Below are 55,335 nucleotides of genomic sequence, written 5' to 3'. Positions count from 1 at the left end.
CATCAGCCCCTGGGTGTGGCTGAGGTCGGGGGTTCGCTTCAGCGTGCAGTTGACGTACACCGCGCGGAGGTCGGCATACGCTGCTGGCGGGCGTGACAGGTCGCTCATGCCGCCGACGCTAGGCCGCGGCATCCGCTCGGTCTGTGCTCTCGGATACCGAAGCCGCGTCGCCCCGCGGTGAGATTGGGGGAGCGCGGCTTGCGCGGACTCGGCGAAGGGAAGCGGATGCCGGACTCGGCGGTATGGGACCTCGTGGTCATCGGTGGGGGAAGCGCGGGGCTCGTCGCGAGCAAGACCGCGGCGGGCTTCGGCGCGTCGGTGCTGCTGGTCGAGCGCGCACGGCTCGGTGGTGACTGCCTCTGGACGGGGTGCGTGCCGTCCAAGGCACTCATCGCCGCGGCCCACGAGGTGCACTCGGCGACACGCTCCGGTCGACCCGCCACGCTGGCCTCGAGCTCCGCATCCTTCCGGACCGCGATGGCGTCGGTCGATCGGGCCATCCAGACGATCGCGCCGGTGGATTCCCGGGAGGCGCTCGAGGCCGAAGACGTCGCCGTGATGACGGGCGACGCGCGGTTCACGTCCGACCGGACGCTCACGGTCGACGGCACCGAGGTGCGGTTTCCGGCAGGCGCTCCTCGCGACCGGGACCTCACCAACTCGCCCGGCGATCGACGGGGCCGATCGCGTGCATTTCCGCACCAGCGAGGACTTCTGGGAGCTGACCGAGCTACCTGAACGTCTCGTCGTGCTCGGAGGCGGGGCGATCGGATGCGTACTCGAGCAGGCGATGGCCCGGCTGGGATCAAAGGTGACGATCGTGCATCGCGGTCACCGGATCCTGCCGAAGGAGGACGAGGATGCGAGCCGGATCATCCATGACGCACTTATTCGTGACGGCGCGACCGTGCACACCGGCCGCACCGGGGCGTCGATCAGTTCGAACGACGGCCAGTCCGGGGTCCTCACCCTCGACGACGGAAGCACCGTCGGGTTCGACGTCATCGTCGCCGCGCTGGGTCGGGAGCCGCACGTCGACGCCCTCGGCCTCGATCGCGCGGGCGTCCGCACCGACGCCGACGGGTACGTCACCGTCGATGCGACGCTGAGGACGACGAACCCGCGGATCTGGGCGGCCGGCGACATCACCGGACTGCCGAAGTTCACCCACACGGCCGGCGTGAACGGCAGCGTCGCGGCGACGAACGCGATCCTCGGGCTGCGCAGGAAGGCGGAGACGCGGGTCATCCCGCGCGTGACGTTCACCGCCCCCGAGGTCGCGGCGGTCGGCCTGGCGCCTTCCGAGGCGGACGAGCGCATCCACCGGGTGGTGTCGTGGGACCACGCTCACTCGGATCGGGCCGTTGCCGAGGCGGACATCGATGGCTACACGCGCATCGTGGTCGACCGGAGGGGTCGGATCCTCGGCGGCACCATCGTCGGGCCGCGTGCCGGGGAGACCGTCGGCGAACTCACCCTCGCCGTGAAGGCCGGGCTCTCGACGAGCACCGTGGCCGGCGCGAGCCACCCGTACCCGACCTTCAACGACCCGCTCTGGAACACCGCCGTCGCCGACGTGCGACACCGGCTCGGCCGCGGGGCGATCGCGGTTGCGATCCGGATTCTCCGGCGGGTGCGAACCGCCGTCGTCGGTCGCCGCTGACGCTCCTCAGCGCAGGACTCGAACCGCGGCGACCACCCGCTGTGCGGCGCTCACGAGGACGAACCCCGCCCAGACCACGGCGATCTGCCACGCGAACCAGGGCAGGATCAGCCAGAGACTGTGCACGACGATCGTCTCGGTGCCTTCGGCGATGCGGCCGAGGAACGACAGCGATCGGCCGTCGTCGATCTGTCGTCCGGTGCGTTCCGCGATCGACGAGAACGCGAGGAAGACGGTGCCGTTGAGGTAGTACGCGAGCAGCACCAGCATGAACGGCCACCATGGCGCCTCGTACGCCGCCGTCGCGCCCAGTGCGACGCCGAGCACGGTGCCCCCGTAGACGACGAAGTCCGCGACGATGTCGAAGAACCCGCCGAGCTCGCTGTGCGGATCGTCTTCGGCATCCCGGGTGCGTCGCCGGCGGGCGAGTGCGCCGTCGAGCCCGTCCAGCACTCGCGAGACCAGTCAGGCGATGAGCGCCGACCCGCTCATCGATCCAGGCGAGGTTCTCTCCGGCGGTCCGCCGCCCGATGGGATCCCGGCCATCGACGACCCGCGTTTCCAACCGGCCGATGAGGTCGACTGGCTGACCGCGAACGAGCCGATCCTGTCGCTCACCGTCGGCGGCGAGACCCGGGGCTATCCGATCCAGGTGATGACCTGGCACGAGATCGTCAACGACACCGTGGGCGGCGTCCCGGTCGCCGTCACCTACTGCCTGCTGTGCAACTCCGGGGTCGCGTTCGGACGCGAAGCGGCCGGACGGGTGCTGAGCTTCGGCACCTCCGGCATGCTGTACGCCGACAACCTCGTCATGTACGACCGGCAGACCGAATCGCTGTGGCCGCAACTGACCGGTCTGGCCTCCATCGGGTTCCTCGCCGGGACGCAGCTCACCGCGATCCCGATAGGTGCGGTCGGGTGGGAGGACTTCCGCGCCGCCCACCCGGAGGCCCTCGTGCTGACCCGCGATACCGGGTACTCCCGACCGTACGGCGACAACCCCTACGACGGGTACGACCAGCCGGGCACGTCGCCGATCTTCCCGCTCCCGGAACCGACCGACGACCGGCTCACGGCGAAGACGCGCGTGGTGGGCATCGACCTCGGCGGGGAACGCGTCGCGCTCACCCGTGACCGGCTGGCCGAGGACGGCGTGACGCATCTCACGGTCGGCGGCCGGGACCTGGTGGCGTTCCAAGCTCCTGGGCAGGCGTCCGCGCTGGACATGCCTCGGATCGCCGACGGCGCCGAGATCGGGTCGGTCGCCGTCTACGATGCGGAACTGGACGGCGAGGTGCTCCGGTTCGCGAAGCAGGGCGGGACCTTCGTCGATGCCGGCACAGGGTCCCGCCGGGACATCCTCGGCAACGCCATCGAGGGACCAGGCCTCGGGCAGAGCTTGACCCCGGTCCGCTTCCTCGACACCTTCTGGTTCGCCTGGGTCGCGTTTCACCCCGACACCGAGCTCCAGCGTTGAGCCGGGATCAGGCGGCCTGTTCCGACTCCTCGACGAGTCGGACTTCCTTCCAGAAGGCGACGTAGTCGGAGAAGTCTCGTCCGACGCGCTGGATCGCGGCCGGGTAGGGATCCGGGTAGGTCCAGGCGCGGTCGCGGAGTTCGACGCCGTCGACTCGGACGGTGAGGTACCGGCACGCACCCTTCCACGGGCACGTGTACGGGGTGGGGCTTTGAGCGAGATGCTCGCTCCGCACGCTCGCGGGCGGGAAGTACCAGTTGCCTTCGATCATGATGAGCTCGTCTCGATCGGCTTCGGCGAGGACGGTGTCTCCGAGTAGGGCTTCATGGTTCCTCCAGTGTCGGTTCCGATGTGGTGGCGCCGGGCTACGAGCGCTGCAGGAGCGGCGACGGTGACCTGGATCACCGTGACTCGTCTTCGCGTGGCAGGCCATTGGGGGTGGGGCCGACGTTGTGCGTCGGCTGAATCCTCCCGTATGCCGACTTCAGGCGGATGCTGCCGCGTTCGAGAGCGCCGATCGGATCTGCTCGGCGCTCGGAATGCCGGCGAACCGCCCGTCGACCCGGTAGATGCGGCAGGCGAGCTCGTCCGTCGTGCCGTCAGTGGGGAACGGGTCGGTTCCATCGATCAGGATGGTCGGCGATCCCGAGAACGGTCGGGCCGCAGCCTGCGCCGGGCTGGCGATGCGCGTGAACGACACCGTTGCTCCGGTGATGCCGATGTCGGTGAGCGCTCGCGAGACGAGCCGACCGGCATCCCGCCAGTTGGGGCAGTCGTCGATGTGCAGGATCTCGATGTTCATGCTCCCAGTCTGCGCGGCGACCAAGTCGTCGGTCTGTGTGCTGGATCGCAGAACTCGGCCGGGCTGCGGATCTACGTTGAGCGCATCACGTTATGAGTAGGGCCTCGACATGACCGCTGCAACTTCCCATTACTGGTCAGGCGTCACGACGACGTTCTGGCGGCGGGTGCTCGGCGGCGTCGGCGGCGGTATCGCCGGCGGCATGGTGTTCGGCATGCTGATGGCGATGATGGGCATGCTGCCCACAATCGCCTCGATGGTCGGCTCCGACTCGGCCCTGGTCGGGTTCGGCATCCACATGATGATCTCGATCGCGATCGGCCTGGGCTTGACCGTGCCGTTCGGCGGAGTGCTCACCGGCTACGGCCGCGGTGTGCTGATCGTGCTCGCGTACGGCGCCCTGTGGTGGGACCTCGGCCCGCTGCTGCTGATGCCGCTGATGATGAGCATGCCGCCGTTCGGTTCGACGCGAACAGCCTCCCGTCGCTCATGGGGCATCTGATCTACGGCGTCATTTTCGGTGTCGTGGCGGTCGCGTTCCTCAGGCAGCGACGATGATGGAACAGTGCGCCATGGACATCACCTCGGCACCTCCCGCACCGGAGCGCCCGTGGGCGCCGGACCGGCGGGAGGTGAACCCGTTGCGCGCGTCGGCCGATGAGCCGTTCAGCTGCCTCAGCGAGGTGGACCTGTTCGCCGATCTCACCCCGGCGGAGATCGAGGCGTTCGACAGGACGGCTCCCGCGCGCACGTTCCATGCCGGGGAGCTGATCTTCAGCCAGAGCCAGCCGATCACGGCGCTGTTCATCCTGAAGGCCGGACGGGTGCGGATCTTCCGGGTCACCGAAGACGGCAAGGCGCTCACGATGGCGATCCTCGAGCCGGGTGCGGTGTTCGGCGAGATGCTCCTGGTCGGCCAGCGGATGTACGACAACTACGCCGAGGCCATCGAGGAGACCCAGATCTGCCAGCTCAGCGTGCTGGAGGTCGAACGGTACCTGCTGGCCGACCCGCGCATCGCGATCCGGATCTCCCGGATCCTCGGCGAACAGGTGGCGTTGCTCGAGGAGCGGCTGACCGACCTGGCGTTGCGGCCGTTGCTCGCACGGTTGGCGAGCACCCTGGTCCGGCTGGCCGAGTCGCAGCGTCGGACGCGTCAGGGGTACGTGATGATCCGCCTCACTCACGACCAGCTCGCCGGGCTGCTCGCCGCGACGCGCGAATCGACCAGCAAGGCGATGGCCGAGCTGGGCGCGCGTGGGCTGATCCGCCAAGCACGCGGCCGGATCATCCTGCTCGACCTCGACGGGCTCGCCATCCTCTCGAAGCGGATGTCCTGACCATTACCGGGAACCTGACCCCACCGACCAGGGAGGCGTTCGCCGGCGCGCTCGGCGACACCCTGGCGGGCCGGCTCGAATCGCCGGGCCGCACCCCGCTGGCGTACGCGATCTTCGCGCACTGCTTCACCTGCGGCAAGGATGCCGTCGCGGTCACCCGCATCGCCCGCGCGCTCACCGCGCACGGCATCGCCGTGCTCCGGTTCGACTTCACGGGGATCGGGCAGTCGGCCGGCGCGTTCGCTCGGACCACGTTCTCCTCCAACGTGGAGGACCTGGTCCGGGCGGCGGACCACGTCCGCGACCGGTACCGTGCCCCGACCCTGCTGCTCGGTCACTCGCTGGGCGGTGTCGCCGTCCTCGCGGCTGCGGCGAGGATCCCCGAGGTGCGGGCGATCGCGACGATCGGCGCTCCGGCGGACCCGCGGCACGTGCTCCACCTGCTGAGCCGGCGGAGCGATGCCGAGTTCGCGGCCGGGGTGATCGGCGCGTGGGCCGGCCGGTACGCCGTCGACCCCGACGCGCACTCGCACGACCTCGAGCCCGCCGCAGTACGTCCGGTGCCGGTTGCGCCGGAGCCCGACCCCGAACCCGGGGTCGTGGTGGTCGGCGAGAACGAACGGCGCCCGTTCGGGCAGGATGTCGCGGTCGGCCGCCACCGCTTCACTGCGGACGAGCCGGAGCCGGTGGGGTCCGACTCGGGTCCGGCGCCGTACGACTTCCTCCTCTCGGCGCTCGGCGCGTGCACGTCGATGACGCTGCGCATGTACGCCGATCGGAAAGCAGTGGCCGGTCGGTCGCATCGAGGTCTCGATGCGACGATCGAAGGTCCCCGCGGCATCCTGCACCGACTGCCACGCGTCGACCGGCGAGGTCGACCGAATCCTCCGGGCGATCTCGATCACCGGAGCGCTCACGGACGAGCAGCGCGAGGGTCTGACCCGGATCGCAGATCGTTGCCCGGTGCACCGCTCGGTGCACCCCGCGATCAGCGTGGTCACCACCCTGCGCGCCACGCTCGACGACCAGGCGGACGCCGAGCCGGCACAGGTCGACTGAGAGGGGCGGTCGCCTCCCGCGGCGGCATCCCCTCGCCGTTCTGAGTCACCGAGAGCGAGGTCGGGAGACCGGCCCCGGGTCACGGCCCATGAGGCGCTTCAGGGGGCGGAACAGCGTCCCGCGTTCCCAGACCTGCACGACGAAGAAGCCCAGCAGCATCCCGCCGGCGATGTCGATCGAATAATGGCCATGGGCCAGCAGCAGGCTGACGCAGATCACAGCGGTCAGCATCCCCTCGATGCGGTGCAACCACGGGGCGCGCACGGCCGAGGTGAGGAGTGTGGTGACGAGGGCCACGCCGGCGTGGCCGGACGGGAACATGCCGTACTGCTGCATGGGGAACACGAACGGGCCGTCGCCCTGCGCCGAGGCCAGGGGCGTGAGCACCGCCAGAGCGGCCCGGAGGAGGTAGAACACTGCGTACACGGCGACGAACTCGGGGATCCTCGTCGGCTCATGACGCACGGCGTAATACAGAAAGAGCGCGAAGCCGATGACGAGCGCGATCAGCGTGAGGTAGCGGACCCAGCCGACGTAGGGCAGTAGCTCGAACAGCAGGTCGCGCGGCCGGGGCCGGTCGGGGAATCCCGACTGGATGATCACGTCCGACAGGAGGGTCGCCGAGATCGCCACCGCCAGCAGCGCCACGGAGACGAACCAAGCTCTCACACGACGAATCGTCCCACTTCTTGGGCGCCGAGCGCCCGTTCGCCGCGGAATCGCCGCGATCCGGGACCGCACTGCTGTGCGGGCAGACGTGCGAGGGATGCCGCATGATGCTCGCAGGAACGGAATTGCGTGCGATCCGAGGACTCGTTCGCCCCGCCGGGAATATGGGAGCGGCTGGTCGGAAATTGGCGAACGGCCGGTGGGGTCGTGGCGGTGGACTCGGGTGCGGAGCTCGGCCCACGCCTCCCGGCGCGTCCCCAGGCGGGAGCCGAACACCCGCGGATGCCCGGGACAGGGCTCGACGGCCCAGCGCATCGCTCCCAGGTAGATCCGGTTGCCAGCCGGGTGCGGCGCGATGCGGACCGTAGAAGGTCGGCCTTCCGATCCAGGATGTCTGCGGCATCCTCGCCGATCAGGTTCGCCTCCGCCCGTTCGATCCAGTCGGCCGCAGGCGGGGAGTCGGTGCCCAGGTGCAGGATCAGGTCGCCGGTCGCCTCGTCGTAGCCCCGCGCGGACGCCGGCCAGATGCCGGGCTCCGTCTCGGCCACGACCCGGGCGCCAGCCGCGCGGACGACCTCCGCGGTGTCGTCCACGGAGGCGTTGTCCGCCACGACGATCTCGTCGGCGAGCCGGGTCTGGGCGGAGTTCACGCTCGGGCTTCACCGAACCCTCACCTGAGGAACGGAGATGAGGGTTCGATGATCGGGTCCGGTCGGGGGCGCCTAGCAGCAGTCCTGGCCGCACAGCTCGGCCGGGCAGAAGGTCGGGTCGCAACAGTCCATCAATTCACCTCCTCATCCATTTCCTCGAAGAGCGCGACGGGTGATTCGACGTCGCCACGCCACGCTTCGATACCCTCGCGCACAGCGAGGGCCGCAACGACAAGTGCGGCGACCGAGTCCGCCCATGTCCAGCCGAAGAGGGAGTTCAGCAGCAGGCCGATCAGCACGGTCCCGGAGAGGTAGATGCACAGCAGCAGCTGCTTGGCGTCGGCCTGCACGCTGCGGGACTCGAGCTCGCGGCCGGTGCGGAACTGGAACCACGCCAAAGCGGGCATGATCACCAGGCTCGCGAGGGCGACGGCGATGCCGAGGGAGCTGTGTTCGACGGGCTCGACGCCGGTGAGCGCGAGGATCGCGTCGACCGTCACGTACGCGGCGAGGGTGAAGAACGCGATCCCGATCGCCCGGACGGTCGGCTTCTCCCAGCGTTCAGGATTCTTCCGGGTGAACTGCCACGCCACGGCCACGGCCGAGAGCACCTCGATGAACGAGTCGAGACCAAAACCGATGAGGGCCGCCGATGAGGCGGCGGCGCCGGCGGAGACCGCGATGATCCCCTCCAGCACGTTGTACGCGATCGTGAAGCCCACGATCACGCGGACGCGGTGGTGCAGCGTGGCGCGCCGTTCGGTCGTGATTGTCTGGCTCACTGGGCCGGCGCCCCACAGCAGCCCGGCACTGAGCACGACGGATCAATGCACGGCGCGTTCTCGTCAACCGCGAGGGTCACCTCGAGCAGCGAGGTGAGCGCGCGGGTCAGGTGCGGGTCCGAGATCTCGTACCGGGTCTGCCGCCCCTCCGGCTCCGTGACCACGATGCCGCAATCACGCAGGCACGCCAGATGATTCGACACGTTCGACCGCGTCAGCCCCAGCTCCCGCGAGAGCATCGCCGGGTAGCTCGGCCCATCCAGCAGCGTCATCAGGATTCGTGAACGCGTCGGATCGGCCATCGCGCGGCCGAGCCGATTCATCGCGTCCACGCCGGTCGCAATAGTCAGCACCCGATGACTATACAGCCATGGCTGAAGTATAGGCCAGTGACCACGCGCGCCGAGCCTGCGATGAGGAGAACATCCGAGATCACCGGCAACACCGGGATACCGTGTCGCCGCCATCGTGCCGACCATCGTAGGCGTGTACCTGGGCCGTCCCGGCATCCTCACACCGATCGTCGACGTCGCGGCAGCCGCGGTGGGCAACTACGGTGACAGCGCCGCCGCGCTGCTCGGCGTGCTCACCGGTGCCGCGCAGCCCAATGGACGCCTCCGTTCGACCTGCCGCGCAGCATGGCTGCCGTCGAGGCGAACCTGCCGGACGTGCCGTTCGACACCGCCGACCGCTGCTCTGCTTCGGCCACGGCCTCAGCGTGGAGCACTGACGTGACCCGAACACGTTGGACACAACCCCGCCGACCGCGCTGTCGGCGGGGGCTGTGTGCGCTGCAATGGGTCGGCGTCTACACCCAGAGCAGGCGGCCGAAGAACACGAACGCGGGCAGGGCGAACAGCACGAGGTTGATCGGCAGCATCTTGTACTCGCCGCGTGAGATGTGCAGGGTCATCGCGCCGACCTGGATGAGGGCGAGCCCCGCTGCAGCCGCGATGGTCAGCCAGGGCAGGATGCCGGTGAGTTGGGGCAGGATGAGTCCGATTGCGCCGAGGATCTCGAGCAGGCCGATCGTTCGTACGGCCCCGATTGAGAACTTCTCGGTCCAGGCCGTGGACTCCATGAACTTCTTCGTGTTCGCCGCCTTGCCGTAGCCGGCCAGCAGACTCGCCGCTGCCGCGAGGGAGGCGGCGATCCATAGGGCGAATTCCATCGAACTCTCCTTGTGCGCATCGTTCAGCCTGCACAACCGCTGCTCTACGCAACGTGACAGCCGAGGAGGGTATTCCGTGTCTCACGAAGCGGCCCGCAAGAGCGGAAGAACTATCTGGGAGGAGGGAATGCTGAAGCGCTGCGAAGCGCTGTTAATGGTATGAAAGTCCGCGAGATCCCGTTCGAGACCATGGAGGGCACGGAGACGTCGCTCTCCGAGTTCGAGGGCAAAGCCGTGCTGGTGGTCAATGTCGCCTCCCGGTGCGGGCTCGCGCCGCAGTACGAGACGCTCGAGAAGCTGCAGCGACGGTACGGGGATCGCGGACTTCAGGTCGTCGGGTTTCCGAGCAACCAGTTTCTGCAGGAGTTGCGCACGAACGACGCTGTCAAGGAGTACTGCTCGACGACGTGGGGCATCACGTTCCCGATCTTCGATCGCGTGCGGGTGAACGGGCGCCACGAGCACTCGCTCTACACGGAGTTGAAGAAGACCCCAGACGTCGACGGCAAGGCGGGCAAGGTGCAGTGGAACTTCGAGAAGTTCCTCGTCACGCCTGAGGGTGAGGTGCACCGCTTCCGCCCCCACATGGTGCCCGATGACCCGATGGTGATCGAGGCGATCGAGGCGAGTCTGCCTTCGTGAGAATCGCTCGCCCTCAACCGTGATCGCGTGCGGTCGGCCTCGACGTCCGGACGATCGCGGGGAGCAGAGCGGGCGCCGAGCGTCCCCGCAGCGCACCCCACCATACGCCGGCGCCGTGGGCAGCGTCGTCGAGGCGTCGGGCGGCGGCGAACCGCACCGGGTCGAGCCGGGAACGCACCCGCGCGTATTCCCACACCGTGTCGGCGACCGCGGCGACGAGCGGGCGCGTCGGGTGCGTCGTGAGAACAGCGAATGCGACCGCGGTGAGCGGCCGCCGGTGCCGCAGCAGGAGCGCGAAGCCTTGAGCGATCGCCTGACATGTGCCCGAGACCCACGTCAGCGGGGAGCGCGGGCGGGCCGTGGCGGCAGCCGAGGTTGCCGCGCCATGCCGGTGACGGCGTGCTTGCTCGCGTGTAGTGGATCATGAACGGCTGCCTATTCTTGCCGGAGTACGAGCTGGTCAGGATGATCGAGCCGCCACGGCCGCCCTCGATGATGTGCGGGCCCCTGGGACCTCCGTGTTGAACACCCCTGCCAAACGTTCTGAGGCGCGACACCCCCACCAAACGATCACTCATCGCCTACGACCACTGAGACCAGACGGACTCACGCACCTGGATAGGAGGGAGGAGTCTGCTCCGGACGCGTGCCGCGGAGGGGTGCCCAGTGGCGGGTGACCGCGTTCGGCCAGATGCGGAAGCGCCACCAGATCTTCGCCGGCGGTTCGAGCTGCACGCGGCGGGTCTGGATTCGCATGCGGGGAAGGTGTTGGATGCTTCCGCCGGCACGCTGGATGAGCACGCTGAGGTCGAGATCCTCGTGGACCTTCGTGTGATCGGGATAGGCGTCGTCGCGGATGGCGTTCCAGGCGGTGCGGGTGATGGCCATGTTGCAGCCGACCATGACCTGGCCGCCCGTGAGGAGTTCGCTGACGGGATAATAGCCGAACTCCAGGGTCGCCTTGCCCAGGAGGTGACCGAGTCGTGGGTGCCCTTCGACGATGGCGTCGCCGGATCCGGTGACCCCATGGATTCCGGACGTGCCCGTGCGGGCGAAGTGATCCCGGACGATCGCGACCCAGTCGGGGTCGAGGATGCTGTCTGCGTCGATGCGGCACAGCACGTCGCCTGTCGCGGCGTCGAGGCCGCGGTTGCGGGTGGGAACGATGCCGGGCGTCGTCTCCTTGAGGAGAGTTACGAATGGGTAGGCGGCGGCGATCTCGCGTGTTCGGTCAGTGCTGTTGTTGTCGATCACGATGACTTCTTCGGGCAGTTCGCTCTGCGAGGCGATGGCGTCGAGGCACTCGGCGATGTAGTCCTCTTCATTCCACGCCGGGATGACGATCGACAGTCGTGGGGGGTGCGGTTCGATGAGAGACGTCGGGTACGACCCGGGCAACGCCCTTCTCTCTGGCCGGTCGCCCAGATGCGCGACGATCGAGTGCTTGGCCGCGGCAGGCATGGCTTCGGCACGGAACCTGCGGATATCGATCACGGGGAACGTGTCAGCGGCGATGAGCACGCGCAGCGATGTGGCGGTGTTGGTGTCAGGCAACGTTGTCCTCTCGCGCGCGGGTCTCATCGAGAGCCTGGGCGGCTGCTCGATAGCCGGCGTCGATGAGTTTCGGCACGTCGTCGCGTGACCATTGCGACATGCCTGACAGGTCGGGTCGGATCATGAGGACGTCCGGGTCGTGCTCCATCCGGGCGATGGACTCGGCCGAGCGTACGACGGGGACGCGTTCCCACTCGGGTCGCAGCCGCACGGCGATGACGCGGGTAGCGCCCAGGGATCGTGCCGCGCCGATGGGCAGGTTCGCGGCGAGCCCGCCGTCGACGAGCACCCGGTCGGGCGTGATGACAGGCGCGAACAGGCCGGGCACGGCGATGCTCGCGCGCAGGGCGGGCCCGAGCGGTCCCTCGTTGAACACGATCTGCTGCCGGGTACGAAGGTCGGTGGCGATGGCGGCGAACTGGCGCGGAAGGTCTTCGATGAGCGGCTCGCCGCCCAGCTCTCCGATCGTGTCGAGCAGCGCGGAACTGTCCAGGAGGCCGAGTCGAAGCGAGGGCGTGAGCCGCCCGAAGGTCGACCAGGTGGCCCGACGGACGAGGCGTTCGATGCGCACGACTGGCAGGCCCGCGGCGTAGGCGGCGCCGACGAGGGATCCGGCGCTGGTTCCGGCGACGATGCCGGGTCGGAGCCGCCGCTCGCCCAGCGCCTTGAGCACGCCGACGTGCGCGGCGCCGAGGGCGCCGCCACCGCCCAGCGCCAGTCCGAGGGTGGGATCGAGCATCAACGCGACCCCCGTTCGGGATCGGCGGGCGATGAGGAGAGAGGTTGAGCCCGGTCGGGGTTCAGGCCGTCCAGGAGCAGGCCGACGTAGCGGCGGCGGGTCGCGGTATCGGAAGTGGTGCCGCCGAAGCCGGCCGCGACCATGCCCAGAATGTTCGGGATGTCGCCCGGCACGATGTCGGGTCGCAGGTTGCCTGCGGCCTGGGCGCGACGGACGGCGGTCTCGAACAGGGTGCCGTTGCGACGCAGGAGGTCTCGGGTCGCTTCGGCGATGTCGCCGAGGGAGGCGGCGAGACCGCGTTCGCGTTCCAGCACCCGCAGAATCTGCTCCGCGATGTCCAGCAGCACGCCGCGGGGGGCGTCGGAGCGTTCGAACTCCTGGAACAGAGGATCGATCTCCGTGGTGAACACCCGATCGTAGACTGCGCGTGCCAGGGCCTCGCGGTTCGGGAAGTGCCGGTACAGGGTCGCAATACCCACCCCCGCCTCCTGCGCGATGCGGTTCAGCGTCCCGAGTCCGTCACCGGTGGCGAAAACGCGGCGCGCGGCCTCGATGATCCGCGAGACGCTCGCGAACGCGTCGGCCCGCAGCGACCTTGCAGCCATCAGTCCTCCTGGCCGACGATTTGACAACCCACCACAAACGATATGAGACTATCAGATCGATAGTTGACTATTACTTACAGTGGCAATGGATGCGCCGCGTCCGGTGCACGTTCCCGGCGGTCGCCGGACGAGGAGAACATGCATGTCGTCTCTGCTGTATCAGTGGGGAAAGCTCGCCCACGCCAAGCCGTGGTACGTCATCGGCGCCTGGGTACTGATCGCCGGTGTGATCATCGGGTTCCTCGGGGTCAACCCGCCGCGGCTGAGCAATGACATCCGGATCGACGGCACTCCTTCCCAGGAGGTCATCGACGAGCTCGCCGACCGGTTGCCGGAAGCGTCTGGCGGGCAGGGCATCATCGCCTTCCACGCGACCGACGGCGGGCGGATCGACGAGGGTGATCACCTCGACGCGCTGCTGGATGCGATCGACGAGATCTCCACGACCGAGCACGTCATCGACGCTCGCGAGGTCATGGCCGAGGAGATCGCCAAGGGGCCAGACAGCCCCCTGCTGCAGGCGGCAGGTGCGATCGCGCAGGTCGACGCAGCGAACACGACCGACGCGGGGCCGCGGGCGCTGATGGTCGACCAGCAGCCGGTGCCCGGCGTGGCGATCTCCGCGGACGGCGAGACGGCGCTGTTCCAGTTCGTGTTCGACGCGCAGACGTTCGAGCTGCACGAGGGCACCGTGGCGAACACCGTCGAGCTCGCAGCGACCGCTGTGGACGGGCAGGCGATCGAGGTGCTTCCCTCTGCGACGATGATTCAGGTCCCCGAGCTCATCGGCGTCGGCGAGATCGTCGGCGTCGCCATCGCAGCGCTCGTGCTCATCCTCACTCTCGGCTCCCTCCTCGCCGCGGGCCTGCCCCTTGTCTCAGCCCTCGGCGGGATCGTGGTCGGAGTGGGCGGTGCGTTCGCGCTCTCCACCGTCGTCCCGATGCACTCCCTGACGGCGGTGCTCGCGCTCATGCTCGGCCTCGCCGTCGGCATCGACTACGCCCTGTTCATCGCGAACCGACAACGCCGTTTCATCCTCGACCAGCGTGTGCCCGCAGTCGAAGCCACCGGACGTGCCCTCGGCACTGCCGGCAGCGCGGTGCTCTTCGCGGGCGGGACGGTCGTCATCGCGCTGCTCGGCCTGTTGGTCGTGAACATCCAGCTGCTCACCACGATGGCGCTGGTGGCCGCCAGCACCGTGATTCTCGCCGTGCTCTCGGCGCTCACGCTTCTGCCCGCGCTGCTCGGCGTCATCGGGGAGCGCATCTGCTCAGCCCGTGCCCGCCTGCAGGCTGGAACCGCGCACGACGCTGGGTCCTCGCACCGGGTCGCGAACGCCTGGTCCGGCTTCCTTATCAGGCATCGCCTCATCGCCGCTGCCGGCGCCGCCGCGGTCGCGGTCGTCATCGCGCTCCCGGCCATGGACATGACCCTCGGCCTGCCCTCCGGCGCGAGCTACAACACCGGCACCCCGCAACGACAGAGCTTCGAGGTCGTCAGCGACGGCTTCGGCGCAGGCTACAACGGACCGCTCGTGTTGATGGCCACCAGCGATGACGGCGACCCCATCCCGCCCGCCGATCTCGCTGGGCTCCACCAAGAACTCACCGGCATCGACGGAGTCGCGGCGGTCAGCCTCGGAGGCGTGGACGAGGACGGCGTCACCGCCGTGTTCTCCGTCATCCCCGAGACCGCGCCGACCTCGATGGCGACGGCCGAACTCGTCGGCGAGCTCCGAGAACGCGCCCATGACTTCTCCTCCCGCTGGGGTGTCGACACCGGAATCACCGGATTCGCAGCCCTCGCGATCGACGTGTCCGACCGCCTCGCTGACGTGCTGCCCCTCTACATCGCGGTCGTTGTCGGCCTCTCGCTGATCGTTCTGCTGCTGGTGTTCCGCTCGATCATCGTGCCCATCAAGGCCACCGCTGGATTCCTCCTCAGCGTCGTCGCAACCTTCGGCGCCACGACTGCCGTCTTCGAATGGGGATGGCTACAGCCACTGCTCGGGATGGACGCCACCGCCCCCGTCCTCAGCCTGCTCCCCATCATCGTCACCGGCGTTCTCTACGGCCTTGCCATGGACTACGAAGTCTTCCTCGTCTCATCCATGAAGGAAGCACACGTCCACGGCCGGCACGGCGTCGACGCCGTCAACCGCGGCTTCGCGGTCGCTAGCCGCGTCGTCGTCGCCGCCGCGATCATCATGACCAGCGTGTTTGCGGGATTCGTCTTCAACCCCGAGCCCATGATCGCCCAGGTCGGCTTCGCCCTCGCCATCGGCGTCCTCATCGACGCCTTCCTCGTCCGGATGACGTTCGTCCCCGCGATCATGTCCATCGTCGGCGACAAGGCTTGGTGGCTGCCGCGATGGCTCGACCGCATCCTCCCCGACCTCGACATCGAAGGAGACAAACTCAACCAACACCTCGTCGCCGAGACCGCCAGGAGCAGCGTGTCCACCTCGTGAACCTCGACGAAGAGCCCGCCACAACGGCGCCATCGGCGAGCCCGCTCGGCGGATGGACCCGACACCATCTGCGCGCGGCGCATCGGATCTCAACACCGCATTCGCCGGGTATTCAGGAGACGGCCGGATGCACTGCCGCGATCGCATCGACGGCGGCATCCCCGCGTATCGCGCGCATCAACCCGACCACCTCGTCGACCACGGCTGGGGTGAGTTGCCGGCACACGATGCTCTGCGCGCCGATGGACTCGAGTCCGCCCGCGCGGATGCGGATGACCTCCCAGCCGACCTCGCGCAACGCGTCGTCCTTGTCGAGGTCGGATGCCTCCTTCAGCCCGAGATGGGCCCGCCGTGACCGGCCGGGGTCGTCGTACTCGACGGCGATGCGCAACTGCGGCACGATGACGTCGGGCCAGACCTCGGGGCGTCCGTAGAAGGTGCGCGCGATGTGTATGGCGTTCACCCGGTGACTCAGTCGAATGCGTTCGCCGAGCTGGGCCTTGAGCCGCTCGGTCTGCGACGTGCGGGTTCTGAGCGAGGGGTTCATGAACGGCACGCCCGCTGCACGCAGCGCAGCGGGCGCGACCGCGTTCTGGCGGCACTTCAGGCAACCGGTGCCTGTGAGCACCTCGCGCACGGTCGCGGCGTACCGGTCGTGGCCGCGCGGGCACTGCCAGTCGTAGGCGGCGCCGACGCGGGTCTCACGGGCTAGGTCTGCGGAACGTCTGCCGCACCGGCTGCATCGCCCTCGTACCAGCGCAGCACGCGCAGTGCCCGGAGCGTGTTCCAGCGGCTGGGCTCACCCTCGGGTGCTTCGACCGCGAAGTGCACCTCGCCGCGCCTGGGCGCCGAAGCCGGCCAGCGCCCGTCGTCGCCGCGCTGCTCGAGCACGACGGCGATCGCGTCGGCGAGCCTCGGGTCGGGCCATCCGCCGACCTCGCGGAAGTGATCGAGTGCGCGCAGCACATCGTAGAACCAGTACGGCGGGAATGCGAGTGACAGGTAGCGCTCGTTCGCCACCTGGCCGGTCGACCGACGCTTGAACAGGCTACGTTCGAGCAGGTACTCCTCGCCTCTGTGGCGGGCTTCGCGCACGGCCGCCTTCTCTTCGGGGCTCGGGCCGCCGGCGGTGCCGGACGTCCGCTCATACGCGAGCAGCCCCTCGAGCACGCAGAGTGTGCTGTCGAACGAGGACACCTGCGACTCCTCGATCGGGTCGCAGTTCCATCCGCCGTCGGGGAGCCGCTCGCCGAGGAGTCGCTCGATGATACGGTCGCTGCCCTTGCCCAGTTCGCCGAAATACGCCGCGAGCGCCAGCACGCCGCCGTTGATGCACTCCTCCACCTCGCCGTGGAAGTACGGCAGGTCGTCGAACTCCCGCCAGGTGACGCCGTCGCGCACGCGCTCGATGACCGCTCGCGTCTCGGGGGCATAAGGATCGATGCCGAGCCGACGGAGCAGGTGCAATGTCCACGTGGTGCTCGTGCGCTCACCGTGCATGCCGTATTCGTCGCCGCCCCAGTAGCCGCGCTCGTCTTGCAGGGCGAGAAGACGCGCGCCCCACCCCTCGGTCGCGATCAGCGCGCGCTCGGCGGCGACGGCATCGGCCGGTTCGTCGAGGAGGTCGCGCATCACCTGCCAACGGATGGAGGGGTCGGAGTCGAGGAGCCAGTCCATGAGTTCCATGCGCCCATGCTGTCGGATGCCACCGACGGGGGCCAGTGGTTGACTCGACTCGTGTCCCGGTGGCCTCTCACCGCAGGTCGAGCCGCATGACCACGCGCGGGAAGCCGTTCAGCACGGATTCCGTGTCTGCCGCCTTGCTGAAACCCGCCTCCTCGAACAGCTTGCGCGTGCCGACGTAGGCCATCGTGAGGTCCACCTTCCGGCCCCGGTTGTCGACGGGGTAGCCCTCGATCGCGGGAGCGTCGTGAGCGCGCGCGAACTCGACGGCGCCAGCGAGGAGGTGATGCGAGATGCCTTCGCCGCGATGGCCAGGGCGCACCCGGATGCACCACACCGACCAGACATCGAGGTCGTCGACGTGCGGGATGCGGCGGTTCGTCGCGAAACTCGTGTCGGCCCGTGGGTGGACGCCGGCCCAACCGACGACCTCGTCACCGTCGTACGCGAGGACACCGGGCGGCGGGTCCTCTCGGACGAGCCGCTCGACACGCTCGCCGCGCTCAGGCCCACGGAGCGAGCGATTCTCCATCGACGACGTGAGCCGATAGCTCAGGCACCAGCACACGTTCGCATCGGGCCGCTTGGGCCCCACCATCGTTCGCACGTCGCCGAACACCCACGCTGGGCGCACCTCGATCGCCATATCTCCACGATGCCACCAGCCGCCGACGACGGCTACGGTCAGCGTTTGACGGTGTAGTGCAGGTGGAGCACGCGGTCGCCCTGGACCACCACATCGGGATCGTCGAGGAGAACGGGGCCGGTGTGGCTGCCGAAGAACCGAACGCCTTCGCCTATGACCACGGGGGCGACGTCCATCGCCACCTCGTCGACGAGCCCTGCGGAGAACGCCTGTCCGCCGACGTCGCCCGCGGTCACGCAGATCAGACCGTCGCCGGCCAGGTCCTTGGCGAGGGCGATGGCGGCCGCGACGGAGCCGGCGGTGTGGAACGGTGCGTCGGGGAACCTGGTGCGCCACTCCTCCGGCAGCGGTCGATGCGTGACCACGACCAGCTCGTCCCCGGCGGCGGGCACGCCAGCCCAGCCATCGGTGGTGTCGAAGAGATGACGGCCGATCACGGTGACCTTGATGGCGTCCCACAAGGGCTGCACGTAGTCCGCGGAGGCGCGGCTGACATGGAACTGCCACGTGTCGTTGGCATGGATCGTCACGTCGCCGTTTCCATACCAATCGAACAGCGGTCCTACCGTGTCGTCGGTGTAGGCGATGTATCCGTCCACCGAAACCACAGCCTGCATGACGACTCTCGCCATCACATTGCTCCTCCCTGAGGAACCAGGTCGCTGCTCAGTGCCTTCCGGCGACGAGGTCCTCGACCGCTTGGGGGACTGTGGTCTCGAAGTCCAGCAACTTCGCCCAGTCGGGCACGACGGTGATGACGGTCATCCCATCGTAGAGATCGCGCACCCCCTGCTCCCACGTCGCGAAGTCCGCGGGTGGGATCAGCTTCCGGGATGCCTCGATGTAGGCGTCCGGTATCTCGTCGACCACCTCGGTGCTCGCCGAGCCACGGATCAGCAGGGCATGGGGTGGCCATCGGTCCTGGGTGTCGATGGTGAGCGCCACTCGTGGGTTCCGTCGCAGTGCTCGAGCCTTCGGCGAGGTCGGCGCGGTGGCCATGACCAGACGCTCGCGGTGCCACAGGAAGGCGATCGGGATGACCCGGGGCGCGCCGTCGACGCCGATGTACGACAATCGGGCGGGGATCGAGGACTCCAGGAGCTCCCGGGAAATCGGTCGATTCAACACCTCGGCGACATCTTCTCGTCTCATTTCCTTCTCCCCTCCAGGACTTCATCCCGCCATGGTCCACTGATCACCTCGCTCCGGCGGCTTCTGGCGCAGGAACGGCACGTTCGCGCAGGCGTCGACGACGCTCTCGACCACCTCGATGCACTCCTGCACGTGCGCGGATTCGCGGTGGACTCCAATCCAGCGGTCGCGGTCGGATCGACTTGCTGCAGGTGGTCGGGCACCCAGATCGCACCGCATCTCCTCCGTCCGTCGACCATACGAAGAGACTCCGCGGTTCCGACAGGTCCAAGCTCCCCCGTTTCGGCCGGACCAAGCCCGGCTGCGCACCGTCGGTCCGCTCGTGATCCCGTTCGATCGACGACTTGGGTAGGCTGACTGAGCCCTGTCAACGCGTTCTTGCCCGACCAAAGAGAACTGGCGGATGATGCAGCTCTTCCTGGATTCGACCCGCGATCGCAGCATGAGCGATCAGCTCTACGACCAATTGGCCGAAGCCATCGCCAGCGGCCGACTCGTGCCCGGGACGCGCTTGATGCCGACTCGTGCGGTTGCCGCGGATCTCGGTGTGTCCCGCTCGACCGTCACCGGTGCATACATGCGGCTGGTCGCGGAGGGGTACGTCGAAGGGAGGCGTGGCGGCGGCAGCATCGTGCTCGACACCCGGGCCGGTGACGACCCCCACTGGACGTCGACGGCATTGAGGGCGACGCCGCTTGCGGCCGCGATCGGTCGATATGAGAGCGGCCTGTCGAGTGCGCGCTACGACCTCACGGCCGGCCGGGTGGACCACCGGCTGTTCCCGCTGGCCGAATGGAAGCGCAGCATGAACCGTGCGCTCACGTCGCTGGCAGATCGGCTCGGCCGGTATGGGGATCCCGCCGGAGACGGCGAGGTCCGTGCCGCGCTCGCCCACTGGGTTGCCCGCTCGCGTGCGGTTGCGGCACGTCCGGAGCAGATCGTCATCACGCGCGGCGCTGCACACGCGATCGACCTGGTCGCCCGTACCCTGCTCTCGCCCGGGGATGTCGCGGCCGTCGAGGAACCCGGCTATCCGCCCGTCATCGCGCTCCTGCGGCTCGCGGGAGCAGACGTCGTCGGCGTTCCGGTCGACCGCAACGGCATCGTCGTCGACGCGATACCGGAGAATGCGCGGCTGGTGTACGTCACGCCGTCGCATCAGTACCCACTCGGTGCGGTGCTGAGCCGGGAACGGAGACACGCGCTGTTGCGCTGGGCACGTCGGCGCGACGCCGGGATCATCGAGGACGACTACGACAGCGAGTTCCGCTACAGCTCGCGGCCGCTCGAGCCGCTGCAGCGATTGGACGGCGACGGCAGAGTGGTGTACGTCGGAACGTTCAGCAAGGTTCTCAGCCCCGCGTTGCGCCTGGGATTCGCCGTGCTTCCGATCGGACTCGTCCCGGCCGTGACGGCCGTGCGTCGCGCAGTCGATTTCGTGCCCCCGGCGGCGACGGCGGCCGCGATGGGAAGCTTCATCGAGAGCGGCGCCCTCGACCGGCACCTTCGCCGGGCGCGCCGCGAGTACGCGACGCGATATCGGATGCTTCGTGCAGCGCTGTCGGAGGCACCGATCGGGTTGCTCACCGCGCTCCCGTCCGATGCCGGCCTGCACATCACTGCGATGACCCCCGACGCACCCAGCGACGAGATACTGATGGAGCGCGCGCTCGAGCGGGGGCTGCAGCTCTCCCTCCTGCACCGCACCTACCAGTTCAGCGAGCCGCAACCCGGCGTGGTGCTTGGCTTCGGAGCCATCGCGGGCGACGATATTCCGCCGGCGATCCACCGACTGGTGGAGTGTCTGCGAGGGTGACGATCAGGCATGCGTCACGTGCTGGCTCCCTGCGCGGTGCGGGCGGTGCGGGCGGACCTCAGGGTGAATGGACTGGTCGTGGCGGAAGAGGTCACCGGGGTCGTACGCTGCCTTCACCTCGATCAATCGGGGTAGGTTCGTGCCGTAGTAGGCGTTCAGGGGATCGGGAAGATCGGGGTCGGCGAAATTCTGGTAGGCCCTCCCTGTGGCGTGCGGAGCCACGATTGCGGTCACCGAATCCAGCCATTCGCGCGCCTGCCGGTGCCCGTCGGGATCATCGAGGCTCACCGAGTACTTCAGCAGGAAGAGGTCGCCACGATGCACGAACGCGGTGGCGTCGGGTGCCTGGCGGTTGTACGCGCCGCCCATCGGCGTCAGATCCAATTCGCGAGCCTCGCCCTCCCTGCGGTACCCGACCGTCGCCTCGACGAGACGTTCGACGACCTCACGCTCCAGGGCGGTATCGACGAAGAGCGACCGGGCCCAGGTCCGGCCACCGGGTGCCGTGCCAGAGGCTGCTTCGAGAGCTGCCCCGATGTCGCTGAGGCGGCCCTTCACCCTGGATAGAGTGCCGTGCTCGACGTGCTGCGACTGCGGTGGCGCTCCCAATGACGTGGCCACGTCACGCAGCTGAGCTCTGCGCTGGGCGTCCCCTCCGGTCACCGCTCCGAGTATGCGCAGGTGGACTGGCAGGTCGATGCGCGCCGGAACGGCCAGTTGCAGGGCCGGCGCGATCTCGTCGGGCGCATGCGGCAACCAACGTTGCCAGCTGTCGATCAGGTTCGGGGCTGATTCACCCCGCCACCCGAGGTGGAACGCACTGGCGCGTGGCTCGCTGCTCGCGCCGAACGTCAGTCGGGTGACGACGCCGAAGCTGCCGGACCCGGCACCGCGAAGGGCCCAGAACAGGTCTTGGTCCCGGTCGCGGTCGCACCGGATCACCGTTCCATCCGCGAGCACGACCTCCGCGCCCGTCAACGCATCGCAGGTCAGCCCTCGAGCTCGCCCGAGTATGCCGAGCCCGCCACCGAGCGTGAGGCCCGCGATGCCCACTGTCGGGCCGCACCCGGCGGGGATTGCCAGGCCGCTCTTGTGGAGGGCGTGGTAGACGTCGGCGAGTCGCGCACCGGAGCCCACTGTTGCCGTGGTCCCGTGCACCTGCACACGGTTCAGGAGGGAGGTGTCGATCAGTACCCCGGTGGTCCGCGAATGGCCCGCGAAACTGTGCCCACCGCTCCGCACGGCGAACGGAAGTCCTCGCTCGTTGACGAAGCGGAGCACGGCAGCTACGTCGTCGGGGCTGGTGCAGCGCGCGATCGACGCCGGCAGGCTGGGGTCGTCGGTCTGCAGGGGCCACCGCGCCAAGCGAGAGTAATCCCGATCCGACGGACGCAGGAGGTCGCCGTCGATGGCGGCGCCAAGCCGATCCCATTGCGCGGTGGTCGCGCTGACTTGGAGCCCGATCTTGCGCATGGGTCGCCCTTCCGGTGCACGATGCGATCGCGTGCACGATGCGATCGCGACCTCTCAGCGTCGGAGAGGTCCTACCGTACGCCTCGCTCGGCCCGTCTCGACAGAGCCAAGAGTGTGCCCGAATCGCATACCAAGATGGCGTGGGCCCGGGTCTGCGGTTCCGCTCAGTCCTTCGCGACCTCCGCCGGCACGAACTGACCGCCCGCCAGACCCGAGAGTATTGCGCCCACGTCGAGCCCGGTGAGGGACTTCACGACCTCCGTGCCCTCGCCGAGCACCTGGCCGACGGTCTTCGTCACGGCGCTCGCGCCGTCGGTCGAGACGACCGTGAGGGTCTTGATGTTCGAGATCGGATCGGCGGCGGCGCGCACGATCTCGGGCAGGCGCGAGATGATCTCCTGGGCGAGGGCGGCCTCGCCGTACTTCTTCAGCGCCTCGGCCTTCGCGTCGGTCGCGGCGGCATCTGCGAGGCCCTCAGCCTGCACGGCGGTGGCGCGCGCTTCACCCTCCGCCTCGATGCCGGCGGCGAGGGCCACCTGCCGGTCGCGCTCTGCCTCACCCGAGACGCGCACGGCGGTGGCGGCGGCCTCGGCGTCCTGCACAGCGGCCACCTTGTTCGCCTCGGCGATCTTCGTGCGCTTGTAGGCCTCGGCCTCGGTGGACGCGTTCGCGGCGTCGCGCTTTGCTGTGGCGCGCTGCACCTCGGCGTACGCTTCGGCCTCGGCGGGCTTGCGGATCTCGATGTCGAGCCGCTCTTGGGTCACGAGTGCCTGCTCGGAGAGGGCGTCCCGCTCCTGCACGGCGACGAGCTTGTCCTGCTCCGCCTTCGCGAGCTGCCCGGCGGCGTCCGCCTCGGCGTTGGCGCGGTCGGTCTCGGCCTTGATCGCGGCCTGCTTCAGGCTCAGGGCCTTCTGGCGCTCGGCGATCTGCTCGGCCGCCTCGATGCGGGCGAACTCGCTCGCCCGTGCCGCCTCCGCCTCGCTGACCTCGGCGACCTGGCGAGCGCGAGCCGCCTCGGCACGGCCGAGGTTCGCGAGGTAGTCGCTGCCCGGCGTGGAGATGTCGGAGATGTTGAGGAGATCGACCTGCAGGCCCTGCTCGACGAGGTCGGTCTTCGTCTCGGCGACGACCCGGTCGGAGAGTCCCTTGCGGTCGGAGATGATCTGCTCGATCGTCATGTCGCCGATGATCGATCGCAGCGACCCTTCGAGCGATTCCTTGATGATCTCGGTGAGCGCGTCCTGCTGCGAGAGGAACCGCTGCGCCGCGCGGCGCACGCCCTCTTCGGTGCCGCTCACCTTGAAGTTGATCGACGCCTTGATGGCGATCTTGATGCGGTTCTTGTCGACGCCCTCGACGGTGATGCCGATCTGCCGCTGTTCCAGCGAGATCGGGAAGCCCTGTTGCAGTATCGGCCACACGAAGGTGCGGCCCCCGATGACGACGCGCTGCCCGATCGTCGCTTCACCCGGGGCGGGGCGCCCGGCACCCCGGCCGACGATGACGAGCGCCTCGTTCGGCGGCACGCGGCGGATCCGCCGCGCGAAGAACACGAGCAGTGAGAGCAGCGCGAGGGCGATCGCGACGACGGCGATCACCTGGATGACTTCGGTGGAGAGCATGGGGTCCTTTCAGGAGGTTCGATTGGAAGGGGCGGGAGCTGACTGCGTGAGGGGCCGAGCATGGGCGACGTGTCGGTCGAATACGACCGAGCGCGACGCCGGTGCGCGAATCAGTCCGCGGTGACCTTGACGCGCGTGCCCGCGTGTTCGACGACGCGGACCCGCGATCCTTCGGCGATGAAGGCGTCGGAGTAGGCGATGCGACGCTCGACCTCGCCCGGGCCGTCGAGACTGACCTCGCCGCCCGACGTGGAGATGTCGGACCTTGCGACCCCGGTGAGCCCAACGGCCGACAGCGGCACGCCGTCGGAGCTGCGGCTGAGGTTGCGCACCACGAGGACGCTCAGCACGTAGCCCACGACCGCGAGCACAACCGAGAGCGCGTACGCCCACACGACGTCGAGTCCGCCGCTGGCCGTCAGCGCTCCCGAGGCGCCGAAGACGACCAACCCGACCGCAAGGGCCGTGCCCGAGATCGCGCCGTCGCCGACCTCGAAGTGGTCGAAGATGTCACCGAGGACGAGCGAGATGAGGAGCAGCACGAGACCGACCCCTCCGACGATGAGGAACGGAAGGAGCACTGGCGGCCTCTCCGCGCGTGGGGGGAGCCGTGGTGGCACGCGGACGGACCAACCCTATCGGGGCGGGGCGGCGGGCGCATCCGTGGTCTCACGATGATCGCGCGCGCTCGCCGACGCCGCCGGATGTCCCAGCGCGATCGCATCGACGGCCGCGTCGCCGCGGATGCGGCGCATCCGCTCCACCACCTCGTCGACGACCGCCGGGGCGAGCCGGCGGCACACGATGCTGTGCCGGCCGACGGGCCCGAGTCCGCCGGCTCGGATGCGGATGACCTCCCACCCGACCTCGCGTAGCGCGTCGTCTTTGTCGAGGTCGGATGCCTCCTTCAGGCCCTGGTGCGCCCGTCGTGATCGACCGGGGTCGTCGTACTCGACGGCGATGCGGAGTTGCGGCACGATGACGTCGGGCCAGACCTCGCGGCGACCGTAGAACGTGCGCGCGATGTGGATGGCGTTCACGCGATGATTGAGGCGGACCCGTTCGCCTAGCAGTGTCTTGAGGCGTTGCTCGGTGTGCGATGTGCGCGTGTGCAGGCCCGGCTTCATGAAGGCGACGCCCGCCTCGCGCAGTGCGGCGGGAGCGACGGCGCTCGCCCGGCACTTCGCGCAGCCGGTGCCCGTCAGCACCTCACGAACGGTAGCCGGGTAGCGGTCGTGGCCGCGCGGGCACTGCCACTCGTACGCTGCTCCGACGCGCGTCTCGCGGGCGAGCGCCGAGCGATGCGGCGGCGCGACGCGGCGCAGCAGCTCGGCGCGCGTGCGACGGGTCTCGTCGAGCAGCATGCAGAGCGGGCACGGGCGGCGGAGGGCGACGACACCGGGATCGCCGGCTTCGGCGCCGTGGCCGCATCGAAAGGTCACCGCGACCATCGTCGCGCCTCGGGTCGGTCCATGGGTCCATGGTGACCGGTGCCGCCGACACTGTCGGCGGCGGACGCGAGAATGGACGCGTGCGAATCGTCGTCGGGCAGGGGGAGCGCGGCCTCGTCCGGCTCGTCGACCCGGCGCATCCGGCTGAGACGCTCGCGCTGGTCGCGCGCCACGAGCTGCCCCGCGTCGTGCATGGGCTCGAGGCATCCGGCCATCCGCGTTGGGTCTGGGTCGACACGCGCGAGTGGTACCCGGCGCTCCTCGAAGCGGGAGTCAGGGTGCAGCGTTGCCGAGACCTCCGACTCGCCGCCGCGATCCTCGACCGCTCCACCTTCACGGCGCGGGCGCGCGAGCACGGCCGCAACCGGCGGCCTTCGTGGATGCCCCCCGGGCCGGCCGAGGCCGGCGCGGAGGCAAGTCCGGCGGCTCCGCCGCCGACGACCCACAGCACGCTGTTCGACCTCGACGAGTTCGACGCGGCCGAAGTGGTCGCCACGGACGCGCAGGCGACGCGCCTCGTCGACGTCGACGCCCAGATCGCGGAGCTCGCACGCCAGGACGCGCTCGTCGCCGAGAGTTCCGATCCCGGCGCGCTTCGATTGCTGCTCGCCGCGGAGTCCGCCGGTGCGCTCATCGCCGCTGAGCTGCACACGGCAGGCCTGCCGTGGCATCGCGCCGTGCACGAAGAGGTGCTCGCGGCCGAGCTCGGCGCACGCCCGGCGTCCGGCCGGAAGCCCGAGCGCATGGAGGCGCTCGCGGCGCAGGTGCGGGAGGCGCTCGATGCGGCATCCGTGAACCTGGACTCGCAGGCCGACCTGCTGCGTGCCCTGCGTCGCGCCGGCATCCAGGCCGACTCGACGGCGAAGTGGGAGCTGCGCGAGCACGAGCATCCTGCGATCGAACCGCTCCTCGAGTACAAGAGGCTCGCCCGGCTGCTGAGCGCGAACGGGTGGGCGTGGCTCGACGAATGGGTCGTCGACGGACGCTTCCGGCCCGAGTACGTGCCGGGCGGCACGGCCACCGGGCGCTGGGCCACCGCGGGCGGTGGTGCGCTGCAGCTGCCGAAGAACGTCAGGAGCGCGGTGGTGGCCGACCCCGGGTGGACGCTCGTGGTGGCCGACGCGGCGCAGCTCGAGCCTCGCGTGCTCGCCGGCATGGCGCGCGACGAGGAGATCGCGACGGCCAGCCGTGGCCTCGACTTCTACCGCGGACTCGTCGACGCGGGCGTGGTGGCCACGCGAGAGGAGGCGAAGTATGCCATCCTCGGCGCGATGTACGGCGCGACGACCGGCGAGAGCGGGCGTCTCGTGCCGCGCCTCGCCCGGTCGTACCCGCGCGCGATGGCGCTCGTCGATCGCGCGGCGCGCGAGGGGGAGCGGGGCGGCACGGTGACGACGCTCCTCGGCAGGTCCTCACCGCTGCCGTCGGCCGAGTGGCGCGCCGTGCAGGCGCGGGCGAGCGAGCCCGAGGCGACCGTGGCCGACGAGCGCCGCGCCCGCTCGACGGCCCGCGACTGGGGCCGGTTCACGCGCAACTTCGTCGTGCAGGGCAGCGCGGCGGAGTGGTCGCTGTGCTGGATGGCGGGGCTCCGCGCCCGGCTCGACGAGATCGCCGCACGCGTCACGGCCGAGACGCCGACGGCCGCGGCATCCGGCCCCGTGTTCTCACGTACCCCCCACCTCGTGTACTTCCTGCACGACGAGATCATCGTGCACACGCCGCGCGAGGTCGCCGACGACGTGGCCGCGGCCGTCGAGGCGGCAGCGCGCGAGGCGGGCACCCTGCTGTTCGGCGGCTTCCCGGTGGAGTTCCCGCTCGACCTCGCGATCGTCGACAGCTACGCCATGGCCGACGGCTGATAGGCGCCACCGGGGTCGGCATCGGCATCGAAGGTCGCACCGGTGGCGCGGCCGGGTCGCCGGCCCCGCTTCGGTCGCTCGGCGCGGGGCGCGAACGCGAGCCGCTCGGCGCCCGTCACGGCGTCGAGCCACGCGAGCGCCGCCTCGGCACGGGCGGCCTCGGCGCCCGCCGCGAGCCGGGCGAGCGCCGCCTCACCGGCGTCGGATCCCGATGCGTCGTCGGCCGGCGTGGGCGTCGCGCGAGCGGCGACGGATGCCTCGGCTCGCCGTTCCTCCCACCTGCCGCGCTCGGCGGCCACGACGGCGGCAGAATCCCACTGAGGCAGCGACCGGGCGATGAGCACACGATCGACGGTCTCGTCCCACGCGTCGGCGCCCGCGGCATCCGCGCCCCCGAGCCACGACCGGGCCGCGGCATGTCCCGCGTCCGTGAGCCGATGCAGCGGCAGGCCGTCGTCGGTGGTGCCTGCGGGCTCGACGAGGCCCTGCTTCGTCAGCCGCTCGAGCGTGGCGTAGGTCTGGCCAACGTTGACGGCCCGCCGGCCGCCGGTGCGCGCGGCCAGGCCGCCGTGCAACTGGAAGCCGTAGGCAGCTCCGGCGGTCAGCAGTGCGAGGAGTGCGTCGCGCACAGCCATTGGGCCTCCGACCGGGATGAAGAACGATTCACTCAGTATATGGTTCGACCCCGTCCGCGGCAGCGCCGAACTCCGCGCACGCGTGTTCGTCTTGTCTTGGCCCCGGATCCGCGGCATACTCGACCATGGCGGCTCGCCGTCCACAATCGAACACCCGCCTGTCCGGTGGTTCCGAGGTCGTAGGGGAAGACGCACCTCGAGAACGGAGAACGGAGATGGCGGAGAAGGTCTCGCGGGCCGTGCGCGCCGCGCGAGGTGTGCTGTTCGTGCACTCCTCGCCCAAGGCGCTGTGTCCGCATGTGGAATGGGCGGCCGGACGCGCGCTGGGGAGTGCCGTGAACTTCGACTGGGCAGACCAGCCGGTGTATCGCGGACTCATGCGCGCCGAGTTCTACTGGGAGGGCCCGCCCGGCACCGGAGCGAAGCTCGCGTCCGCCCTTCGCGGCTGGGAGCAGCTCCGCTTCGAGGTGAGCGAGGACCCCACTCCGGGATCCGACGGCGCCCGCTGGATGCACACGCCCGAACTCGGCGTGTTCTTCGCGCAGACCGATACCGCCGGCAACATGGTCGTGCCCGAGGACCGCATCCGCTACGCCATGGAGCTCGCGGGCCTCGACGCCGTCGAGCTGCACCGCGAACTGCGCCTCGCGCTCGGACAGGCGTGGGACGACGAGCTCGAGCCGTTCCGCCACGCGAGTGACTTCGCTCCGGTCGTCTGGTTGCACCAGGTGGGCTGAGCGGGAGCGCGGGCCCGTTGTGGCGCGACGCGAGGTCGGATGACCCGTTCCCGGCGACGCACGACCGAAACCGCGGGCCCGCGATGGAGAAGACCCCGGCGCCTCAGGCGACCGGGGCTTCTCATGCGCGGACGGACCGCGGGTCCGAGCCCGCTCAGGCCGTGCGGAATGCCGCCACCGCGTTGTGCCCGCCGAAGCCGAACGAGTTCGAGATCGCGATGAGGTCGCCGTCGCCCAGCGCGCGCGGCGACGTGACGACATCGAGCGGGATCTCGGGGTCCTGCTCCGTGAGGTTGATGGTGGGCGGCATGGTGCGCTCGTGGAGCGCCATCACCGTGAAGAGCGCCTCGATGGCCCCGGCGCCGCCGAGCAGGTGCCCGGTCGACGCCTTCGTGGCGGTGACGGGGACGCCGTCGAGCGCGTCGCCGAACACCCGGCGCAGCGCGTTGTACTCGGCGATGTCGCCGACGGGTGTGCTCGTCGCGTGAGCGTTCACGTGCGCCACGTCGCTGAGCGCGGCCCCGGCGCCCTCGATGGCCTGCTTCATCGCGCGCGCGGCGGCCGAGCCCTCGGGGTCGGGTGCGGTGATGTGGTAGGCGTCGCTCGTGACCGCACCGCCGAGCAGCTCGGCGTAGATACGGGCACCGCGCGCCTTGGCGTGCTCCTCGGTCTCGATGACGAGCGCCGCAGCGCCCTCGCCGAGGACGAAGCCGTCGCGGCCGAGGTCGTACGGCCGCGACGCGATGGCGGGCTCGTCGTTGCGCCGGGAGAGTGCCTGCATCGCGGCGAATGCGGCGATCGGGAGCGGGTGGATGGCCGCCTCCGAGCCTCCGGCGATGACGACGTCGGCGAGGCCCCGCTGCAGGTGGTCGTGGGCGTTGACGAGTGCCTCGGTGCTCGAGGCGCATGCCGACACGACGGTGCGGATGCCGGCACGCGCGTGCAGGTCCATGCCGATGGCCGCGCCGGGCCCGTTCGGCATGAGCATGGGCACCGTCATGGGAAGCACGCGACGGGGGCCGCGCTCGCGCAGCGTGTCCCAGGCGTCGAGGAGGGTCCACACGCCGCCGATGCCCGTCGACCAGTCGACCGCGAGTCGCTCGGGAGCGACCTCGGGTGCGCCGGCGTCGGCCCAGGCCTCGCGGCCGGCGATGAGCGCGAACTGGCTCGATGGGTCGAGGCGCTTCAGCTCGTGGCGCTCCAGGATGTCGGCCGCCGCCACCTTGGCGGTGGCGGCGAACGTCACCGGGAGCTCAAGCTCCGTAACCCACGCCTGGTCGAGGTGGCGGGCGCCGGACTCACCGGCGAGCAGCGCGTTCCAGCTGTCGCGGGCGGTTCCACCGAGCGGCGAGGTCGCGCCGACACCGGTGATCACGATCTTCTTGGTCATTCGAGAGCACTCCGTGGGAGGGAAAGGTCATGCGGAAGGCGGGCCGCACGCACGTCGTGCGACCCGCCCGAGCAGCGACTAGGCCTGGGCCTTGACGATGAAGTCGACGGCGTCGCCCACGGTCTTGAGGTTCTTGACCTCTTCGTCGGGGATCTTGACGTCGAACTTCTCCTCGGCGTTGACGACGATCGTCATCATCGAGATGGAGTCGATGTCGAGGTCATCGGTGAACGACTTGTCCAGCTCAACCGTGTCGGTCGCGATGCCGGTCTCGTCGTTGATGAGCTCGGCCAGGCCGGCAAGAACTTCTTCGGTGGACAATGCCATTGTTCTTCTCCTTGGGGGTGTCTCGTTTGACCGAGACACAGTCTAGATGGACGATGGTCGGCGGTTCAGGGAAGAACCACCACTTGGGCGCCGAACACGAGTCCGGCACCGAAGCCGATCTGGAGGGCGAGGCCCCCCGAGAGCTCCGGATGCTCCTGCAGCAACCGGTGGGTCGCGAGCGGGATCGATGCGGCCGACGTGTTGCCGGTCGTCGCGATGTCGCGCGCGATCACGACGGATTCGGGCAGCTTCAACTGCTTCGCGAACTCGTCGATGATGCGCATGTTCGCCTGGTGGGGGATGAACGCCGCGAGGTCGGCACTGGTCACGCCCGCCGCCTCCAGCGCCTGCTTCGCGACCTTCGCCATGTCCCACACCGCCCAGCGGAACACGGCCGGACCCTCCTGGCGGAGCGTCGGCCATTCGGACCTGCCCTCGCGGAACTCGGTGAGGGTGTGGTTCATGGCGATGGTGTCGGCCTTCGACCCGTCGGACCCCCAGATCGTGCGGGCGATGCCCGGGAAGTCGCTCGGGCCGATGACCACGGCGCCCGCGCCGTCGCCGAGGAGGAACGAGATCGAGCGGTCGGTCGGGTCGACCACGTTCGAGAGCTTCTCGGCGCCGATGACGAGCGCGTAGTGCGCAAGGCCCGTGCGGATGAGCGCGTCGGCCTGGGCGACCGCGTAGGCGTATCCCGCGCACGCGGCGTTCTCGTCGTAGGCCGCAGCCGGGTTGGCGCCGACCCGGTCGGCGACCACCGCGGCGATCGAGGGCGTCTGCTGGACGTTCGAGATGGTCGCGACGATGACGAGGTCGATGAGCTCGGGGGCGACGCCCGACTTCTCGACGGCTTCCCGTGCGGCATCCGTGGCGAGGTCGATCGCCTCCACGTCGGCTCCCGCACGCGTGCGGGTGATGATGCCCGTGCGCTGCTGGATCCACTCGTCGGACGAGTTGATCGGGCCGACGAGGTCGTCGTTCGGCACGGCGTTCTCGCCGCGCGCCGCCCCGACGGCGTAGATGCGCGTGTAGGCGGGGCCGTGCGACTGCTGGAGTGTGGGTCTGGTCATGCTCGCCAATCTCTCGTGTGCCTCTCGTCGTGCCCCTGATCAGGCGGCCTGCTCGATGAGCTCGATGGCGGCGGGCAGGTCGTCGGGGGTCTTCACCGCGACCGCCGGGACGCCCTTGAGTGCGCGCTTGGCGAGGCCGACGAGGGCGCCCGCCGGAGCGAGCTCGATGAGGCCGGTGATGCCCGCGTCCGCGAACGACTCCATGCAGCGGTCCCAGCGCACGGGGGAGGAGACCTGCCCGACGAGCAGGTGGACGAAGGCAGAGCCGGATGCCACGGGGCTGCCGTCGCGGTTGGTCCAGAGCGTCACCCCGGGGTCGGAGACGTCGTGGTTCTCCGCCGCGACGGCGGCGAGCCGCTCGACCGCGGGCTGCATGTACCGGGTGTGGAAGGCGCCCGCGACCTGCAGCGGGATGACCCGGGCGCCCGCCGGGGGCTCGGCCTTCAGTGCGTCGAGCGCGTCGAGTGCGCCCGCGACCACGATCTGGCCTCCGCCGTTGAAGTTCGCCGGCTCGAGCCCGAGCTCGTCGAGGCGCGCGAGGAGGGCCTGCTCATCGGCGCCGATGACGGCGCTCATGCCGGTCGGCGCGAGCGCCGCGGCATCCGCCATGGCACGACCGCGTTCGGCGACGAAGTGCATCGCATCGTCCTCCTGCAGGACGCCGGCGCCGGCGGCGGCGGTGATCTCGCCGACCGAGTGGCCGGCGATGCCGCCGATCCGCGCGACGCGGCCGTCGGCGAGCAGGCCGCCGAGCGCGATGAGGCCCGCCGCGACGATGAGCGGCTGGGCGATCGCGGTGTCGCGGATCGTGTCGGCGTCGCTCACGGTGCCGTGGGTCGCGAGATCGACGCCCGCGGCCTCGGAGAGGGCGTCGAGCCGCTCGGCGTAGGCCGGTTCCGTGAGCCACGGGGTGAGGAATCCGGGGGTCTGCGAGCCCTGTCCAGGGCAGACGACGACGATCACCCTCCCTATCCTGCCAATCCCCGTCGGTCCGGGTGTGTGTCGTTACGACAAGCTCTCGTCGAAAGCCTTGTGCGTGGTCCACATGGCACGCGAGGCGCGCATCACGACGGGCGGCGCCGTGGCGTGTGTTCGTAGTCGCTCATCGAGCCGATGATGAGCGCGGCCTGCAGGATCAGGGCCTCGCGCGCGCCGGTGGCGTCCCAGCCGATGACGTCGGAGACGCGCTTCAACCGGTACCGCACCGTGTTGGGGTGCACGAACAGCTCGCGGGCAGTGGCCTCGAGCGACCGGCCGTTGTCGAGGTAGCTCCAGAGGGTGGTCAGCAGCTCGGTCGAGTGCGCCTGAAGCGGCCGGTAGATGCGGTGCACGAGTGTGGCGCGCGCGAGTGGATCGCCCGCGAGCGCACGCTCGGGCAGCAGGTCGTCGGCGTGCACGGGGCGTGGCGCGTGCCGCCACGACCGCGCGACCGCGAAGCCCGCGAGCGCGGCCTTCGCGCTCTTCGACGCGTCGACGAGGTTCGGCACCTCGTGGCCGAGCACGAGGTGACCGGGGCCGAAGTGCGGCTCGAGCTGGGTGGCGATCTCCATGAACGTGAGAGCCGGCGACGTGCCGATCGACTCCTCGGGCTCGCGTCCGAGCGGATCGGAGCGACCGATCACGAGCACCAGCCGGTTGCCCTGCACCCCGATGAGCACGTCGGCGTGCATGTGCCGGGCCGCGCGCCGCACGTGGTCGACATCGAGCTGCTTCGGCGCCGTGCCGACGAGCACGGCGACCTCGCCGTGGCCGTGCCAACCCAGCGCGGCGATGCGGCTCGGCAGTTCGTCGTCGTACTCGCCCGAGAGGATCGAGTCGACCACGAGCGCCTCGAGGCGGGCATCCCAGAGCCCCCGCGCTTCGGCGGCGCGCGCGTAGACGTCTGCAGCGGCGAACGCGATCTCGCGCGAGTAGAGCAGGATCGCCTCGCGCAGCGGCCCGCCGCCGTCCTTCACGACGCGATCCTCCACGACCTCCACCGTGACGCGGATGAGCTGCAGCGTCTGCTGCAGGCTCACCGAGCGGAGGAGCTCACGCGGGGCGGCCCCGAACACGTCGGCCGCGATCCACGGCGTCGACCGTGGGTCCTCGAACCACGCGATGAACGACGAGATGCCGGCCTGTGCGACGAGTCCCACGGCGGAGCGCCGGCTCGGCGGCATGTCGCCGTACCACGGAAGTGTGTCCTCGAGGCGCTTCAGCGTCTGGGTCGACAGTTCGCCCGCGATGGTGCGCAACCATGCCAGCGTCTCCGCTTTCGTCTTGGGCTTCGTCGCCACCTCGTCGCCTGCTAGCTCTCGCCGCCGGCCGTCCCGGTGCTGCCGGCGTTCACGTCGTGCAGCCGGTACTTCTCGATGGCCTGAGCCGGGAGCGAACGGTCGACCTCGCCGCGTTCCGCGAGGAGCTCGAGTGCGCGCACCGCCACCGACGGGCCGTCGATCTTGAAGAACCGGCGGGCCGCCGGGCGTGTGTCGGAGAAGCCGAAGCCGTCGGCCCCGAGCGTCGCGAAGTCGCCCGGCACGTAGGCGCGGATCTGGTCGGGCACCGCGTGCATGAAGTCCGATACGGCAACGACCGGCCCCTGCGAACTCTCGAGTTTCTGCGTGAGGTACGGGGTGCGGCGCTCGGCGCCGGGGTTCAGGAAGTTGTGTTCGTCGGCGGCCATGCCGTCGCGGCGCAGCTCGGTCCAGCTGGTGACCGACCACACGTCGGCCGAGACGCCCCAGTCCGCCTCGAGGAGGTGCTTGGCCTCCAGCGCCCACGGCACGGCGACGCCCGACGCGAGCAGCTGCGCCTTCGGGCCCTGCGTCTGCGAGTCCGCGATGCGGTGGATGCCTCGTACGATGCCCTCGACGTCGACGCCCTCGGGTTCGGCGGGCTGCACGATGGGCTCGTTGTACACCGTGAGGTAGTACATGACGTTGGGGTCGGGGTGCGATCCGCCGTACATCCGCTCGAGGCCCGAGCGCACGATGTGCCCGATCTCGTAGCCGTACGCGGGGTCGTACGAGACCACCGCGGGATTCGTGGCGGCGAGCAGCAGCGAATGCCCGTCGGCGTGCTGGAGACCCTCGCCTGTCAGCGTCGTGCGTCCGGCGGTCGCACCGATCATGAAGCCACGGGCCATCTGGTCGCCGGCGGCCCAGATCGCATCGCCCGTGCGCTGGAACCCGAACATCGAGTAGAAGACGTAGATCGGGATGAGCGGCTCGCCCTCGGTGGAGTACGCGGTACCGACCGCGGTGAACGCGGCGACCGCGCCCGCCTCGTTGATGCCGACGTGCAGGATCTGCCCCTGGGGGCTCTCCTTGTAGGCGAGCAGGAGCTCGCGGTCGACCGAGGTGTAGTGCTGGCCGTTCGGGTTGTAGATCTTGGCGTTCGGGAAGAACGCGTCCATGCCGAACGTGCGCGCCTCGTCGGGGATGATCGGCACGATGCGATTGCCGAAGTCCTTCGAGCGCATGAGGTCCTTCAGCACGCGCACGAACGCCATGGTGGTGGCGACCTCCTGCGTTCCCGACCCCTTCTTCGCGATCGCGTACGCCGAGTCGTCGGGCAGGGTGATCGCCGCGTGCGACGTGCGGCGTTCGGGAAGGTACCCGCCGAGCGCGCGACGGCGCTCGTGCAGGTACTGGATGGCCTCGTCCTGGTCGCCGGGGTGGTAGTACGGCGGGAGGTAGGGGTTCTCCTCGAGCTGTGCGTCGGAGATCGGGATACGCATCGTGTCCCTGAAGGTCTTCAGGTTGTCGAGCGTCATCTTCTTCATCTGATGGGTCGCGTTGCGGCCCTCGAAGGCGGGACCGAGACCGTAGCCCTTGATCGTCTTCGCGATGATGACCGTGGGCTGGCCCTCGTGCTCCATCGCGGCCTTGAACGCCGCGTACACCTTGCGGTAGTCGTGGCCGCCGCGCTTCAGGCCCCAGACCTGGTCGTCGGTGAGGTCCTTGACGAGCTCGAGCGCGCGCGCGTCGCGACCGAAGAAGTTCTCGCGCACGTACGCGCCGGACTCGGCCTTGTATGTCTGGTAGTCGCCGTCGGGCGTGACGTTCATGAGGTTGCGAAGCGCGCCGTCGTGGTCGCGAGCCAGCAGGTCGTCCCATTCGCGTCCCCAGACGACCTTGATGACGTTCCAGCCGGCGCCGCGGAAGAAGCTCTCCAGCTCCTGGATGATCTTGCCGTTGCCGCGCACCGGGCCGTCGAGACGCTGCAGGTTCGCGTTGATGACGAACGTCAGGTTGTCGAGGCCCTCGTTCGCGGCGACCTGCAGCTGGCCGCGGCTCTCGACCTCGTCCATCTCACCGTCGCCGAGGAAGGCCCACACGTGCTGGTCGGACGCGTCCCTGATGCCGCGGTTGGTCAGGTACTTGTTGAGCTGTGCCTGCCAGATGGCGTTGATCGGCCCGAGGCCCATCGACACCGTCGGGAACTGCCAGAAGTCGGGCATGAGCCGCGGGTGCGGGTACGACGAGAGCCCGTTGGGCGCGTGCGACTTCTCCTGGCGGAAGCCGTCGAGCTGGTCGGCCGAGAGCCGGCCCTCGAGGAACGCACGCGCATACGTGCCGGGGGAGGCGTGGCCCTGGATGAAGATCTGGTCGCCGCCGCCGGGATGGTCGTGTCCGCGGAAGAAGTGGTTGAAGCCGACTTCGTAGAGCGAGGCCGACGACGCGTACGTCGAGATGTGGCCGCCGACCGCGATGCCCGGCCGCTGCGCGCGGTGCACCGTGACCGCCGCGTTCCAGCGGATCCACGCGCGGTAGCGACGCTCGATCTCCTCGTCTCCGGGGAACTCGGGCTCGTTCTCGGCTGCGATGGTGTTGAGGTAGTCCGTCGTGGGGACCATGGGCACGCCGAGGTGCAGCTCCTTCGAGCGCTTCAGCAGGCTCAGCATGATCTCGCGGCCGCGCTGGTGCCCCTTCTCGGTGACGAGAGCGTCGAGGGATTCGGCCCATTCGGACGTCTCCTCGGGATCGGAGTCCATGGCCTCGACCGAGTAGGGGTCCTGGTCGTTGACAGTCACACTCGACCTCTCTCTTCTGCAGATCATGTCTGCGGGGGTTGGACGCGCGCACGACGCAGAAACCGGATCACGGTCGCGTGGCACCACGCCATCCTAGTGATTCTATGCCCGTCTCGTCGGCGTTAGGCTGGTGCCCCGTCACCGCCCCGCGAACGCCGGAGGAGAGCCCGAGATGATCCTGGAACCCGGCGCGGTTGCGCCCGATTTCGCCCTCGTGAACCAGTTCGGCCAGACCATGCGGCTCGCGGAGCTCCGCGCTGCGCAGCCCGTCACGCTCGTGTTCTTCCCGCTGGCGTTCTCGGGCATCTGCCAGGGCGAGCTCTGCGAGCTGCGAGACAACTTCGCGATGTTCGAGACCGCCGGCACGCAGCTCGTCGCGGTCTCGGTGGACTCCAAGCACACCCTTCGCGCGTGGGGCGAGGCGCAGTCGTACGACTTCGCGCTGCTCGCCGACTTCTGGCCGCACGGCGAGGTCGCCGCGGCGTACGGCGCGTTCGACGAGGCGGCCGGCGTCGCCCGCCGCGCGACGTTCGTCATCGGCTCCGACGGGCTGGTCCGAGCGAGCTTCATGACGCCGCGCGGTCAGGCGCGCTCGCTCGAGCAGTACCGCGAGGCGCTCGAGCGGTGAATGGATGCCGCGGGGTCGGCCCCTCAGGCGAGGATGCCGACCGACCGGGCGATCACGAGCGCGAGGATCACGAACCCGCCGAAGGCCTGCAGGCCCATCAGCAGCTTCGTCCGCTGCCGCAGCGGCATGGCATCGCTCGCGCTGAACGCCATAGAGTTCGACAGCGACGTGTAGAGGTAGTCGACGAATCGCGGCGTCCAGTCCCGAACCATCGCGGAGCCCCTCGCGACCTCCTCGACGGCATCGGCGTCCTCGTCCTGCGAGAACCGGAAGTCTGCCGGCGGGATCTCGGTCCGCGGCAGCGCCGTGCGCACGACGGGTCCGCCGCGGTCGAGCTCCCAGTAGAGCAGTGCGAAGCCGATGACGTTCGCGACCCAGACCTGCAGGGACGCGAGCAGGAGCTCGGGTGCGTCGTGGTGTCCTCCGACGAGCTTGTACACCAGGATCACGAGGGCGACCTGGTTCACGAGCACGAGGACGAGCGCGAACCCGACCGAGACCATCCGATACCACCGCGTCTGGTGGACGAGGCGATGCGGGTTCACGAAGCTCAGCGACACGAGGAAGGCGAGGCCTGCGGCGACCACGCCGAACCGCTGCCCGCCGACGAGCTCGTTCGGCAGGAAAGCGTACAGTCCGAGGGCGACGAGCAGCGCCACGACCGCCGGCCAACGGTACTCGGGTTCCGCCGTGCGGCTCGGATGCCGGGACACCACCTGCATGGCGCGAGTCTATGGAGGCTCGGCTAGCATGGGCATGCGCCGCGCGGCGCGGGGGCCTTTAGCTCAGTTGGTAGAGCGCCACGTTTACACCGTGGAAGTCGTCGGTTCGAGCCCGGCAGGGCCCACCGCTCGGCCGTGGTCAGTTCCCGTCGTGGATCGTGATTGGCGCATAGGCTCTTGGTGTTCTCCAGTTCTCTCTGTCGGATCGAGACGTCGTCTCGGTCACTTTCTGTGTCAGGTCTCTGACATACAGATCTAATGTCAGGCTACTGACATGAGTCGAACCATGGACGACCTCGGGGAGGTCATCGGCTACGTCCTGAAGCGGGCCCAGTCCGTCATGCGCGTGCGGATGGACGAGGCGCTGCGACCGCTCGGGGTGACGGCGCCGCAATACGCGTGCCTCGAGTTGCCACACCGCACGCCGGGAATCTCGGGCTCCGAGCTCGCGCGCGGCTTCTCGCCGAGGCATCCGGTCGGGTCGCCGCGATCGACGAACTGATGATCGCCGACCTCACCGAACCCGAGCGCCTCGACCTCCTCGACTACCTGGGCCGGTGCATCACGCAGCTCGAAGGGCGCGTCGACCCGCCGACGCCCGCGTGACAGGCCACGGCGGTCGCGTGCACCCGCGACGATAGGCTGGAGCGCGTGCCAGTCGTACTCGCCGAGGTCATGTCCACGATCGATCGACTCTGGCCGGTCGAGGGCGCCGAGTCATGGGACGCACCCGGTCTCGTCACCGGCGATCCGGACGCCCCGCTCGAACGCGTGTGCTTCGCCGTCGATGCCGTCGGCAGCACGGTCGACGAGGCGATCGACGCGCGGGCCGAACTGCTGATCGTCCATCACCCGCTGCTGCTGCGCGGCGTCACGACCATCGCGGAGGACCGCTACAAGGGGGCCCTGCTGGCGCGCCTCATCCGGGCCCGCTGCGCGCTCGTCGCCGCGCACACCAACGCCGACGTGGTCGAACACGGCACGTCGGCGGTCCTCGCCGATCGACTCGGCCTGGTCGACGCGCGGCCGATCGTGTCCGGCGCCGACCCCGGACTGGGCCTCGGCCGCGTGGGCCGGTTGGCCGAGCGCACGACGCTCGGCCGGCTCGCGCGGCGCCTCGCCGAGATCCTCCCGGCCACGGCGACCGGTGTACGCGCCTCCGGCGGGTTCGACGACCCGGTCGAGACGGTGGCGGTGTGCGGCGGTGCCGGCGACTCGCTGCTCGGCGACCCGGTGGTACGCGCGTCCGACGTGTACGTCACCGCCGACCTTCGTCACCACCCGGCATCCGAAGCCCGCGAACAGGCGCTCCTCGGCGGCGGACCCGCGCTCATCGACGTGTCGCACTGGGCCAGCGAATGGCTCTGGCTCGAGGCGGCCGCCGCGCAACTGCGGGCTGCGCACCCCGACCTCGAGGTGCACGTGAGCGAGTTGCGCACCGACCCGTGGGACTTCCAGGTCGTGCAGTGATTTCCACTTCTCCCTCCGACCCCACGAGGAGCACCACGTGAAGGCAAGCCCCGCCGACCAGCAGGAACTGCTCCGGCTGCAGTCCCTCGACACCCGCCTCCAGCAGTTGGCACACCGGCTCGGCGCGCTCCCGCAGACGGCGCCGCTCGCCGAGCTCGCCGGGCGCGACACGGCCGTCCGTGGCACGAGAGCGGAGGCCGTCGGCGCCCTCGAGGGCGCACGCGCCGAGCTGAAGCGACTCGAGTCGGACGTGGCGACCGTCGAGGCGCGCATCGCCCGCGACGGTGACCGCCTGCAGCATACGTCCTCGGTGAAGGATGTCACCGCGCTGGAGTCGGAGCTCGCCTCGCTCGCCCGGCGGCGCTCCGACCTCGAAGACCAGGAGCTCGTGGTCATGCAGCGCGTCGAGGACGCCGAGGGCGTCGTCGCCGGCATCGACGAGGAGCGCGCCTCGATCGCAGCCGAGGTCGAGGCTCTCGAGGCCGAACGCGATGAGGCTGCCGCAGGGCTCACGAAGGAACGAGAAGCGGCCGTGCGGGACCGGGACGTCGTCGCAGGCGGCGTGCCGGCCGACCTTCTGGTGTTCTACGAACAGCGTCGCGCGCGCGGCGCCGGCATCGGCGCGGCGTTGCTCCGACAGCGCACGTGCCAAGGCTGCAATATGACGCTCACCGGGTCCGATCTCGACACGGTGCGCCGGGCCGCCGACGACGACGTGCTGCTCTGCCCTGACTGCGACCGCATCCTGGTGCGTACCGAGGAGTCCGGCATCTGAGGCCGCGCTCGAGCGCCGGATGGACCGGAGGTCCAGCTTCGCGCGGTAGTCTGGCGGGGCGAGCGGGTCGGCAAGACGGTCGCGTCATCCGGTCGCCGCGTCGTCTGACGCGGTGGCGGATGCCGAGGAACGTCCGGGCTCCGCAGGGCAGGACGGTGGGTAACACCCACCCGGGGCAACCCGCGAGACAGTGCCACAGAAAGCAGACCGCCTCGGGCGCAGGCCCGAGGTAAGGGTGAAACGGTGGGGTAAGAGCCCACCAGCGGCCGCGGTGACGCGGTCGGCTCGGTAAACCTCGTCCGGAGCAAGGCCAGACAGGGAACGATGGGGCTGCCCGTCCCGTTCCCGGGTAGGCCGCTGGAGGGCTGCGGCAACGCAGCTCCGAGAGAGATGGCCGTCCAGCCGGTGTCGCGCAAGCGCCCGGTGAACAGAACCCGGCGTATCAGCCGGCCCGCTCGCAGCTACCGCATCGCGAGCGACGCGGCGCCCAGGATGCCCGCGTTGTTGCGGTGCACGGCGGGCACGATCGGAGTGCGCAGGTCGAGCAGCGGCAGGAAGACTTCGGAGTGCTTCGACACCCCGCCGCCCACGACGAACAGGTCGGGGGAGAAGAGGGACTCGAGGTGCGAGTAGTACCGCTGCAGCCGTTCCGTCCACCGCTCCCAGCTCAACGACTCCCGTTCCATCGCCGAGTACGCGGCGCTGCGCTCGGCGTCGTGCCCGTCGAGCTCGAGGTGCCCGAGCTCGGTGTTCGGCACGAGCACGCCGTCGTTGATGATCGCCGATCCGATGCCGGTGCCGAGGGTCGTGAGGATCACGACCCCGTCGACGCCCGCGACGGAGCCGTAGCGCAGTTCGGCGATGCCGGCGGCATCCGCATCATTGATGAAGTGGATCTCGCGACCGAGCGTCTGCTCGAACAGCTCCTCTGCGGGCAGGCCGATCCACTCGTCGGAGATGTTCGCCGCCGACAGCGTGCGGCCGTGCTTCACGACCGCTGGGAAGCACAGGCCGAGCGGGAGCTTCGTGCCGTCGGCTTCGTCGGCGATGCCCGCGAGCAGCTCTTCGGTCGCCCGCAGGATGTCACCGGGACGGCCGCCCTCGGGCGTGCGCACCTTGAACCGCTCGGTGACGAGCGCGCCGGTGCCGAGGTCGACGACCGCCCCTTTGATGCCCGTGCCGCCGATGTCGATGCCGATCGCGTGGTCAGTCGCCATGGCGCCAGACTATCGCGGCGTCTGATCGCGATCCTCAGGGGAGCGTCAGGATATCGGCGCCGCGCTCGGTGACGACGAGGGTGTGCTCGGACTGCGCCGTGAGCGAGCGGTCGCGCGTCACGACCGTCCAGTCGTCGTCCCACACGTCCCAGGTGACGGCGCCGAGCGTCAGCATGGGCTCGATCGTGAAGACCATGCCGGGTTCCATGACGGTGTCGAACTCGGGTGCGTCGTAGTGGGGGATGATGAGCCCCGTGTGGAAGGCACGGCCGACGCCGTGCCCCGTGTAATCGCGCACCACGCCGTATCCGAAGCGCTTCGCATACGCCTCGATGGCGCGACCGATCACGTTCACCTGCCGACCCGGGGCGACGGCGCGGATGCCCCGCGCGAGCGCCTCGCGGGTGCGCTCCACGAGGAGCGCGGCCTCGGGATCGGCATCGCCGACGAGGAACGTGTGGCTGAGGTCGCCGTGGTACCCGTCGAGGTACGCGGTGACGTCGATGTTCACGAGGTCGCCGTCCTGCAGCACCGTGTCGTCGGGGATGCCGTGGCAGATCACCTCGTTGACCGACGTGCACGACGACTTCGGGTAACCGCGGTAGCCGAGGGTCGACGGGTACGCGCCGTGGCCGACGACGTACTCGTGCGCGATGCGGTCGAGCTCGTCGGTCGTGACCCCGGGGCGGATCGCGGATGCCGCGGCGTCGATCGCCCCCGCGGCGATGCGTCCGGCCGCGCGGATGCGCTCGACCTCATCGGCCTTGTATCGATCACCGTCCGTGTTGGGCGTCGGCGCGGCGCGGCCGACGTACTCGGGGCGCGTGATGCCGGACGGCACCTCGCGGGTCGGCGACAGGCGGCCGGGGATCAGGTGGCCGGCATGGTCCTTGGGCATAGGATCAGCCTATGGCCGAGGATGTCGAGCACATGTTCTGGTACAACATGAAGAGCGGCAAGGTGGAGCAGGGATTGCTGTCGCCCGCGGTCGACCGCGTCGGGCCGTTCGAGACGCGCGAGGAGGCCGAGCGAGCGCTCGAGATCCTGCGCGCCAACAGCGCGAAGTGGGCCGAGGAGGAGGCCGCCGAGGACTGACCGCCGGTGGTTGAGGAGTGCCCGACGAAGTCGGACGCGTCTCGAGACCCCTATTCGTAGCTGTGCTCGGCGTCGGGGTAGCTGCCCGATTCAACGTCTTCCCGCCACGACCGGGCCGCGTCGCCGAGCACTCCTGCGAGGTTCGCGTACTGCTTCACGAACTTCGGCACCCGGCCGATGGTGAGGCCGGCCCAGTCGGTCCAGACCAACAGCTGTCCGTCGGTGTGCGGGCCGGCGCCCACGCTGATGGTCGGGATGTCGAGGAGCTCGGTGACCTGCCGCGCGGCATCCATCGGAACCATCTCGAGCACCACCGCGAAGGCGCCCGCCTCCTGCACCGCCTTCGCGTCGGCGAGCAGTTGCTGCACGCCCTCGCCCCGGCCCTGGATGACGTGGCCGCCCAGGCCGTGCTCGCTCTGCGGCGTGTAGCCGATGTGCCCCATCACGGGGATGCCGGCGCCCACGATGCGCCGGACCTGCTTCGCGCTGCGTTCGCCGCCCTCGAGCTTGACGGCGTGGGCGCCGGCCTCCTTCATGAACCGCACCGCCGTCTTGAGCGCGTCCTCGGGGCCGTTCTCGTACGAGCCGAACGGCATGTCGGCCACCACGAACGCGCGCCTGACCGCTCCGGCGACCGCGCGCGTGAGCGGGATGAGGTCGTCGATGGTCACGGGCAGGGTGGTCTCGTAGCCGAGCACGTTGTTGCCCGCCGAGTCGCCCACCAGCAGGAAGTCGATGCCCGCCTCGTCGAAGATGCGGGCCGTCAGCATATCGTAGCTCGTGAGCCCGGTGATCTTGATGCCCTCGCGCTTGGCGTTCTGGAAGTGCCGCGTGCGCACGCGCTTCGGCCCTCCGGACGCCGCGGCCCCGCCGTACGGGTTCGTCTCGGCGACGGGAGAGCTCGCGGATGCTGGGTCGTTCACAGGCTGGACTGGCATGCCGCCAGTCTGGCACAACGGGCTGCCATGCCCGGCGCTCGGCCGGCCGTCGAGCCGCTACCCTGAGAGGTGCGAGAGAGGGTGTGGATGGATAAGCAGCGCGACTTCGTTCTCCGGACCATCGAGGAACGTGGAGTCAAGTTCGTCAGGCTCTGGTTCACCGATGTGGTGGGCACCCTGAAGTCGGTGGCGATCGCCCCGGCCGAGGTCGAGGGGGCGTTCACCGAGGGCATCGGATTCGACGGCTCGGCCATCGAGGGCCTCAGCCGCACGTACGAGTCCGACCTCCTGGCGTTCCCCGACCCGACCACCTTCCAGACGCTCCCGTGGCGTGGCGACATCGACCCCACGGCGCGCATGTTCTGCGATATCACGACGCCCGACGGCGAGCCGGCCGTCGCCGACCCCCGCAACGTGCTGAAGCGCACGCTCGCGCGCGCGGCCGACCGTGGCTTCACGTTCTACACGCACCCCGAGATCGAGTTCTACCTCCTGAAGTCGTCGAAGTACGGACCCGAGGGGCCGCAGCCCGTCGACTCGGCCGGCTACTTCGACAACGTGCCCGGTGGCACCGCCCACGATTTCCGTCGCCGCTCGGTGCGCATGCTCGAGGACCTCGGAATCTCGGTGGAGTTCAGCCACCACGAGGCCGGCCCGGGCCAGAACGAGATCGACCTCCGGTACGCCGACGCCCTGACCACGGCCGACAACATCATGACCTTCCGCACGGTCGTCAAGGAGGTCGCGATCGAGCAGGGCGTCTACGCCACGTTCATGCCCAAGCCGTTCTCGCACAATCCCGGCAGCGGCATGCACACGCACCTCTCCCTCTTCGAGGGCGACGCGAACGCGTTCTTCGAGGCCGGCGCGCAGTACCAGCTCTCGAAGATCGGCCGCCAGTTCATCGCCGGGCTCCTGCGGCACGCCAACGAGATCTCGGCGGTCACGAACCAGTTCGTGAACTCCTACAAGCGGCTGTGGAGCGGCGATGAGGCGCCGAGCTTCATCTGCTGGGGCCACAACAACCGCTCCGCGCTCGTGCGCGTGCCGCTCTACAAGCCGAACAAGGGCCAGAGCGCCCGGGTCGAGTACCGGGCCATCGACTCGGCCGCGAATCCGTACCTCGCCTTCTCGCTGCTCCTCGCGGCCGGCATGAAGGGCATCGAGGAGGGTTACGAGCTTCCACCCGAGGCCGAGGACGACGTGTGGGCGCTCACCGACAGCGAACGACGCGCGCTCGGGTACCACCCGCTGCCGGCGAGCCTCGACCACGCGATCGAGTACTTGGAGGAGTCCGAACTCGTCGCCGAGACGCTGGGCGAGGTGGTCTTCAACTACGTGCTCGCGAACAAGCGCGCGGAGTGGCGCGACTACCGGGTGCAGGTCACGCCGTTCGAGTTGCACCGCAACCTCGAGATCCTCTGACCCGAGACGGATGTCACGGCAGGCGCAGTCCCTCGGCCGGCTCGCCCGCGCGGGCTTCGACGACCTCGACCGGGCCGCCGCCTCGCTCGAGGAGCTCGCCTCGGCGACCGGCGTCGATGAGGAACGCCTGCTCGCCGCCCTCGCGCATGCGGGCGATCCCGACGAGGCACTCGCGGCGATCCGCCGCCTCGAGGAGCGTGCTCGGCCCGAGGTGACCGCGGTGCTCGGCGACGACGCCTCCGCCGAGCGCCTGGCGCGCCTGTTCGGCGCGTCACGCGGCCTCGCCGACTTCCTGCTGCGGCATCCGACCGAGCTCGCGGTGCTGCGGCAGGCACCGAACCGGCCGCTCGGAGCGGATGACGCACGCGCCGCGATGTCGGCCGCGCTCGACGACCTCGACGTTCCGCACGCTGGCCTGCCCGAGGCCGCGGCGACCGCGGTGCGGGCGCGTTATCGCCGCCTCCTCGCGGGCATCGCCGTGTACGACCTCACGCGCCCGAGCACGATCGAGGCCGTCGACACGGTCGCTGCGGGGCTCGCCGACCTGGCCGGTGCGGCGATCGACGTGGCGCTCACGGCGGCCCGGCGCGCGATCTCTCGCGTCGACGGGGAGCCCGCCGCGCCCGGCCGGTACCCCGAACACGAGGTGGCGGCGACCCGCCTGGCGGTGATCGGCATGGGCAAGGCCGGTGCCCGCGAGCTCAACTACGTGAGCGACGTCGACGTGATCTTCGTCGCCGAGTCCGCCGACGAAGAGGCGGTGTCGACGGCCCGCGCGCTCGACATCGCGACGCGGCTCGCAATGGTCGCGATGCGCGTGATCGCCGAGCATGGCATCGAACCGCCGCTCTGGGAAGTCGACACGAACCTCCGCCCCGAGGGCAAGGATGGCGCACTCGTGCGCACGCTCGACTCGCACCTGCAGTACTACGACCGGTGGGCGAAGAGCTGGGAGTTCCAGGCGCTGCTCAAGGCACGACCGATCGCCGGCGATGCGGAGCTCGGGGCCCGCTACGCCGTCGGCGTCGCCCCGAAGGTCTGGGCGAGTTCCGGTCGCGACGGGTTCGTCGAGTCGGTGCAGCGGATGCGCGAACGCGTGACCGAGCACATCCCCGCAGACGAGGTCGACGTGCAGCTGAAGCTCGGCCCGGGGGGCCTCCGCGACATCGAGTTCACGGTGCAGCTGCTCCAGCTCGTGCACGGCGCGACCGATGTCGAGATCCGGCAGGGCGGCACGCTGCCGGCCCTCGCGGCGCTCGCGGAGCGCGGGTATGTGGGCCGCGAGGCGGCGGCCGAGTTCTCGCGCGACTACCGCGTGCTCCGCGTGCTCGAGCACCGCCTGCAACTGGAACGGCTGCGACGCACCCACCTCATGCCTCGTGACGCGGCGCGGCTGCGAACGCTCGCACGATCGTCGGGTCTCGCTCGGAACGCCGACGACCTGTCCGCCCTGTGGCAGGGCACCCGCCAGCGGGTGCGCGGCCTGCACGAGCGGCTGTTCTACCGGCCGCTCCTGTCCGCGGTGGCGGCGATGCCTCCGGGCGAGCTCGAGCTGACGAGCGAGCAGGCGGAGGCGCGGCTCGCGGCGATCGGCTTCCGCGACCCGAAGGGGGCGCTCGCCCACATCGGCGCGCTCACCGCCGGTGTATCGCGACGAGCCACCATCCAGCGGCACCTGATGCCGGTGCTCATCTCCTGGTTCGCCGACGGCGCGGATCCCGACTACGGGCTGCTCGCCTTCCGCCGGGTGAGCGACACGCTCGGCACCACGCACTGGTACCTGGGCCTGCTGCGCGACTCGTCGGATGCCGCGCTCCGACTCACGCGCGTGCTCTCGGGGTCGAGGTTCGTCGGCGAACTGCTCGAGCGCATCCCCGAAGCGGTCGCGTGGCTCGAGGACCTCGACGAGCTGCGTCCCCGCCCGCTCGTCGCGCTCGAGGACGAGAAGCGAGCCGTACTCGCCCGCCACGGTGACGCGGATGCCGCGGCCAAGGTGTTCCGGGCCATCCGCCGTCGGGAGGTGCTGCGCCTGGCGCTCTCGGCCATCCTCGACGTGTGCACGGTGGAGGAGCTCGGCCGGGGCCTGTCCGACGTGAGCGAGAGCCACATCGCCGCCCTGGTCGAGGCGATCCGCCGCGGCGAGGTCGACGGGCTCGAGTTCGCCGTGATCGGCATGGGCCGGTTCGGCGGCCGCGAGCTCGGCATCGGGTCGGATGCCGACATCGTCTACGTCTTCAGGCCGACGGATGCCTCGCCCGAGGAGGCGCAGGCGCGGGCGCTGCGCATCGTCGCCGAGCTCGTGCGCCTCAGCGAGGACGCGCGCCTGCCCTTCGAGCTCGACGCCGACCTGCGACCCGAGGGCCGCAACGGCGTCGTCGCCCGGTCGCTCGACGCGTACCGCGCCTACTACGCGCGGTGGTCGCTGACGTGGGAGGCGCAGGCCCTGCTGCGTGCGCGCGGCGTGGCGGGTGACGCGGCGCTCATCCGCGACTTCACGGAACTCGCCGACACCGTGCGGTATCCGGCGGAGATCTCCGAGCGCGACATCCGCGAGGTCAAGCGCATCAAGGCGCGTGTCGAGAACGAGCGCCTGCCGCAGGGCGCCGACCCCACGCGGCACCTGAAGCTCGGGCGTGGATCGCTGTCGGATGTCGAGTGGTACGTGCAGCTCGTGCAACTGCAGCACGGCGCCGCCGAGCCGTCGCTCCGCACGACGTCGACACTCGACGCCCTCGACGCGGCTGTCGAGCACCGCTATGTCACCCCGGCGGAAGCGAGCGTGCTGCGCGCGGCGTGGGTGTTCGCCGCTCGGGCGAGGTCAGCGCTCACGCTGTGGCTCGACCGGACGACCGACGTGCTGCCCGTCGAACGCTCGCAGCTCGAGGGCGTGGCGCGCATCATGGGCTATCCGCCCGGGTCGGCGAGCCGTCTGGAGAGCGACTACCTCCAGGTCACGAGGCGAGCGCGAGCCGTGTTCGAGCGGGGCTTCTACGGCGTGGAGCCGCGCCGCGAGCCGACCATGCACTGAGACGTGGGCGGCGCGGGCGCCGGCAGCGCCGCCGGACGAACGACGGCCCCGCACCACTCGGGTGCGGGGCCGTCGCCCTGGGGGGAGCGGGGATCAGACGCCGAAATAGAGCTCGTACTCGAAGGGGTGCGGGCGCTGGGCCAGGGGCTTCAGCTCCTTCTCGCGCTTGTAGTCGATCCAGGTCTCGATGAGCTCCTTGGTGAACACGCCGCCCTCGAGGAGGAAGTCGTGGTCGGCCTCGAGCGCGTTGAGCACCGCGTCGAGCGAACCCGGAACCTGGGGGATCGACTTGGCCTCCTCGGGCGGGAGCTCGTAGAGGTCCTTGTCGACGGGCTCGTGCGGCTCGATGCGGTTCTTGATGCCGTCGAGTCCGGCCATGAGCTGCGCGGCGAAGGCGAGGTACGGGTTGCCCGAGGCATCCGGCGCGCGGAATTCGATGCGCTTGGCCTTGGGGTTCGTGCCCGTGATCGGGATGCGGATGGCCGCCGACCGGTTGCCCGCCGAGTACACGAGGTTCACAGGAGCCTCGAAGCCCGGCACGAGGCGGTGGTAGGAGTTCACCGTGGGGTTCGTGAAGGCGAGGATCGCGGGGGCGTGCTTGAGGATGCCGCCGATGTACCAGCGCGCGACGTCGGAAAGGCCGCCGTAGCCGGCCTCGTCGTAGAACAGCGGCTTGCCCTCGTTCCAGAGCGACTGGTGCGTGTGCATCCCCGAGCCGTTGTCGCCGAACAGCGGCTTCGGCATGAACGTGGCGGTCTTGCCCCACTCGTTGGCGGTGTTCTTGACGATGTACTTGAACTTCAGGATGTCGTCGGCCGCGTGCACCATCGTGTCGAACTTGTAGTTGATCTCGCCCTGGCCGGCCGTGCCGACCTCGTGGTGCGAGCGCTCGACTTCGAGGCCGGCCTCGATGAGCTTCAGCACGATGTCGTCGCGGAGGTCGGCGTGCTGGTCGACCGGCGAGACGGGGAAGTAGCCGCCCTTGTACGCGGTCTTGTTCGCGAGGTTGCCGCCCTCTTCGGTGCGGCCCGAGTTCCAGGCGCCCTCGCTCGAGTCGACCGAGTAGAAGCTCGCGTTCTGCTTCACCTCGTAGCGCACGTCGTCGAAGATGTAGAACTCGGCCTCGGGGGCGAAGAACGCGGTGTCGGCGATGCCGGTCGAGGCGAGGTACTTCTCGGCCTTCTTGGCGACCTGACGGGGGTCCTTGCCGTAGATCTCGCCGTTGCGCGGGTTGTAGATGTCGAACACCATGACGAGCGTGCGCTCGGCGCGAAACGGGTCGACGTAGGCCGTGGAGACATCCGGGATCAACTGCATGTCGGATTCGTGGATCGAGGCGAATCCGCGGATGGAGGAGCCGTCGAACAGCTGGCCGACCGTGAAGAACTCCTCGTCGACGGTCGACGCCGGGATGTTGAAGTGCTGCTGCACACCCGGGAGGTCGGTGAAGCGGATGTCGAGGAACTTGACATCCGTCTCCTTGATGAACTTGAGCACTTCAGACGAATCACTGAACATGTGACGAACACTCCAAGAGGGCGGGTGGGGACCGGACGGACTTGCACAGCCGCTCACGACGGTATCGAGTCGCGATTTCCCGACCGTGACACGGATGTTTCCGTCATGTTACGCGCCGGGAGGGTCGGTAGAATCGGGGGGTGCCTGCGACCCAGCCCCGAACCTCCGGCGAACTCCGACCCGGTCGGTGGCCGGGGGAGCGGCTCGGCCTTCCCGCCGCCGGCTCCGGTTCGGTGGGCCGCGTTGGCCGGCGCCTCGCGGCGCTCGCGATCGACTGGGTGGCGGCGATCGTGATCGCGTTGCTCTTCGCCCCCTACAGTTCGACGCTCCACACGTGGCTCACGCTCGGGATCTTCGCCCTGATGCAGGTCCTCTTCATCCCGACGATCGGCGGAAGCGTCGGTCACCGCCTCGTCGGCCTGCGGGTCGTGCCGGTCGCGGGCGGCTGGGTCGGCCCCTGGCGCCCCGTCGTGCGCACGGTGCTGCTCGTCATCGTGCTGCCGGCCGTCGTGTGGGACTCCGACCAGCGCGGCTTCCACGACAAGCTCGCCGGCACGGTGCTCATCCGCGCCTGACAGGCGAAGCGGCATCCGCCGATCGACGGATGCCGCTGCTCACGTGAGCCGAGCGAGCCGGGTCAGCGCATCTTGCCGCGCTGGGGCCGCACCTTCATGGGGTCGATGCCCTTCGGGATCGGCAGTTGCGTCTGCAGGGAGTTCAGGCGGTTGGCGACGGCGAGCGCCTCGGGCTTCGTGAGCGTGCGCTTGGTCTTGCGCAGGGTCGCGGGGAGGCGGTGCAGCTCGATGGAGCCCTCGTCGTGGCCCACCGAGATGAGCATGATCGGGACGTTGGGGAGCACCCTTGCGACCTTGCGCTTCTCGTCGTCGAGCATGCGCTGCGTACGGGACACGGGCCCCTCGCTGATGAGCGCGACCCCGCCGCGCCCCACGGCGCGATACACGGCGTCCTGCGTCTTGCCGTTCACGGCGACCGGCATCTCGTTGCCCGTCCAGCCGCCGCGCAGTCCGCTGCGGAGCACGGCGCCGACCGCGCCGGGCTGACCCTCGATCTGCGAGTACGCCGCCCGCTCGGCCCGGCGGCCGAGGATGACGAGCGCGAGCAGGATGCCCGCCAGCACGCCGGCGACGATCCAGAGCGCGATGGTGAGGCCGTTGCCGTCGCCGAACCACAGCGCGAGAGCGAGGCCCACGAGCACGGGAGCGAGGAAGCCGAGGAGCATGAGCCACTGTGAGCCCTTGTCGTAGCGGCGGGTCATCTGGAAGACCTGCCACATCTGCTTCATGCGGCCGGGCTCCCTCGGAGCGGACGGCTTGTCCTTGGTGCGTGCCATGGTGACAAGGATACCGGCGGCCGCGTGCCGCCTCCGACCGTGTTCTCGACGAGCGGAGGCGGCATCCGGATGTCTCAGCCGACCGCCTGCGCGAACCCGAGCGACGCGTCGGCGAGGTGGGCGAGCGCGGGCGGCAGCTCGAGTCCCTTCGCCTGCATCGACTGCGCCCAGAGGCGCCCGGCGCGGTACGAGGAACGCACGAGCGGTCCGGCGAGCACCCCGAGGAAGCCGATCTGCTCGGCCTCCTCCTTGAGCTCGACGAACTCCTCGGGGCGCACCCAGCGATCCACCGGGAGGTGACGCGGGCTCGGGCGCAGGTACTGCGTGATGGTGATGATGTCGGTGCCCGCATCGTGCAGGTCGCGGAGCGCCTGAGAGATCTCAGCGCGTTCCTCGCCCATGCCGAGGATCAGGTTCGACTTGGTGATGAGCCCGGCGTCGCGGCCCTGGGTGATCACGTCGAGCGAGCGCTCGTAGCGGAACGCCGGCCTGATGCGCTTGAAGATGCGCGGGATTGTCTCGACGTTGTGCGCGAAGACCTCGGGACGGGACGAGAAGACCTCGCCGAGCAGCTCGGGGTTGCCCGAGAAGTCGGGCACGAGGATCTCCACGCCGGTACCGGGCGACTGCCGGTGGATCTCGCGGATGGTCTCGGCGTAGAGCCACGCACCCTCGTCGGGCAGGTCGTCGCGCGCGACGCCCGTGACGGTCGAGTACCGCAGCTGCATGCGCACCACCGACTCGGCGACGCGACGTGGTTCGTCGATGTCGTAGTCGGCGGGCTTTCCAGTGTCGATCTGGCAGAAGTCGCAGCGCCTGGTGCACTGCGAGCCGCCGATGAGGAAGGTGGCCTCGCGGTCCTCCCAGCACTCGTAGATGTTCGGACAGCCGGCCTCCTGGCACACCGTGTGGAGCTCTTCGCTCTTCACGAGGTGCAGGAGCTGGCGGTACTCGGGGCCCATCTTCGCGTGCGTCTTGATCCACTCGGGCTTGCGCTCGATCGGCGTCTGGGCGTTGCGGACCTCGAGGCGCAGCATCCTGCGCCCCTCGGGTGGGGTGCTCATGCGGCGACCGCCGCCTCGGCCTCGGCGAGGAACCGCTGCGAGATCGGTGCGACCAGCTGCTCGGGCGTCACCTCGCGGCCGAGCTCACGGGTGATGGTCGTGACCCCCGCGTCTCGGATGCCGCACGCGACGATCCTCTCGTAGGGGTCGAGGGAGTTGCTGCAGTTGAGCGCGAAGCCGTGCATCGTGACGCCGTCGGCGACGCGGATGCCGATCGCGGCGATCTTGTTCTCGAGGCCCGGAGGGCCCACCCAGACGCCCGAGCGGCCCTCGACGCGGCGGCCGGCGACGCCGAGGCCTGCGAGCACGTCGATGAGGATGCCCTCGAGCCGGCGAACGTAGCCGACCACGTCGATCGGCTCGGCGAGCCGGAGGATCGGGTAACCGACCAGCTGGCCGGGCCCGTGCCAGGTGATCTTGCCGCCCCGGTCGACGTCGATGACGGGCGTTCCGTCGGTCGGTCGCTCATCGGGCGCGGTGCGCTTGCCGGCGGTGTAGACGGAGGGGTGTTCCAGGAGGATGACGGCGTCGGGGCGTTCGCCCGCGACGACCGCGCGATGGACGGCGCGCTGAAGGTCGAGACCCTCGATGTACGGCACGGAGTTGGCGCTTAGCCCCGCGACGACGAAGTCGAGCATGTCGACCAGTCTATGCGCGCCAGGGACGTGCCCGACTTGTCCTCCACATGCGGTCGACGGCGTGCTCCGCCACGACCCGTGAGCCCCGCGAGCGGTCGGCGCCGTGCGCCCTGGAGGATCTCGGCATGAGCCGCATACGCCGTCGACCCCAGGACACCGTCGTGCCGCCGCCTGCGCGCGTCGCGAGTCCGCCGCCGCTCACGGGCGGCCTCGTCGGATATCGGCTGCTGCGCCGCATCGCGTCCGGCGAGCGGGCTGACGTCTACCTTGCGGCGGCGGAGCCGGAGCATCCCGACGATCGTCCGGCGGACGGCCTCGCGGCGCCCGCTGATGCCACCGCGTCGGCGCCCGCACGCGGTGTGATGCCCCTCGTGGCCGTGCGGGTCTACCCGGCGCACGTGACCGGCGAATCGGTCGCGATCGAGATCGAGGCCATGTCGACGGATGCCGACGGTTGCCTTCCAGCCTTGTTCGACGTCGCCGGGCTCGACGACGGCCGATGCTGCCTTGCCGTCGAGCGCCTCCCGGGGCCGTCCATTGCACGACTGCTCACGGAACGCGCACTGACCGCGGGCGAGGCGGTCACGATCCTCGCGCCCATCACCATCGCGGTCGCCGATCTGGCCGCGCGGGGGTTCGTGCACACCCGACTGTCGGCCGCCGACCTGCTGCTCGATGATGGCGGGCGCCCGCGGCTCATCGGGCTCGGCGCGCTGCGCCGCCTGCCCGGACCCGAGCTGGCCGCGGAGCGCACGTCGCTTCTCCGAGCCGGGCACCTGGCCCTCGCGGAACTGATCGAGGAGGTCGCCGCCGTCGTGCGGCCCGCCGGCGCCCTCGACGCGGCCATCGACCTGATGCGGGGCCGGCTGGAGGCGCGGCCGTTCCTCCGCTGCGAGCCCGAGCTCGAGCGCCTCCTGTTCCGGGCCGCCACACCGGAGCCGATCGCCGGCGTCGAGGTGCGGGTGCGGGCGACGCGCGTCCCCGCCCGCGTCACCGCACCAGTTTCGCCGCCTGAGGCGGGACAGGACCACGTCGCCGGGCCGGAGGCGGGTGGCGCGCCGGCTCGGCGCCTCAGCGGGCTTCGGGCGTTCCTCGGCCTCGCCCAGCTGCCCACGGAACTCGACGAGCGCGTGGTCGCGGCGACGGAGGCGTCGCCGGCCGGCCGGTTGCGCAGGCGCGTCGGCGCCATCGTGCGTGCACGTCGTGGTGCACTCACGGTCGGCGGCCTGGTCGGTGGGGGAGCGCTCGTGCTCCTGCTCACCCTCGTGCCCCCGGCGACGGCCGGTCCAGCAGGCGAGGCCGGGAGTCCGGATGCCGCGACCGGCGACTGGAGCAGGAACGCCCCGACGCCGAGCACGACGTCAGCAGAGCCCTCCGCAGAGGCCGGAACCGCGGTCGGCGACGCGTTCGGCGAGGATGCGGCCGCGGCGGCGCGGGCGCTGCTCGAGCGTCGCGCCGAGTGCTTCGCGACGCTCGACCTCGCGTGTCTCGACGAGGTGGTGCAGCACGGCTCGGCCATCGAGGCGGACGATCGCGCGACGATGCACGCGGCTCGCGACGGCGCGCCACCGCCCGTCGACGCGTTCGATCCGTCGACTGCGGCCGTGACGGTCGAGATGGGAGATGCCGTGCTCGTCGAGGTGTCCCATTCGGAGGCCGGAAGCGAAGCGGCCTCGCTCCTCGTGGTGAGGGGCGAGGCCGGCTGGCGTCTGCGCGAGATCTTCGATTAGATGCCGAGCACCGACTCGAAGTCGCCCTCTTCCAGGCGCTCCTTGACCGCGGTCAGGAAGCGGGCCGCGTCGGCGCCGTCGATGATGCGGTGGTCGTACGACAGCGCGAGGTACACCATCGAGCGGATGGCGATCGCCTCGGAGCCGTCCTGGCTCACGACCACCGGCCGCTTCACGACGATGCCCGTGCCGAGGATCGCCGACTGCGGCAGGAACACGACCGGGGTGTCGAACAGCGCGCCGCGCGAACCGGTGTTCGTGAGCGTGAACGTGCCGCCCGAGAGCTCGTCGGGCTTCAACTGGTTGTTGCGCGTGCGATCCGCGAGGTCCGCAATCTGCGCCGCGAGACTGGCGATGTCCAACTCGCCGGCGTCGCGGATCACCGGTGTGAGCAGGCCGCGCTCGGTGTCGACCGCGATGCTCATGTTCTCGGTCGCGGGGTAGACGATGCTGTCTCCGTCGACGGTCGAGTTGATGATCGGGTAGGCGCGCAGGGCCTCCGCGGCGGCGAGGGCGAAGAACGGCAGGAAGGACAGCTTGTTGCCGGTCTTCTCGAGGAACGCGCCCTTGACGCGATCGCGCAGGCGTGCGACGCGGGTGACATCGACCTCGATGACGGTGGTGAGCTGCGCGGTCGAGGTCATCGAGACCACCGCGCGCTCGGCGACGACCTTGCGCAGGCGCGTCATCGGCACGGTGGTGCCGCGCAGCGGCGACGTCTCGAGCGGCGTGCGGGCCGGTGCCGTCGGCACGGCCGCCGGTGCGACGTGGGCCGAGATGACGTCCTGCTTGCGAATTCGTCCGCCGACCCCGGTGCCCGTGACGCTCGCGAGGTCGACGCCCTGCTCGTTGGCGAGCTTGCGCACGATGGGCGTGACGTAGCCGCTGGGGCCGGCGTGCGCCCCCGTCGCTGCTGCTGGTGCGGCGACCGGTGCCGGCGCAGCCGGAGCCGCAGTAGGCGCGGCCGGAGCGGCCTCTGGCGCAGGTGCCGGCGCAGGCGCGGCCGGCGCCGCGGCGGGTGCCGGCGCAGGTGGAGTAGCAGCAGGCGCGGCCGGCGCCACCTCGGGTGCCGGTGCCGGCGCAGGCGCAGTCGGAGCGGCCTCGGGTGCGGGTGTCGGCGCAGGCGGGGCCGGCGCCACCGGAGCGGCCTCGGGTGCGGGTGTCGGCGCAGGCGGGGCCGGCGCGGCCGGCGCGGCCGGCGCCACCGGAGCGGCCTCGGGTGCGGGTGTCGG

At 70.0% G+C, this 55,335-nt stretch carries 55 protein-coding genes, 1 tRNA gene, 1 other RNA gene and 3 pseudogenes (1 of these 60 only partly in view); 23 read left to right on the top strand and 37 right to left on the bottom strand.

From position 1 onward, the window contains the following. Positions 1-108, bottom strand: a pseudogene (locus IEX31_RS15215) (flavodoxin family protein) (it extends 625 nt beyond the left edge of the window). A 117-nt stretch (positions 109-225) separates the two neighbouring features. On the opposite strand from IEX31_RS15215, the gene IEX31_RS19325 reads away from it, so the two are divergent. Next, complete coding sequence (locus tag IEX31_RS19325; protein ID WP_268236999.1) at positions 226-738, top strand: FAD-dependent oxidoreductase; 513 nt, start codon at positions 226-228, stop codon at positions 736-738. Beyond that, on the top strand, positions 689-1,663 hold the full coding sequence (locus IEX31_RS19320) for an FAD-dependent oxidoreductase (RefSeq protein ID WP_373285531.1): 975 nt from the start codon (positions 689-691) through the stop codon (positions 1,661-1,663). Before IEX31_RS19325 ends, IEX31_RS19320 begins: the two co-directional genes overlap by 50 nt. Positions 1,664-1,669: 6 nt before the next feature. On the opposite strand, the gene IEX31_RS15205 is transcribed toward IEX31_RS19320, so the two are convergent. Next, positions 1,670-2,116: a CDP-alcohol phosphatidyltransferase family protein gene (locus tag IEX31_RS15205; RefSeq protein ID WP_188744269.1), complete on the bottom strand. Its 447-nt coding sequence runs from the start codon at positions 2,114-2,116 to the stop codon at positions 1,670-1,672. 19 nt (positions 2,117-2,135) lie between these two features. On the opposite strand from IEX31_RS15205, the gene IEX31_RS15200 reads away from it, so the two are divergent. Further along, on the top strand, positions 2,136-3,143 hold the full coding sequence (locus IEX31_RS15200; RefSeq protein ID WP_229662405.1) for a DUF3179 domain-containing protein: 1,008 nt from the start codon (positions 2,136-2,138) through the stop codon (positions 3,141-3,143). A 7-nt stretch (positions 3,144-3,150) separates the two neighbouring features. Here IEX31_RS15200 and IEX31_RS19045 read toward each other — a convergent pair. Together IEX31_RS19045 and IEX31_RS15190 are read right to left on the bottom strand one after the other, a co-directional pair. After that, positions 3,151-3,468, bottom strand: a pseudogene (locus IEX31_RS19045) (DUF427 domain-containing protein); the annotation flags it as partial. 159 nt (positions 3,469-3,627) lie between these two features. Then, positions 3,628-3,945: a hypothetical protein gene (locus IEX31_RS15190; RefSeq protein ID WP_188744252.1), complete on the bottom strand. Its 318-nt coding sequence runs from the start codon at positions 3,943-3,945 to the stop codon at positions 3,628-3,630. 166 nt (positions 3,946-4,111) lie between these two features. Between IEX31_RS15190 and IEX31_RS15185 the strand changes: the two genes are divergently transcribed. The 4 genes and pseudogenes from IEX31_RS15185 to IEX31_RS19035 all read left to right on the top strand — a co-directional run bounded on the left by IEX31_RS15185 (position 4,112) and on the right by IEX31_RS19035 (position 6,344). Further along, positions 4,112-4,447 (top strand): hypothetical protein, encoded by a 336-nt coding sequence (locus IEX31_RS15185; protein WP_229662403.1) that lies wholly within the window; start codon positions 4,112-4,114, stop codon positions 4,445-4,447. 70 nt (positions 4,448-4,517) lie between these two features. Further along, entirely contained in the window at positions 4,518-5,285 is a 768-nt protein-coding gene (locus tag IEX31_RS15180; RefSeq protein ID WP_188744251.1) for a Crp/Fnr family transcriptional regulator, read from the top strand. Beyond that, positions 5,168-5,896, top strand: a pseudogene (locus tag IEX31_RS19465) (alpha/beta fold hydrolase); the annotation flags it as partial. The gene IEX31_RS15180 and the pseudogene IEX31_RS19465, both read left to right, overlap by 118 nt. Before the next feature lie 202 nt (positions 5,897-6,098). Beyond that, positions 6,099-6,344, top strand: coding sequence for an OsmC family protein (locus IEX31_RS19035; protein ID WP_229662402.1), 246 nt, complete (start codon positions 6,099-6,101; stop codon positions 6,342-6,344). Positions 6,345-6,389: 45 nt separating this feature from the next. Here IEX31_RS19035 and IEX31_RS15170 read toward each other — a convergent pair whose 3' ends face one another. The 5 genes from IEX31_RS15170 to IEX31_RS15150 form a co-directional block, all read right to left on the bottom strand. After that, positions 6,390-7,013 (bottom strand): phosphatase PAP2-related protein, encoded by a 624-nt coding sequence (locus IEX31_RS15170; protein WP_188744250.1) that lies wholly within the window; start codon positions 7,011-7,013, stop codon positions 6,390-6,392. Beyond that, entirely contained in the window at positions 7,010-7,663 is a 654-nt protein-coding gene (locus IEX31_RS15165) for a glycosyltransferase family A protein (RefSeq protein ID WP_188744249.1), read from the bottom strand. Before IEX31_RS15165 ends, IEX31_RS15170 begins: the two co-directional genes overlap by 4 nt. Before the next feature lie 131 nt (positions 7,664-7,794). After that, positions 7,795-8,445, bottom strand: a complete 651-nt coding sequence (locus IEX31_RS15160; protein ID WP_188744248.1) for a cation efflux transmembrane domain-containing protein — start codon at positions 8,443-8,445, stop codon at positions 7,795-7,797. Beyond that, a complete protein-coding gene (gene cmtR, locus IEX31_RS15155) occupies positions 8,442-8,798 on the bottom strand; it encodes a Cd(II)/Pb(II)-sensing metalloregulatory transcriptional regulator CmtR (RefSeq protein WP_188744247.1) in 357 nt (118 codons plus the stop codon). Before cmtR ends, IEX31_RS15160 begins: the two co-directional genes overlap by 4 nt. A gap of 455 nt (positions 8,799-9,253) precedes the next feature. Then, entirely contained in the window at positions 9,254-9,616 is a 363-nt protein-coding gene (locus tag IEX31_RS15150; RefSeq protein ID WP_188744246.1) for a DoxX family protein, read from the bottom strand. Positions 9,617-9,775: 159 nt separating this feature from the next. Between IEX31_RS15150 and IEX31_RS15145 the strand changes: the two genes are divergently transcribed. Continuing rightward, on the top strand, positions 9,776-10,258 hold the full coding sequence (locus IEX31_RS15145; protein WP_188744245.1) for a glutathione peroxidase: 483 nt from the start codon (positions 9,776-9,778) through the stop codon (positions 10,256-10,258). Positions 10,259-10,864: 606 nt separating this feature from the next. Here the strand turns inward: IEX31_RS15145 and IEX31_RS15140 are convergent. Genes IEX31_RS15140 through IEX31_RS15130 form a run of 3 tightly spaced genes read right to left on the bottom strand, consistent with a single transcriptional unit; the run spans position 10,865 to position 13,156 of the window. Continuing rightward, the gene (locus IEX31_RS15140) at positions 10,865-11,812 is read right to left on the bottom strand and encodes a glycosyltransferase family 2 protein (protein WP_188744244.1); all 948 of its coding nucleotides are present in this window, start codon (positions 11,810-11,812) and stop codon (positions 10,865-10,867) included. Then, positions 11,805-12,551: a patatin-like phospholipase family protein gene (locus tag IEX31_RS15135; RefSeq protein WP_188744243.1), complete on the bottom strand. Its 747-nt coding sequence runs from the start codon at positions 12,549-12,551 to the stop codon at positions 11,805-11,807. Before IEX31_RS15135 ends, IEX31_RS15140 begins: the two co-directional genes overlap by 8 nt. Beyond that, positions 12,551-13,156: a TetR/AcrR family transcriptional regulator gene (locus tag IEX31_RS15130; RefSeq protein ID WP_188744242.1), complete on the bottom strand. Its 606-nt coding sequence runs from the start codon at positions 13,154-13,156 to the stop codon at positions 12,551-12,553. Before IEX31_RS15130 ends, IEX31_RS15135 begins: the two co-directional genes overlap by 1 nt. A 142-nt stretch (positions 13,157-13,298) precedes the next feature. Between IEX31_RS15130 and IEX31_RS15125 the strand changes: the two genes are divergently transcribed. After that, on the top strand, positions 13,299-15,626 hold the full coding sequence (locus IEX31_RS15125; RefSeq protein WP_188744241.1) for an MMPL family transporter: 2,328 nt from the start codon (positions 13,299-13,301) through the stop codon (positions 15,624-15,626). A 112-nt stretch (positions 15,627-15,738) separates the two neighbouring features. Here IEX31_RS15125 and IEX31_RS15120 read toward each other — a convergent pair whose 3' ends face one another. The 5 genes from IEX31_RS15120 to IEX31_RS15100 form a co-directional block, all read right to left on the bottom strand. After that, complete coding sequence (locus tag IEX31_RS15120) at positions 15,739-16,263, bottom strand: hypothetical protein (RefSeq protein WP_188744240.1); 525 nt, start codon at positions 16,261-16,263, stop codon at positions 15,739-15,741. A 71-nt stretch (positions 16,264-16,334) separates the two neighbouring features. Further along, positions 16,335-17,312 carry a hypothetical protein gene (locus IEX31_RS15115; RefSeq protein ID WP_188744239.1) on the bottom strand — a complete coding sequence of 326 codons (978 nt, stop codon included), beginning with the start codon at positions 17,310-17,312 and terminating at the stop codon, positions 16,335-16,337. 67 nt (positions 17,313-17,379) lie between these two features. Continuing rightward, positions 17,380-17,955 (bottom strand): GNAT family N-acetyltransferase, encoded by a 576-nt coding sequence (locus IEX31_RS15110; protein ID WP_188744238.1) that lies wholly within the window; start codon positions 17,953-17,955, stop codon positions 17,380-17,382. 38 nt (positions 17,956-17,993) lie between these two features. Then, positions 17,994-18,587, bottom strand: a complete 594-nt coding sequence (locus IEX31_RS15105; protein WP_188744237.1) for a dihydrofolate reductase family protein — start codon at positions 18,585-18,587, stop codon at positions 17,994-17,996. Positions 18,588-18,621: 34 nt separating this feature from the next. Continuing rightward, complete coding sequence (locus IEX31_RS15100; protein WP_188744236.1) at positions 18,622-19,107, bottom strand: pyridoxamine 5'-phosphate oxidase family protein; 486 nt, start codon at positions 19,105-19,107, stop codon at positions 18,622-18,624. A gap of 403 nt (positions 19,108-19,510) precedes the next feature. Here IEX31_RS15100 and pdxR point away from each other — a divergent pair, with 403 nt between their 5' ends. Continuing rightward, positions 19,511-20,923: a MocR-like pyridoxine biosynthesis transcription factor PdxR gene (gene pdxR, locus IEX31_RS15095; RefSeq protein WP_229662401.1), complete on the top strand. Its 1,413-nt coding sequence runs from the start codon at positions 19,511-19,513 to the stop codon at positions 20,921-20,923. A 3-nt stretch (positions 20,924-20,926) separates the two neighbouring features. On the opposite strand, the gene IEX31_RS15090 is transcribed toward pdxR, so the two are convergent. The 4 genes from IEX31_RS15090 to IEX31_RS15075 form a co-directional block, all read right to left on the bottom strand. After that, positions 20,927-22,396, bottom strand: coding sequence for an FAD-binding oxidoreductase (locus tag IEX31_RS15090; RefSeq protein ID WP_188744235.1), 1,470 nt, complete (start codon positions 22,394-22,396; stop codon positions 20,927-20,929). A 164-nt stretch (positions 22,397-22,560) separates the two neighbouring features. Next, positions 22,561-24,018 (bottom strand): flotillin family protein, encoded by a 1,458-nt coding sequence (locus IEX31_RS15085; protein WP_188744234.1) that lies wholly within the window; start codon positions 24,016-24,018, stop codon positions 22,561-22,563. Positions 24,019-24,128: 110 nt separating this feature from the next. Continuing rightward, the gene (locus IEX31_RS15080; RefSeq protein ID WP_188744233.1) at positions 24,129-24,599 is read right to left on the bottom strand and encodes an NfeD family protein; all 471 of its coding nucleotides are present in this window, start codon (positions 24,597-24,599) and stop codon (positions 24,129-24,131) included. 54 nt (positions 24,600-24,653) lie between these two features. Next, positions 24,654-25,460: a hypothetical protein gene (locus IEX31_RS15075; RefSeq protein WP_188744232.1), complete on the bottom strand. Its 807-nt coding sequence runs from the start codon at positions 25,458-25,460 to the stop codon at positions 24,654-24,656. Between the two features lie 89 nt (positions 25,461-25,549). Between IEX31_RS15075 and IEX31_RS15070 the strand changes: the two genes are divergently transcribed. After that, positions 25,550-27,328, top strand: a complete 1,779-nt coding sequence (locus tag IEX31_RS15070; protein ID WP_229662400.1) for a bifunctional 3'-5' exonuclease/DNA polymerase — start codon at positions 25,550-25,552, stop codon at positions 27,326-27,328. On the opposite strand, the gene IEX31_RS15065 is transcribed toward IEX31_RS15070, so the two are convergent. After that, on the bottom strand, positions 27,307-27,963 hold the full coding sequence (locus IEX31_RS15065) for a PadR family transcriptional regulator (protein ID WP_229662399.1): 657 nt from the start codon (positions 27,961-27,963) through the stop codon (positions 27,307-27,309). The two genes, IEX31_RS15070 and IEX31_RS15065, sit on opposite strands and share 22 nt — an antisense overlap. Before the next feature lie 215 nt (positions 27,964-28,178). Here IEX31_RS15065 and IEX31_RS15060 point away from each other — a divergent pair, with 215 nt between their 5' ends. Then, entirely contained in the window at positions 28,179-28,700 is a 522-nt protein-coding gene (locus IEX31_RS15060; protein ID WP_188744230.1) for a DUF3145 domain-containing protein, read from the top strand. Between the two features lie 154 nt (positions 28,701-28,854). Here IEX31_RS15060 and IEX31_RS15055 read toward each other — a convergent pair whose 3' ends face one another. The 6 genes from IEX31_RS15055 to aceE all read right to left on the bottom strand — a co-directional run bounded on the left by IEX31_RS15055 (position 28,855) and on the right by aceE (position 36,504). Beyond that, entirely contained in the window at positions 28,855-30,090 is a 1,236-nt protein-coding gene (locus IEX31_RS15055) for a beta-ketoacyl-[acyl-carrier-protein] synthase family protein (protein ID WP_188744229.1), read from the bottom strand. A 78-nt stretch (positions 30,091-30,168) separates the two neighbouring features. Then, positions 30,169-30,417 carry an acyl carrier protein gene (locus IEX31_RS15050; RefSeq protein WP_056731598.1) on the bottom strand — a complete coding sequence of 83 codons (249 nt, stop codon included), beginning with the start codon at positions 30,415-30,417 and terminating at the stop codon, positions 30,169-30,171. Between the two features lie 65 nt (positions 30,418-30,482). Then, entirely contained in the window at positions 30,483-31,487 is a 1,005-nt protein-coding gene (locus IEX31_RS15045; protein WP_188744228.1) for a beta-ketoacyl-ACP synthase III, read from the bottom strand. Between the two features lie 39 nt (positions 31,488-31,526). After that, on the bottom strand, positions 31,527-32,450 hold the full coding sequence (locus IEX31_RS15040) for an ACP S-malonyltransferase (RefSeq protein ID WP_188744227.1): 924 nt from the start codon (positions 32,448-32,450) through the stop codon (positions 31,527-31,529). Between the two features lie 101 nt (positions 32,451-32,551). Continuing rightward, complete coding sequence (locus IEX31_RS15035) at positions 32,552-33,766, bottom strand: PucR family transcriptional regulator (RefSeq protein ID WP_188744226.1); 1,215 nt, start codon at positions 33,764-33,766, stop codon at positions 32,552-32,554. 11 nt (positions 33,767-33,777) lie between these two features. Then, positions 33,778-36,504, bottom strand: a complete 2,727-nt coding sequence (aceE, locus tag IEX31_RS15030) for a pyruvate dehydrogenase (acetyl-transferring), homodimeric type (protein WP_188744225.1) — start codon at positions 36,502-36,504, stop codon at positions 33,778-33,780. A gap of 172 nt (positions 36,505-36,676) precedes the next feature. On the opposite strand from aceE, the gene IEX31_RS15025 reads away from it, so the two are divergent. Further along, entirely contained in the window at positions 36,677-37,132 is a 456-nt protein-coding gene (locus IEX31_RS15025; protein ID WP_188744224.1) for a peroxiredoxin, read from the top strand. A gap of 23 nt (positions 37,133-37,155) precedes the next feature. Here IEX31_RS15025 and IEX31_RS15020 read toward each other — a convergent pair whose 3' ends face one another. Next, on the bottom strand, positions 37,156-37,854 hold the full coding sequence (locus IEX31_RS15020) for a hypothetical protein (protein ID WP_229662398.1): 699 nt from the start codon (positions 37,852-37,854) through the stop codon (positions 37,156-37,158). 52 nt (positions 37,855-37,906) lie between these two features. Between IEX31_RS15020 and IEX31_RS15015 the strand changes: the two genes are divergently transcribed. The 5 genes from IEX31_RS15015 to rnpB all read left to right on the top strand — a co-directional run bounded on the left by IEX31_RS15015 (position 37,907) and on the right by rnpB (position 40,557). Further along, positions 37,907-37,979: transfer RNA gene (locus tag IEX31_RS15015), tRNA-Val, on the top strand. A 149-nt stretch (positions 37,980-38,128) separates the two neighbouring features. After that, positions 38,129-38,356, top strand: coding sequence for a winged helix DNA-binding protein (locus tag IEX31_RS15010; RefSeq protein WP_188744223.1), 228 nt, complete (start codon positions 38,129-38,131; stop codon positions 38,354-38,356). 173 nt (positions 38,357-38,529) lie between these two features. Next, positions 38,530-39,324, top strand: a complete 795-nt coding sequence (locus IEX31_RS15005) for a Nif3-like dinuclear metal center hexameric protein (protein WP_373285533.1) — start codon at positions 38,530-38,532, stop codon at positions 39,322-39,324. A 37-nt stretch (positions 39,325-39,361) separates the two neighbouring features. Next, complete coding sequence (locus IEX31_RS15000) at positions 39,362-40,099, top strand: zinc ribbon domain-containing protein (RefSeq protein WP_188744221.1); 738 nt, start codon at positions 39,362-39,364, stop codon at positions 40,097-40,099. A gap of 63 nt (positions 40,100-40,162) precedes the next feature. Beyond that, positions 40,163-40,557: RNase P RNA component class A (rnpB, locus tag IEX31_RS14995), an RNA gene on the top strand. Between the two features lie 3 nt (positions 40,558-40,560). On the opposite strand, the gene ppgK is transcribed toward rnpB, so the two are convergent. Next, positions 40,561-41,316, bottom strand: a complete 756-nt coding sequence (gene ppgK / locus IEX31_RS14990) for a polyphosphate--glucose phosphotransferase (RefSeq protein ID WP_188744220.1) — start codon at positions 41,314-41,316, stop codon at positions 40,561-40,563. Positions 41,317-41,350: 34 nt separating this feature from the next. Further along, positions 41,351-42,214 (bottom strand): type I methionyl aminopeptidase, encoded by an 864-nt coding sequence (gene map / locus IEX31_RS14985; protein WP_188744219.1) that lies wholly within the window; start codon positions 42,212-42,214, stop codon positions 41,351-41,353. A gap of 11 nt (positions 42,215-42,225) precedes the next feature. Between map and IEX31_RS14980 the strand changes: the two genes are divergently transcribed. Next, the gene (locus IEX31_RS14980) at positions 42,226-42,411 is read left to right on the top strand and encodes an SPOR domain-containing protein (RefSeq protein ID WP_188744218.1); all 186 of its coding nucleotides are present in this window, start codon (positions 42,226-42,228) and stop codon (positions 42,409-42,411) included. Between the two features lie 50 nt (positions 42,412-42,461). Here the strand turns inward: IEX31_RS14980 and panB are convergent, their stop codons facing one another. Continuing rightward, the gene (gene panB / locus IEX31_RS14975; protein ID WP_188744217.1) at positions 42,462-43,349 is read right to left on the bottom strand and encodes a 3-methyl-2-oxobutanoate hydroxymethyltransferase; all 888 of its coding nucleotides are present in this window, start codon (positions 43,347-43,349) and stop codon (positions 42,462-42,464) included. Between the two features lie 87 nt (positions 43,350-43,436). Here panB and IEX31_RS14970 point away from each other — a divergent pair, with 87 nt between their 5' ends. After that, a complete protein-coding gene (locus IEX31_RS14970; protein ID WP_188744216.1) occupies positions 43,437-44,774 on the top strand; it encodes a glutamine synthetase family protein in 1,338 nt (445 codons plus the stop codon). Between the two features lie 10 nt (positions 44,775-44,784). Beyond that, positions 44,785-47,802 (top strand): bifunctional [glutamine synthetase] adenylyltransferase/[glutamine synthetase]-adenylyl-L-tyrosine phosphorylase, encoded by a 3,018-nt coding sequence (locus IEX31_RS14965; RefSeq protein ID WP_188744215.1) that lies wholly within the window; start codon positions 44,785-44,787, stop codon positions 47,800-47,802. 93 nt (positions 47,803-47,895) lie between these two features. Here IEX31_RS14965 and glnA read toward each other — a convergent pair whose 3' ends face one another. Beyond that, entirely contained in the window at positions 47,896-49,320 is a 1,425-nt protein-coding gene (glnA, locus tag IEX31_RS14960) for a type I glutamate--ammonia ligase (protein WP_188744214.1), read from the bottom strand. A 140-nt stretch (positions 49,321-49,460) separates the two neighbouring features. On the opposite strand from glnA, the gene IEX31_RS14955 reads away from it, so the two are divergent. Continuing rightward, the gene (locus IEX31_RS14955; protein WP_188744213.1) at positions 49,461-49,895 is read left to right on the top strand and encodes an RDD family protein; all 435 of its coding nucleotides are present in this window, start codon (positions 49,461-49,463) and stop codon (positions 49,893-49,895) included. A 62-nt stretch (positions 49,896-49,957) separates the two neighbouring features. On the opposite strand, the gene IEX31_RS14950 is transcribed toward IEX31_RS14955, so the two are convergent. From IEX31_RS14950 to lipB, 3 genes are all read right to left on the bottom strand, one after another. Continuing rightward, positions 49,958-50,671: a DUF4191 domain-containing protein gene (locus IEX31_RS14950; protein WP_188744212.1), complete on the bottom strand. Its 714-nt coding sequence runs from the start codon at positions 50,669-50,671 to the stop codon at positions 49,958-49,960. A gap of 74 nt (positions 50,672-50,745) precedes the next feature. Then, entirely contained in the window at positions 50,746-51,735 is a 990-nt protein-coding gene (lipA, locus tag IEX31_RS14945) for a lipoyl synthase (RefSeq protein ID WP_188744211.1), read from the bottom strand. Next, complete coding sequence (gene lipB, locus IEX31_RS14940) at positions 51,732-52,373, bottom strand: lipoyl(octanoyl) transferase LipB (RefSeq protein ID WP_188744210.1); 642 nt, start codon at positions 52,371-52,373, stop codon at positions 51,732-51,734. The genes lipA and lipB overlap by 4 nt, the downstream gene beginning before the upstream one ends. A gap of 125 nt (positions 52,374-52,498) precedes the next feature. On the opposite strand from lipB, the gene IEX31_RS14935 reads away from it, so the two are divergent. Next, positions 52,499-54,103, top strand: coding sequence for a protein kinase family protein (locus IEX31_RS14935; RefSeq protein ID WP_188744209.1), 1,605 nt, complete (start codon positions 52,499-52,501; stop codon positions 54,101-54,103). Here IEX31_RS14935 and sucB read toward each other — a convergent pair. Beyond that, positions 54,100-55,335, bottom strand: a 1,236-nt coding sequence (sucB, locus tag IEX31_RS14930) for a 2-oxoglutarate dehydrogenase, E2 component, dihydrolipoamide succinyltransferase (RefSeq protein WP_188744208.1), incomplete at its 5' end; no start/stop codon positions are given. The genes IEX31_RS14935 and sucB overlap by 4 nt on opposite strands.

Origin of the sequence: Agromyces bauzanensis, from assembly GCF_014645655.1 — a bacterium.
In the GTDB taxonomy this organism is placed as follows: Bacteria; Actinomycetota; Actinomycetes; order Actinomycetales; family Microbacteriaceae; genus Agromyces; species Agromyces bauzanensis.
Note: the sequence above shows the minus strand (reverse complement) of the source record. Positions and strands in the feature narration are given on the sequence as shown.

Coding starts and splice junctions, on each gene's coding strand:
- IEX31_RS19325 (WP_268236999.1), top strand. CDS start 226: ATGCCGGACTCGGCGGTATGGGACCTCGTGGTCATCGGTGGGGGAAGC.
- IEX31_RS15200 (WP_229662405.1), top strand. CDS start 2,136: ATGAGCGCCGACCCGCTCATCGATCCAGGCGAGGTTCTCTCCGGCGGT.
- IEX31_RS15190 (WP_188744252.1), bottom strand. CDS start 3,945: ATGAACATCGAGATCCTGCACATCGACGACTGCCCCAACTGGCGGGAT.
- IEX31_RS15180 (WP_188744251.1), top strand. CDS start 4,518: ATGGACATCACCTCGGCACCTCCCGCACCGGAGCGCCCGTGGGCGCCG.
- IEX31_RS19035 (WP_229662402.1), top strand. CDS start 6,099: ATGCGACGATCGAAGGTCCCCGCGGCATCCTGCACCGACTGCCACGCG.
- IEX31_RS15150 (WP_188744246.1), bottom strand. CDS start 9,616: ATGGAATTCGCCCTATGGATCGCCGCCTCCCTCGCGGCAGCGGCGAGT.
- IEX31_RS15145 (WP_188744245.1), top strand. CDS start 9,776: ATGAAAGTCCGCGAGATCCCGTTCGAGACCATGGAGGGCACGGAGACG.
- IEX31_RS15135 (WP_188744243.1), bottom strand. CDS start 12,551: ATGCTCGATCCCACCCTCGGACTGGCGCTGGGCGGTGGCGGCGCCCTC.
- IEX31_RS15130 (WP_188744242.1), bottom strand. CDS start 13,156: ATGGCTGCAAGGTCGCTGCGGGCCGACGCGTTCGCGAGCGTCTCGCGG.
- IEX31_RS15125 (WP_188744241.1), top strand. CDS start 13,299: ATGTCGTCTCTGCTGTATCAGTGGGGAAAGCTCGCCCACGCCAAGCCG.
- IEX31_RS15115 (WP_188744239.1), bottom strand. CDS start 17,312: ATGGAACTCATGGACTGGCTCCTCGACTCCGACCCCTCCATCCGTTGG.
- IEX31_RS15110 (WP_188744238.1), bottom strand. CDS start 17,955: ATGGCGATCGAGGTGCGCCCAGCGTGGGTGTTCGGCGACGTGCGAACG.
- IEX31_RS15105 (WP_188744237.1), bottom strand. CDS start 18,587: ATGGCGAGAGTCGTCATGCAGGCTGTGGTTTCGGTGGACGGATACATC.
- IEX31_RS15100 (WP_188744236.1), bottom strand. CDS start 19,107: ATGAGACGAGAAGATGTCGCCGAGGTGTTGAATCGACCGATTTCCCGG.
- pdxR (WP_229662401.1), top strand. CDS start 19,511: ATGATGCAGCTCTTCCTGGATTCGACCCGCGATCGCAGCATGAGCGAT.
- IEX31_RS15090 (WP_188744235.1), bottom strand. CDS start 22,396: ATGCGCAAGATCGGGCTCCAAGTCAGCGCGACCACCGCGCAATGGGAT.
- IEX31_RS15085 (WP_188744234.1), bottom strand. CDS start 24,018: ATGCTCTCCACCGAAGTCATCCAGGTGATCGCCGTCGTCGCGATCGCC.
- IEX31_RS15065 (WP_229662399.1), bottom strand. CDS start 27,963: ATGGCTGTGCGCGACGCACTCCTCGCACTGCTGACCGCCGGAGCTGCC.
- IEX31_RS15060 (WP_188744230.1), top strand. CDS start 28,179: ATGGCGGAGAAGGTCTCGCGGGCCGTGCGCGCCGCGCGAGGTGTGCTG.
- IEX31_RS15055 (WP_188744229.1), bottom strand. CDS start 30,090: ATGACCAAGAAGATCGTGATCACCGGTGTCGGCGCGACCTCGCCGCTC.
- IEX31_RS15050 (WP_056731598.1), bottom strand. CDS start 30,417: ATGGCATTGTCCACCGAAGAAGTTCTTGCCGGCCTGGCCGAGCTCATC.
- IEX31_RS15045 (WP_188744228.1), bottom strand. CDS start 31,487: ATGACCAGACCCACACTCCAGCAGTCGCACGGCCCCGCCTACACGCGC.
- IEX31_RS15025 (WP_188744224.1), top strand. CDS start 36,677: ATGATCCTGGAACCCGGCGCGGTTGCGCCCGATTTCGCCCTCGTGAAC.
- IEX31_RS15020 (WP_229662398.1), bottom strand. CDS start 37,854: ATGCAGGTGGTGTCCCGGCATCCGAGCCGCACGGCGGAACCCGAGTAC.
- IEX31_RS15010 (WP_188744223.1), top strand. CDS start 38,129: ATGAGTCGAACCATGGACGACCTCGGGGAGGTCATCGGCTACGTCCTG.
- IEX31_RS15005 (WP_373285533.1), top strand. CDS start 38,530: ATGTCCACGATCGATCGACTCTGGCCGGTCGAGGGCGCCGAGTCATGG.
- ppgK (WP_188744220.1), bottom strand. CDS start 41,316: ATGGCGACTGACCACGCGATCGGCATCGACATCGGCGGCACGGGCATC.
- map (WP_188744219.1), bottom strand. CDS start 42,214: ATGCCCAAGGACCATGCCGGCCACCTGATCCCCGGCCGCCTGTCGCCG.
- IEX31_RS14980 (WP_188744218.1), top strand. CDS start 42,226: ATGGCCGAGGATGTCGAGCACATGTTCTGGTACAACATGAAGAGCGGC.
- panB (WP_188744217.1), bottom strand. CDS start 43,349: ATGCCAGTCCAGCCTGTGAACGACCCAGCATCCGCGAGCTCTCCCGTC.
- IEX31_RS14970 (WP_188744216.1), top strand. CDS start 43,437: ATGGATAAGCAGCGCGACTTCGTTCTCCGGACCATCGAGGAACGTGGA.
- IEX31_RS14965 (WP_188744215.1), top strand. CDS start 44,785: ATGTCACGGCAGGCGCAGTCCCTCGGCCGGCTCGCCCGCGCGGGCTTC.
- glnA (WP_188744214.1), bottom strand. CDS start 49,320: ATGTTCAGTGATTCGTCTGAAGTGCTCAAGTTCATCAAGGAGACGGAT.
- IEX31_RS14950 (WP_188744212.1), bottom strand. CDS start 50,671: ATGGCACGCACCAAGGACAAGCCGTCCGCTCCGAGGGAGCCCGGCCGC.
- lipA (WP_188744211.1), bottom strand. CDS start 51,735: ATGAGCACCCCACCCGAGGGGCGCAGGATGCTGCGCCTCGAGGTCCGC.
- lipB (WP_188744210.1), bottom strand. CDS start 52,373: ATGCTCGACTTCGTCGTCGCGGGGCTAAGCGCCAACTCCGTGCCGTAC.
- IEX31_RS14935 (WP_188744209.1), top strand. CDS start 52,499: ATGAGCCGCATACGCCGTCGACCCCAGGACACCGTCGTGCCGCCGCCT.